Here is a 57,671-nt window from a genome sequence, read left to right as displayed (position 1 = left end):
CCATGCCGAAGTGGTCTTTGTCGAGCACCTTTTGGGCATTCTTCAAATTGAAATTGTCTTTGGTATACACACCCCACGGTAGCTCGAGAATGGTCTGAAGGTATCCGAACTGTACCGAATAGTCAGGTGACTGTGGGTTCAATCGTTCCAGCTTCTGAACCTCCTTCTCGAATGTTTTCGCTACCTCATCACTCCATTTTTTCTCTTTTGCTTTTTTCCTGAATTCGTCAATCTCTATCTGTTGGGTATTTCCTCCCAGTTCTTCCTGGATGGTTTTAATCTGCTGCTGAAGAAAATACTCTTTCTGTTGTTGATTCAAATCTTCCCGGGTTTTCATCTGGATATTCATTTTTAGTTCCAGTACCTGGGACTCGCGGTTCAGGATCATCAGCAGGCGATAGGCTTGCTCTTTCTCGTCGTTGATGCTAAGCAGTTCCTGCTTTTCATGTCCTTCGATGGGCAGGTTGGTGCCACTATAGCTTATTAGCATATCGGAGAAAGATTCACTGCTGATGGTCTGTATCAACTCACGGGGAGGTTCACCCAGCATGTGAAGCATATGGAGCAGAGAATCACGGATAGAATCCAGGATTGCCTTGAATTCTTTGTCATCTTTTGATGCTTTCACATATTCCCTTAGTTTGAATGTTGCCCTCATATAGGGTTCGGTCTGTGTGATCTGTTGCCACTCGAACCGTTTCCTTGCCTGTACAATGATACTGAGATTATTATCTCCCAATTCAATGACACGGATCACTTCGGCAATTACACCGACAGGATAAAGATCTCCATCTTGTGGATCGTCAATAGCAGCATCTTTCTGACATACCAATCCGATGTACTTTTGTTTCTTGCCAAGCGATCTGATCAGATCCAGCGATTTTTTCCGTCCTACTGATATGGGTAGTGTACTTCCCGGAAAAACGATTGTATTCCGTAAGGGAAGGAGGGGAAGGGTTTCTTCCAACTGGGATTCGTCGATCTCCTGGTTCCCGTCAACGAAATCACTGGTAATAAAAGATATTACATTTGTCTCGGGATACTCTTCAGGGGCCATATATTTTTTGAATGGATTCATCATTGTATTTGTTTCTGTTATCAGAACAGAAAAATATTTACTTTTGTTTTTGGTTTTGTATTGAATAATTGAATAGTAATGTTCAAAATCCGTGCCAAAGTTATTGCAATTGCAAATTAGTAATTACCAATTGCCAATTATCAATTAATATGAGTAATTCCTATTTTCGGTTCAAGCAATTCACTGTTTTTCACGATAAATGTGCAATGAAAGTCGGAACAGATGGGGTGCTGCTTGGTGCTTGGACGAATGTGGATAACGCGGCAGAAGTACTGGATGTAGGCACAGGTACCGGCCTCATTGCATTGATGGTGGCACAACGCAACCCGCAGGCAAAAGTGGTTGCTATTGATGTAGATGAACATGCAGTGGAGCAGGCGAAAGAGAATATAGGGAATTCCCCTTTTTCTGACAGAATTGGTATAGAATTGGTGGCTTTCCGGCAGTTTGTCCGAGACAGTTCGAAACGTTTTGATCTGATTGTTTCCAATCCACCTTATTTTTCCGGTTCTCTTTTGCCGCCGGATAAAGGACGGGCAAGAGCAAGACATTCCGTTTCGCTGACATTGGATGATTTGTTGCTTTCCGCCCGGGGCTGCCTTAAAAACCACGGAACGCTCTCCCTTATCCTCCCTTACGATAAGAGGGGTGAGTTAGACTACTTGTGTGAAAAACATATGTTTTGCATGAAACGGAAAACCATTGTATATCCTTTGCCGGATATCGAACCGAAACGGCTATTGGTTGAGTTGACGATGCAACCAACTGATCATACAGAAACAAGTTCGCTCATCATTGAAAATAGCCGGCATCAATACACTGAAGATTTTTCCAACCTGGTAAACAGTTTTTATATTCACCTCTGACATCTTTGTCAGGTCTTTCTCGAAAATATTTTTAAACAATTGCATTGGCCCCCTTTTGCTGAATTATATTTATCTTTGTTCAATTTAGAGACAAGAGCCAAGAATCAAGACACAAGACACTTTAATTATCTTCTTGTGTGGATATAGTTCTCATGCTCGTTTCATAATCAATAGAAAAATGAAACCCATTGTTTTTTACGACGGAGAATGCGATGTCTGTCATCGTTGGGTGAAATGGATCATAGATAGAGATGCCGGCCGGGTTTTCAGGTTTGCGTCGTTGCAATCAGATTTCGCCAACGATTTATTCTTGCATTTTAATAAGAAGATGACTTATAACTCCATCGTCATCTTTAAAAATGAGACGGAATTTTTAACCAAATCGGAAGCAGTTTCCTATATCTTCTCTCAATTGAATCCTGGTTCCGTTTTCTACAAAATGTTGAAAGTATTTCCCCGCTTCCTTTCAGATATAGGATATAATTGTATTGCAGCAATTCGAAAAAAAATTAAAATGCGTACCTGCCGTGTGTTTAACAGTGAAGAGAAAATGCTTTTTCTGAACGATGTTGATTTCCCGGAGTGGTTATCTGAGAATTATCCATTATAAATACTGAAAAAGTTATTTTCATTTTTGTAAAATCATAAAAAGTAGTAATTTTGACGCTTTAAAAAATCCGGAATAGTGAAAGAAGTCATAACCATCAAGGATAAACAGTTTGAATTGTTTATTGAACAAGAGATCATTGAACAGGGAATAAAACGGATTGCCGAACGTATAAACTCCGACCTGAGAGGAAAGGATCCGATCTTTCTGGCTGTGCTCAACGGTGCTTTTATGTTTGCCGGAGAGTTAATGAAGGAGGTTTCCATCCCCAGTGAAATTACATTTGTACGTCTTGCCTCCTATCATGGAACATCTACCACAAACAAGGTACAGGAAGTGCTGGGCCTGAATGAAAGCATCGAAGGCCGTAATGTGGTGATTGTGGAAGATATTGTAGATAGCGGGAATACTATGGTAGCGCTCAAAAAGGAGTTGGAGAGATACAATCCATTGGAGGTAAAGGTTGCTACTTTGCTGTTTAAACCTGCTGCATTGCGGCAGAAACTCCATATCGATTATGTGGCATTGGAAATCCCCAATGACTTTATTGTCGGTTACGGGCTGGATTATGATGGATATGGCAGAAACCTTAAAGATATTTATAAAGTAAAATAAACGCTTTTCGTTAAACCTTGGCTAGATTATATTGTCCTATTTTTAAAGATGATGCCGGCATTTGGGAGATGTGATGATTAGGAGGTTTATCGATTTCATATGGGTTGTTGAGTAAACACATATGAAAACTGTGATAATCGCATAAAAGAAATTAAAAAGTTCTTTTTTTCGGAATTTTCTTTATAAATTGCGGTACGGAATAAAAAAATAGCTATTTTTGCATTTAAACAGAGTGATAAAAACAAGCAGTAGATAAAAAAAGATTCACAATGAACAAAGATGAAGTAAAAAAAACGCCGAAAGCGAATCTGGAAAGACATCGAGGCACATATATCCTGATGGGAATGGTGCTTGGTGTTTCTATCCTTTTCTTCGCTTTTGAATGGTCGACCGAAACACGGAAACTGGATGAGACTGTTCTTGTTCAGGATGTTTTGGCCGAAGAGGAAATCGAGATCACTCGTCGTGACCCGACACCTCCGCCACCTCCTCCTCCGCCTGAACCCGAAGCACCCGAGATTATCGAGGTGGTAGAAGAGAAAGTGGACACCAAGATGGAGATAAAGAGTGAAGACGATCAGAGTCAGAGACAAACGGAAGTCTATATTCCACCTCCACCACCTAAACCGAAACAGGAAGAGGTGACCGAAGAGATCTTCGTTGTGGTGGAAGAACAGCCGGAATTCCCCGGTGGGAATGCAGCCATGATGAAGTTCCTGAGTGATAATATCAGGTATCCGGTCATCGCACAGGAAAACGGTATCTCCGGGCGTGTAATCTGTAACTTTGTTGTTGAGAGAGATGGTAGCATCACCGACGTGCAGGTGGTACGCGGGGTAGACCCGTCACTCGATAGAGAGGCTATCCGTGTGATCCAGCAGATGCCTCGTTGGAAACCCGGAAAACAACGCGGATCTGCGGTACGTGTTCGATTTACACTGCCGGTGGTATTCCGCTTGCAGAACTAAAATGATTATAAAAATATAAAAAAAGCTGCTTTTGACTCCCAAAAGCAGCTTTTTTACTTAAGTCAATCGTGATGATGCATAAAATATCTGTTTTCGAGAAACTCATCGATGAGGCCGCCAGGAAGGTATTAAAAGACTGTCAACCCCGTACACTTTTCGCTCCCGCCGAATATATATTATCGCTGGGGGGAAAGCGGCTCAGGCCGCTATTGACATTGATGGCGGCAGACCTTTTCGGAAAAAATGCCGAAGAGGTTATAGATGCCGCATTGGCAGTAGAAATATTCCATAATTTCTCCCTTGTGCATGACGATTTGATGGACAATGCCGATTTGAGGCGCGGATATCCGACTGTACACAAAAAATGGAGCGAAAACAGTGCAATCCTGTCAGGTGATGCTTTAGTAATAGAAGCTTATAAATATATCGCTAAAGTTCCTGTCAGTGTGCTGCCCGATATTTTGGAGTTGTTCACAACTACAGCCATGGAGATATGTAAGGGACAACAATACGATATGGATTTTGAACAGCGTCTCGACGTGACAGAAGAGGAATATATCGAGATGATACACCTGAAAACGGCGGTACTCATCGGTTGTGCCTTGAAGATCGGTGCCATCATAGCCGGAGCTCCGGCTGAGGATGCCGATTTGCTTTATGAATTCGGGATCAATATAGGGCTGGCATTTCAGTTAAAGGACGACCTGCTGGATGTATATGGCAATCCCGAGACATTTGGAAAGAAAATAGGGGGAGATATCCTATGCAATAAGAAAACCTTTCTGCTGATCAGATGCTTGAAGAATGCAAACGATATGCAGAGAGAGGAATTGAACAGATGGTTGACAGCAACCGAATATGATCCCGACGAAAAAATCAGGTTTGTTAAAAATGTTTATGATGAATTAAATTTGAAATTTGCCGTTGAAAATCTTATCGAAAAGTATTACCTTGCGTCGCTTGATTATCTGTCATCAATCAATATTACCGATGATCATAAAAGGGATCTGATCTCTTTAGCGGAAAATCTGATGTACAGAGAGAAGTAATAATAAAAAAAGAAAAAAGAAGAGGCTTATTGATGAAGCATAGCCGTTAGTTACATGCCCTATCGCAGATTACCAAATACAGACAGCGCCCGTATCAGGGCCTTGAGATCGGCAGTTGAAAAAGCGGCCGATACGGATTTTCAGGAACTCTTATTCTCCACGGGAACTCTTGATGAGGCTAAGAGTGTATTGACTCATTTCGAACATTTGTCTGCCCGTTATCAGCAGTTGTACGATACACAGGTAAAAGCCGGGAAATCCTTTGCCGGAAAAACGAAAAATGCCCGTATGTATATTTCCCATTTTATACAGGTACTATATATGTGTGTGATGCGCTCCGAGATTAAAGAAGAACAGCTAGCTCTGTATGGGTTGGAAGAAGCCAATATGGTTGTTCCTGATTTAACCTCTAACGAGCAACTGTTGGAATGGGGCCAAAAAATCATTGATGGGGAGCATCAACGTAGCATACAGGGTGGAGTCCCCATTTATAATCCCTCCATTGCCAAGGTGAAGGTCATGTTCACCCTTTTTAAAGAAGGATACCAGACCCAGAAATTACATCAGAAGGCTACGGCCCGTGTCTTAGAGGACGTTGCTGCCTACCGGGAAAAAGTGGATAAGATTATTTTTGAGATATGGGAAGAGGTGGAAAAGCACAACAGTGGTTTATCTCCCGAAAAACGACTTGCCCGTAATAGGGAATATGGTATCGTTTATTATTATAGAAAAGGAGAAATCGCGGAATGAATCTCATTGATACGCACGCTCATCTGTTTGTGGAAGAATTTAAGGATGATCTGTCTGATGTAGTGATTCGCGCAAAAGAGGTGGGGGTAGAGAAAGTATTGCTGCCTAATATCGATGAAACCTCTATTGTACACCTGAAGCAATGCGTATTGGATTACCCCGGTTTTTTTTATCCGATGATGGGACTTCATCCCACTAGTGTGACCGGAAACTGGGGAAAGCAGTTAGATATTATTTACCGGGAGTTAAACTCCGGAGATTATATAGCCGTGGGAGAGATAGGGATTGATCTCTATTGGGATACTTCGCTGCGGGAAGTTCAGATGCATGCTTTTGAAGAACAATTGAAATGGAGCATTGAGAAAGATTTGCCTGTGTCCATCCATTTCAGGAATGCAACCGAAGAGGTGATACAAAGTATTCGAAGGGTGGGGGCGTCATCATTGAAAGGTGTATTTCACAGTTTTGGGGGTACAAAAGCAGAATTAGAAGCGATATTGGAGTTGGACAATTTCCTGATAGGGATCAACGGAGTGGTGACTTTCAGGAACTCCGGTTTGTCTGAAACGCTGAAACATTGTCCCTTCAACCGGGTAGTACTTGAAACCGACTCTCCTTATCTGGCACCAGTGCCTTACAGGGGAAAGAGAAACGAGTCGGCCTATCTGTTGCATGTTATTACGCAACTGGCCGGGATATGGAATGAGAGTCAGGAATCAGTCGCACGGATCACCAGTCGAAATGCCCGTGAATTATTCAAATTGGGTGATTAAGCGGGCCCTCGTTTATCAACCTAAGGTATGAAAATGGGTTTTTATTAAAATTATTGTGATAGAAGTAGTATATATTTGATAAATTCTGTAATTTTGTTTCCTGAATGGAGCGGGAATGAAATATTTTTTGTAATTTGCACCCGTTTTCAGAAAAATCTCTTTCAGAAGAGATCTCCGTTCTCTTTAGGGAGAGATGCTCGAGTGGTTGAAGAGGCACGCCTGGAAAGCGTGTATACGCCAAAAGTGTATCGCGGGTTCGAATCCCGCTCTCTCCGCTCCCAGATAAAAGAAAAAAGTCACTATTATTATAAGGTATAGACAGAAAAACTGAAATTTAAATATTAAAAACAAACAAGTAAAGATCATTAATCAAAAAATTGAACACACAATGAAAAAGTTATTTGCAATTTTAGCGATCTTCGGAATGATGTCCGTAGGATTGTCGTCGGTTCTTTTGGCGCAAGATACTGCTGGAGAAACAGAACAAGTTGCCACTACTTCGGTTGAGACAACACAGGCTGCCGTTCAGGAAACATCAGGTGGTTTCCACCAGGCGCTGAAAGTGAAATTTATTGAGGGTGGAGCTGGCTTTATGAGCACGATTGCTATCTGTTTAATTCTGGGTTTGGCTTTCTGTCTCGAAAGAATTATCTATCTGAGTTTGGCAGATGTAAATCCTGATCCTTTCCTGAATAAAGTAGGCGATGCACTCGACAGAGGTGACGTAGAAGCTGCAAAAGATATTGCACGCAATACCAGAGGTCCTGTAGCATCTATTGTATATCAGGGATTGCTTCGTCTTGACCAGGGTCCCGATGCAGTAGAACGCTCCATCGTTTCTTACGGTGGTGTACAGTCGGGTCTTCTCGAAAGAAACCTTTCATGGATCACTCTGTTTATCGCTATTGCCCCTTCACTCGGATTCTTGGGAACAGTAGTAGGTATGGTTATGGCTTTCGATGATATCCAGAGAGCAGGAGACATGAGTCCGACGATTGTTGCCGGAGGTATGAAGGTGGCTTTGATCACGACCGTAGGTGGTTTGATCGTAGCTATTATTCTTCAGATCATTTACAACTACATCCTCTCTAAGATGGAAGGTATCCTCAACAAGATGGAAGATGCTTCTATTTCTTTTCTGGATCAGGTGATCAAATATAACGTTAAATACAAAAACTTGTAATTATTATGGCTGTAACAAAAATAAGCAGGACTGCCAGATTTACCCTTTATATAGGAGTTTTGATTACTCTTATAGTGTTGGGGTTATTCTATCTGGGAGGGCAGGTGCCGGCGCATGAACAGCTTGTCGCCGATATGGATCAGCCTAGATTTACGGATCTTCTGTTGTACTGGGCTTATGCACTCCTGGCGATTACAGTTGTTGTTTGGGTACTATTTATAATAGCATCTTCCCTGAAACAGTTGAAAGAGAGTCCTAAAAAAACGTTGGGCGGATTTCTGGCCCTTCTGGGACTGGCTGCACTGCTGGTGATTACTTATGTAATAGGTGATGGGACGCTTTTAAATATTCCTGGATACGAAGGGACTGACAATCGCCCGCCAATGTTAAAAATGACAGATATGTGGCTATACAGTATGTATGTCATGTTTGTTGTGACAATATTGGCAATGATTATCTTACCATTGGTTGGAGGAAGAAAAAAATAATCGACCCGATCAAAGGTCAATTTAAAGAAAGGTTTTTTTATGGCAAAGTCAAATAGAAAAGTTCCGGGACTTAATGCAAGTTCAATGGCTGACGTTTCATTCCTTTTGCTGACCTTTTTCTTGCTTGTTTCGAATATGGACGTCGACTCGGGTTTGGCACGCCGACTACCGCCGCCGCCACAATCAGAGGAACAGACCTCTGTGGATGTACAGCGTAGGAACCTGTTGGTTGTTCTGGTGAATGCCCAGAATGAGACCATGGTGACAAACCAGCAGGGTACCGAGTGGTACGCTAATGAGGCCGAGTTAAGGGGTGAAGTAGGAGGAAAGCCTGCATTGAAAGATAAGGTGAAAGAGTTTGTTTTGAATACATCTAACAGTTCTGAATTGCCCGAACTGGAGGAACAGGATTTCGGTGCCCCGATAGGTGTTGTTCCTGTCACTGCATCCCACGTGGTTTCTATACAGAACGATGCTACCACTAGTTATAAGGCGTATATCGCTGTGCAGAACGAAGTGGTGAGGGCATACAATGAGTTGAGGGAAGAGGGAGCAAGGAAATATTTCAATACTTCATATGGGGAGTTGACGGAAGAACAGAAAACTCAGATCAACGATCTCTATCCTCAGCGTATTTCTGAAGCAGAACCTAAAAATTATGGAGGAGGACAATAAAAATGGGAAAATTTAATAAAAGCGGTAAAAGAGAGATGCCTGAAATGAATACGGCATCTATGCCTGACATCGTTTTCGCCATCTTGTTTTTCTTTATGGTTACTACCACTATGCGTTCGGAAACATTGATGGTGAGGGTGAAAATACCTACCGCTTCGGAAGTTCAGAAATTAGAGAAAAAGTCGCTGGTGACCTATATCAATATTGGTCCCCCTACGGATACAAGACTGGGTACCGGTACACAGATGCAGTTGAACGACAGGTTCGCTCAGGTATCGGAGATTCAGGATTATATCGCACAGGAAAAGGCCAGTATGAATGAAGCTGATCAACCACTGATGACCGTTTCTATCAAAGCAGACGAAGATACGCGGATGCAGTATATTACAGAGGTGAAACAGGCATTAAGACAGGCTTATGCATTAAAAATCAGTTACTCGGCCCGCAAGGGAGAGAATTAATAACTGAAAAGAATATTTTAAAAAACCGGATCACTTCAAGTGATCCGGTTTTTTTACATTCCATCTTTTCACCTTCCCACTTTTCCACCTTTATTACGTGCCCATTCCATCACGTTGGCAGGCGGACGTTTTGCCAGCAGTTCACGTTTCATAAAGTCCATATAGGGAGCCACATGGGAGAAAAACTTGTAATATCCTTTACAAAGGTAATTTAATCCTTCATTACCGTATTTATCCTTAATGAACCTGTTCTTGGGACACTCGCCATAGCAGGCAAAAAGCATATCACATTCACGGCATTGTCGCGGAAGTTTGTCGAATTTGTCATTTCCGAATTTCAGTTGTTCTTCTGAATACATCATCGAAGTGAGTGTTCTACTGTAAATATTTCCTAACTTATATTCCGGAAAAACGAAATGATCGCATGAATAGACATCCCCGTTAAATTCCATAACACCCGCATGTCCGCAGGTCCTGGCCATGGTACATACTCCCGGTTGTTCTCCTACCCAGTTGGCAAGTGTGGAATCGAATATCTGAATAAACATTTTGCCCACATCCTGCTTTACCCATTCATCGAAAATGGCACAGAGGAAATCACCCCATTTTTCAGCATCCACAGTGAAAGGGGCTAACTCCACTTCCTCCTCTTTCTCTTGTGCAGTAGCCAGTTTCAGTTCCCGGTTGTTTTTGCGTAAGCGCTCCACAATTGGGGTGAATTGTACAAATTGGCAACCGATCTCTTTGAAGAACCGGTAGAATTCCAAAGGATAATCTACATTATAATCGTTGACCACCGCCATGCAGTTGAACTCCACTCCATGTTTCTGCAGGAGTTGTATTCCCTTCATTACACGGTGGAATGAGGGTCGACCCATCTTGTCGCGGCGGTATTCATCATGGAAATCCTGTGGCCCATCGATCGATATTCCTACCAGGAAATTATTCTCTTTGAAGAAAGCACACCATTCGTCGTTGAGTAGTGTGCCGTTAGTTTGAATGGAATTATCGATCTGCCGTCCGCCCGCATATTTTTTTTGTAACTCTACTGCTTTTTTATAGAACGCAAGGGGGCGCATCAGCGTTTCACCTCCATGCCAGGTGAACATTACCTGAGGCATAGTCTGGGATTCGATATATTGTTGGATAAACCGTTCGAGAAGTTCTTCGCTCATTACCTGGTTTTTCCTGCCATACAGGATTGCCTTTTCCAGATAGTAACAGTAATCACAATCGAGATTACACTTCGAACCTACTGGTTTGAGCATTACGTACATCGGTTTGGCAAAGGGAGCAAAAGTCGACATATTGATATTATTTATAAAGCAAAGATAAACAATTTATAAGATTAGGAGGTTTAAAGAGAAAAATTTTGAACATTGAGCCGGATATAAGAATATAAGAAGGTGGAAAGGTGAATTTTTGATTTGATGATTTTGAATTTGAAATCTTGAATTGAATTGAAAATCGACATAGTCAAATCTTGAATTTCTATAGTCCTGGCTCTTGGTTCTGGATTCTAATAAAAAAATCATATGAAGAAAGAAAATTTATTACAGTGGGGTTGGTTAATATTAAGAGTAGGTATAGGTATATCGATTTTTCTCCATGGTTTTCCTAAAATTACCGGTGGAACGGAAATGTGGACAGCCATAGGAGGCAGTATGGGGGTATTCGGTATCAATTTTGCTCCGACTTTTTGGGGGTTTCTGGCTGCTGTGGCTGAATCGGTGGGTGGACTTCTTTTTGCCCTCGGACTATTCTTCCGGCCTGCAGCTATTATGCTTACCGGGACGATGATGGTTGCTCTGGGGACGCATCTTGCTGCGGGAGACGACTTTATGCGATTCGGGCATGCGCTTGATCTGTTGATTGTTTTTGCCGCTTCTATCCTGATCGGTGCAGGTAAGTATTCATTCGACGCAAAATTCCTGCCGAAGATTGCATAAGACAGCAAACTGAATAAGAAATTTGCCAATCGTATAAAGATCCCCTTCCTCTCAATACGAGAAGAAGGGGTTTCAAATTTTACTTCATCTTTCAGTTGTGCGCATTTGTATTCGATAAGCAAAAACCGTTGCCAGAAAGTATACCGCTGTTTGAATCCATAAAGCGATATATTCGAATTGCACTTGAGGTAGTCCGGCTCCCATCGAATTGATCTTGAGATATCCCTGGATACCGAATGTGCTTGGAAAGATCATCCCGAATGTTTTCCAAAGCCAGGGTATATTGGATTGCGGCCATGAAAACCCACTCAAAAACAGTAATATGACTGAGAAAAACGGAAAAATAACCAATGCTGTTTCCCGGTTGCGTATAAATACCGATACCAACATTGAAAAGAAAATGACGGCTAAAAGGAACGGGATAAAAAAACGGATAATATCCAAGGGATTGCCTATATGGGGAAATTGGAAGAATCGGGGGACTACCAGTAATATATAGGAGCAAACCACTATATACAAGGTAAAATAGCACAATGTTTTGCCGAAGATGGTGGGAAAGAACTTGCCTCGCTGCCGCAATTGCGGATCAATAGTTACCAGTTTCTCCTCACGCAATGATCCGGTCAGCATGGTGATCCCGAAAAAGAGTGTTTGATGAATAATCAGTACAAGCACTACCGGCATAAGAAAACTGGCAAAACCCATCGGTTCGTTGAACAGAATATTCTTTTCATAGCGGAAAGGACTTGCCGATATTTCAGCCGATCTACCCGTTATTCCGGCTGCATTCATCCGTTCTACTTTGATATCGTTACCTGCTTCGAGTATGCCGAAATTGGCTCCCAACATCATGGTGCGGTAGTACATAAAACTACTCATATCGCAATAAATCGATACTGTAGCCTGTTCATTACGATTGATCTTTTGATTGAAATCTTTCGGAATATATATGACTCCATGTATTTTATGCTTGTAAAACGGTTCTTTGGCTTCTTCGAGATTATTAAACTGGTAAGCTACTTTTAGATCCGGAGTTGCATCTAATCGTCTCACCAGTTCTCGTGACCGGACACTTTGTGACTCATCGATCACGGCAATTGGCATATCACGTATCGTCTCGTTACGATATATAGATGAATAGAGGATTGGATAAACAAGTGTCGCCCCAAGAAAAACGACTGTCAGTCCCGAATCTTTTAAAATCACCCGGTATTCATCCAGCATAATGTAGATAACCCGTCTTAACTCATGTAAAAGCCGGAAAAAGAAATTGGGTTTATTGGAGTTGTTCATTGAATCTACTGTTTTTTGTTTCTTCTCTGTCATGATGGACGATGGCTTTTCTTAACCGGATATAAACCAGGAAAGGTAATATCAAAAATGTAACCATCCCTGTAAAGTAAATAAGCGAATAGCGTATATCCACACCATTCAGTGCTTCATTCACATATATTCTGAAATAATGACGGATAGGGAAAAACCATGCAAAAATTTGTGCTCCCCGGGGCATGGCTTCTATGGGAAAGGTGAAGCCTGCATATGTAAAACTCAATAACCCATAGAATACCCCTAAACTGATGGCGTCACGCAATCGCGGGAACAGGCCGATAATAAATATACCGATGGCCTGGTGTGCCATTACGAATAGAAACATGGCCAGAGACATCCATGCGATACTGCCGTTCATAGGAAACTCCATCCCTTCATATAACAGAAATACTCCCATCAAACCTAATAACGTAAACAGAAAGGTGTGTGGCAATACCTTGCCGGTGAGGGCTGCAAGTACCGATTCATTACCCGTAGAAAGCCATTCACGTGTGGTGTTTTGCTTCATTTCTATACCTATACTGTAGATCGTAAACATGATGATCAGCAATTGCAATACACCGGGCAGCAATACATTCGACAGATAAACATTGTAGTTTGCCTGTGGATTGGCTATCTGGTGTGTATCGATGGCGACAGGTTGTAAGATAGGCATCAGGTTCTCTTCACCTGTAATTCCCTTTGCCTGCAGCGATTGTTGCAGAATGAAACCCGACATTAACTCACTGATATAGGTCAGGTCTTTATAGGATAGCGATCCGGCCACAAGATAGACATCGTTTACATAATAGGCGATGGCCGGTTGTCGGTTGGCAAGCAAGTCAGCCTGAAACCCCGGTGCAATGTCGATGATAGCATAAATGCGTCCCTTTTGCATATCTTTGCGAGCTTCGGTAAATGAAGCATATTTACCGACGATTTTTACCTGCGGAGAAGCATTTATATTCCGTTCTAAAGTGCGCGACAATGATGAGTTGTCGTTATCAATAATCCCGATGGGAAGCTGTTCGGGTAACCCTTCCGACATAAGCGTCAGGAAGAAGAGATAGCAGAAAAGCATCGCGATGACCGAAGAGAGGAGATAGATGGGGCGCGATAGCATCCGCTTCCATTCCCTGCGTGCCACATTTCTTATCTGTTGTATAATTGAATTTGACATCTGATTAAAAGTGAAAAATTAAAAGTGAATTAGAACCAAGAGTCAAGAACCAAGACTATAGAAATTTAAGATTTAAGATTCAATATTTAAGATTCAATATTCAAGATTTTCAAACTTCTTGACTTCTCCACTTCTAATTGGTAATTAGTGATTGGTAATTAATCTCTTACAACCAACGCCGTCATTCCCGGGCGAAGGTCTTTAATCGGCTCTACCGGCTTTGCCCGGATCTCAAATGTTTTCAGATCGAAATCACCGGTGGTTTTTGTGGTCTTCCAGGTAGCAAACGAAGCCATCGCCTTTATGTAAGTAATTTCCAATTTGGCTTCACGGTTATTTAAAGCCGGAATCTTTACAGTGATTACTGCACCCTTTTTCATGTCGTTAAGTAAATCTTCACGTACATTGAAAGTGAACCAGATATCATCCAAATCTACAATATTCATAATAGGCGCTCCTGTGCCGACCAACTCTCCCTGTTTAGGAAATATATCCGTCACCTCACCCGAAATAGGAGCAATAAGGGTTATTTCTTTCATATAGGCTTCCACTTCTTGTACAGCTCCCTGTGCACGATCTACCAGCGCCAGTGCGGCAGCCTTGTCTTCCGCTTCGGCACCGTTTTTAGCCATATCGTATTGCGATCTGGCTGCTGCGGCTTGTGCAACCGCTGCCTGATACTGTGCTTCGGCTTCATCCCGCTTTTGAGCTGTGACTACTCCTTTTTCGAAAAGTCGTTGTACACGGTCGTATGATTTCTTGGCAATATCGGCACCCACTTCAGCTTTTTGCCACATCTCATAAGCTCCCTGAATCACTTCACTACGAGCCCCTTTTTGTGCTTTGCGATCTTGTGCCATTGCCGCATTTTGTGCAGCCGTAGCCTGTGCAAGCTTCGCGTAAATTTCAGGACTGTCGATGAATACCAGTGTGTCTCCTCGTTCAACATGTTGTCCTTCTTCTGCCAGGAACTGTTGAATGCGTCCGGCGACTTTTCCCGAGACACGTACCTCGTTGGCTTCGGCAGACCCTTGAATAACGACCGGCTCCGGTTTATAAATGATCCATCCGATGATAAAAAGAATAGTTATCACAACGATAAGTCCGACCAATGCAATTTGCAGATTGCGTATGTTTTCTGTTTTTTCTCTTTCCATTTCAGTATATATTATTTCAATTACTAATTACTCAGTTCTAACTTAACCTCCTCCATCTTCTTAGTTCTAATTTCTTAATTCTCCTCTTCTTGAACTTCTTCAATAAAGATTTCCAGTCGATTTCTTCAAGTACAAATTATTTAACTTTACATCGACGGTTGCGTCGAGATATTCCGATTCAGCCGATAACCAGGCTGTCTGCGCCATCAACAAATCGGTAGAAGTGATTACTCCCGCATCAAAACCCTCCTGGGCATAAAAAAGGTTTTCTTTGGCATTTTCCACATTCTTACGGGTCATTTCCTGCTTTTTCAGGCTTTCATTGATCCTGTAGCTATTCTGGTGTATTTGAAGTTCTATCTTTTCCTTTGCTTCTTCCAGTTCAAGTTTTGCTATTACGGCCTGAGTGCGTGCAGCATTGAGTGTGTGAACCTTTTCGCCGAAATGAAACAAGGGGACAACGGCGGTTACTCCTACAGTAAACATACCGTTGAATTTTTTTTCGTATCCATTAAAAACGTTAGGATTGGTAGTGACATATCCTCCGGTGAGGGCGATAGTAGGCATAAAGCGTGAAGCCATGATCTTACTGTTTGCTTCAGCTATGCTGCCCACCTGCGTCAGCATTTTGATCTCCGTACGGTTTGCCCAGGCCTGTTCGATCGAAACAGATGGCTGTAATTCAAGTGTTTCCTTCAGATTGGCATCTTTCAATTCCATGCGTTCTTCCAACGGTAAACCGCATAATTGATTCAGTGCCATCCGGGAAAGATTTAATCCGTTCCCGGCTTTAGTCAGCGAAACATCTGCTTCGTTCAATTTAACCTTTATCTTCAGTGCATCCGCTTTAGTTGCCAATCCCTCCTCCTGAAGAGCTTCCATGTTTTTATCGAGCTCGGCAACGAGATTGCGATACTCTTTTGCCAACTGCACTTTATTTTCTAATGATACCACGCGCCAGTAGGCTTCATCGACATTCACGATAAGTTCTTCGGTTTTCTCCTGCACACGTGCTTCGGCGATTGCCTGATTAGATTTTGCAATGTTATTGAGCTGGACAATCTTACCACCCATAAAAACCGGCTGTACGAAACTGATACCTCCTACGAAAATATTATGCATATCGAATTCCATCGCGTCTTTCGGAAGGATAGCATGATTTTTCCATTGTAAATTCTCAGGATTTTCTTCAGGATCAAATGGGTTGCCTTGCGCATCCAGTGGAACAGGTTTTCCGTCGATCAACATAAATTTATTATTGATGGCCGATTCTTCAAAAGTAAAAGTTCCGTCTGCATTGGGAGTAGGACGGGAATTCGGCCCGATACCGGTGCCGAAGTTGCCATTTGCATCCAGAACGCCTACCGGTAAATGTGCATCTTCACTCAGGAGAGAAATATTCTTCTGATTATACCGATACGTTCCGTAAGCCGAGATATTCGGGAAGAATTCCGCAAATGCAGCCTTTGATAAAGACTTGGCTGCACGCACATTTTCTTCGGCTACTTTTAAACTCTTGTTGTTCTCCAACGCTAATTGCCGGCATTCTTGCAAATCTACCAGTTTTTGTGCTTGCACGTAAGGAATGCAACATATGCAACAGGTAATGAATAGTATTTTCTTCATAATTTGAATAGTTAGTTAAACAACTATTTGTTTCAATGTAACTCTTATTATATAATCAATAACCTAAAAACAATTTAATATTCTCTTAAATTGTGCATGATACGTAGCAGAACATCTTTAGCCCCACTCAGTTCCTCATCTGATATTCCTTCCAGTGCATGATTGACAATATCATGCACTACTTCGGTTGTTTTTTTCTTTAGTGCAGCTCCCCGGAGAGTGAGATGGATATGATTATTGCGCCGGTCTGCCGGATCGGGTATTCGTTTGACGAGATCCTTTTTTTCCAGATTGTCTATCAATCGTGTTACACTGGGTTTATCTTTCTGAGTAAGATCACAAATTACTTGTTGTATAATTTTGTCTTTTTCCCATAAACAAGATAATACTGTCCATTGCTCGGTCGTGATATCGATTCCTTTCTGGGCGAATGCCTTCAGTACAGTGCGATTGATAACCCCCGAAATTTTTCCGGAAAGAATATCGAATATTTCCCTTTCTGTTACTTTTATCATAGATGTTTTTTAGTTGCATAGACAACTAATTGGCCGCAAAGATATATTTTTCATTGAATAGTTGTTCCTGAATTGAAATTCTTTATCCTGTTTTAACTTTTTTATGGAAGACCAGACAGATAAAAAATAGGCAAGAGAACCGGTAATACTCATATTATATAGCAAATTCCTACCGGATGAGATTATGTTAAAGTCTGTTATGCTTTCTGGTATTCGATCGCAATAGGTAATAAAAAAGGGTAAGCTTACTATATCGCGCCGCTACAACCAAATACCCTTGCTTCGATCAAGACCTGGGGGATTCAATGGGAGCTGGCCGTATAGGACTTACCCGACTGCAAAGATAAGGCTTTTTTTCGAGTTACAAAATGGTGAAATAGATTTTTACTATTCAGTCCCTTTTTTTATATTTAAAGAAGATAGGATACATCTCGGCAATCTTTAGAGAGTAAACTCTCACGGTTGCTCTCGATTTTCACTATCTTTGTAGAATATAAGATGCGCCTTAGGCAAGCGCAAGCAAGCTTGGCTCACCCTTCGGCTTTCATTATATTTGTAGAATATAAGATGCACCTCGGAAAAGCCTAAGCAAGCTTGGCTTTTCTCTCGGCTTTCATTATCTTTGTAGGGTGAGTACGATTTTAACTATACAAAGAATATTACCAAATATAAATAATCATGGATATTGTAGATAGGTTTATAAAGTATGCTCGCATCGATACACAATCGGATGAGAACAATACACAAACTCCGAGTACACAAAAACAATTCAATCTTGCCAAAGAGGTGGAGCAGGAAGCGCTGGAAATGGGGTTGACAGACGTAAGTCTCGATAACAATTGCTATCTGATGGCCACTCTACCAGCCAATACACAGAAGAAACTGCCGGTGATCGGTTTTATCGCTCATTTCGATACCAGTCCTGACATGAGTGGCAAGAATGTGAATCCGAGAATTATAAAGAATTATGATGGAAAGGAAATCATATTGAATGAGTCGAAAGAGGTAGTGTTGTCACCTGCCGATTTCCCCGAACTACTCCATCATGTGGGCGAGGACATCATTGTGACCGATGGAACTACCTTGTTGGGAGCTGACGATAAGGCCGGTATTGCGGCGATCATGAACGCTATGCAGTATCTGATTGATCATCCTGAAATTGAACATGGTAAGATCCGCATCGGTTTCACCCCGGATGAGGAGATTGGCCGGGGGGCTGATAAGTTCGATGTTGCCAAATTCGGTGCCGATTGGGCATATACGATAGATGGAAGTGAAGTGGGAGAGTTGGAATATGAGAACTTTAATGCCGCTTCAGCCAAAATAGAGATACAAGGAAGAAATGTCCATCCCGGATATGCAAAAGGAAAGATGGTCAATGCATTACATCTGGCCAACGAACTGATTGCCCTGCTGCCGGAGAATGAGCGGCCCGAACATACTGTAGGTTATGAAGGATTTTTCCATCTCATCTCTTTGAATGGTACTGTGGAGGAAGCTAACCTGTCATTCATTATCCGCGATCACGATCGGGAGAAATTTGAAGAGCGCAAACGGTTAATGGTGAGAGCTGTGGACGCGTTAAACAGAAAATATGGGGACCGGCTAACACTGCAGATGAAAGACCAGTATTATAACATGCGGGAAAAGGTGGAACCGGTGAAATACATAGTGGATTATGCCTATCAGGCTATGGAGGAAATAGGGGTAAAACCCAATGTAAAACCTATTCGTGGAGGAACCGACGGTGCACGTTTGTCGTTTATGGGACTCCCTTGTCCCAATATCTTTGCCGGAGGGATGAATTTCCACGGCAAATATGAGTTTTTACCTGTTCCTTCCATGAAAAAAGCATCGGAAGTGATTGTGAAGATAGCCGAAATAGTAGCCAGAGAGGAAAAAATATAATATGAAGACAACTCCATTTACAGATTTACATATCGGGCTGGGAGCCAGGATGCATGAGTTTGCCGGATATAATATGCCCATTGAATATTCCGGAATTATAGATGAACACCTGACGGTAGTGAATTCCGTGGGTGTGTTCGACGTATCACATATGGGTGAATTTTGGGTGAAAGGCCCAGATGCGGTGGAATTTCTGCAGCGCGTAACCAGTAACGATGTTTCCGTGCTAAAACAGGGAAAAGCGCAATACACCTGTTTCGTAAATGAAAAGGGTGGGATAGTGGATGATTTTATCGTCTACCATTACGAACCGGAGAAATACCTTTTAGTGGTAAATGCCGCCAATATCGAAAAGGACTGGGCTTGGTGCCAACAATGGAACACTATGGGCGCCGAATTGGAGAATGCCTCGGATCATATGGCCCAATTGGCAATCCAGGGTCCCAAAGCAACAGCGACTTTACAAAAACTGACGGACCAGGATCTGTCGGACATCCCCTTTTATGCTTTTACAACAGGCAGATTGGCAGGAGTGGACAATGTGATCATTTCCAACACGGGATACACCGGAGCCGGAGGTTTTGAACTTTATTTCTATCCCGAATATGGCAAGAAAATCTGGGATGCCATTTTTGAAGCAGGTGCAGAGTACGGCATCAAACCTGTCGGGCTGGGTGCACGTGATACGTTGCGGTTAGAGATGGGATACTGTCTTTATGGAAACGATCTGGATGACAGCACCACACCGTTGCAGGCCGGTCTGGGATGGATCACCAGGTTTGCTGAGAATAAGCCGTTCGTAGGCCGTGAAGTGTTGGAAAAAGAGAAAGCAGAAGGTGTGTCGCGTAAACTCTGTTGCTTTGAGCTGGTAGATAAAGGAATTCCCCGCCACGGGTACGAGATTGTAAATGCAGAGGATGAGGTGATCGGAAATGTCACTTCCGGAACTATGTCACCCGTATTGAAAATAGGTGTCGGCATGGGATATGTGAAACCGGAGTTTGCGAAACCTGGCACCGAAATCTATATAAAGGTACGCAACAGAAATCTGAAAGCAAATGTAGTAAAGCCGCCTTTCAGAAAGTAACTCTCTCACTTACCTTATGGTGAAAAAAACGAAGATCGTCCGGAATCTGTTTTTTCTTCTCGGTGGATTGGCGCTGGGGATAATGATCTACAAAACAGGGTTTAATCACATCTTAAGTAACATAAAACAGACTGGTTGGTGGTTTGTCCCGATTATCGGGATGTGGATTATTGTCTATCTTATGAATACTTATTCCTTTTATGTCATTGTGAATGACGGAAGTGAAGAAGCGAAGAGAATAGGTTTCCTGCGACTCTTTAAGTTAGTCATAAGCGGTTTTGCGGTCAATTACATCACCCCTTTCGGATTGATGGGAGGAGAGCCGTATAAGATCATTGAACTGAAGGGGCCATTGGGGATAGAGAAGGCGACTTCTACCGTACTGCTCTCTACGATGATGCACCTTGTGGCGCATTTTATCTTCTGGATGGTTTCGATCCCACTATTGCTTTTTCTGGTGCCGGTGCTTTCCGGAATGGTGGAGTGGTCTATGATACTGGCCACTATCGGCTCGGTCTTGTTCCTTTTCTGGGCTTTCAGGGTATATACCCGGGGCGGGGTGGACAGGGCTGTACGGCTGGCTATCGGCCTCCCTTTCATAGGGGGGCGAATAAGGGCTTTTTACTGGCAGAATCAAGAGAGACTCAGTCAAATGGACGGCCTGATTGCCGATCTCTACAGGAACCGTAAAAAAGACTTTATTATATCACTTTCCCTGGAACTTTTAGCCCGGGTGTTTATTTGTGTGGAGATAATACTGATCATGCAGGCGGTCGGGCGACCTGTTGATTTTGGACAAAGCGTATTGATCGAATCTATTCAGTCGTTGGTCTCCAACCTGTTTTTCTTTATGCCGATGCAGATGGGGGCACGTGAAGGAGGATTTGTACTCGTCTACCGTATTCTATCGATACCGGTTGCTTTCGGTGTGTTCACCAGCTTGTGCAAGCGTATCCGTGAACTGTTTTGGACTTTAGCCGGCCTGCTGTTGATCCAGATAAAACAAGGAGGGTAGTAACGCCCCGGTTAGGAGGCTAAGCTGGCGGCCGCTAGCCTGGTCCTGGCTGGATATTACTTATCTCATCTGTAAATCTCCTTTTTCCCTGCCAGAAGGGTATTCTTTAGCAAAGAGACGATGGTCATTGGTCCTACGCCGCCGGGAACGGGAGTGATATAGGAGCACTTGGGAGCGACCTCGTCGAATAGTACGTCTCCTGTGAGTTTGAAGCCTGATTTGGTCTTATCACTGGGAACACGGGTGGTACCCACATCGATTACCACAGCACCTTCTTTTACCATATCACCTTTCAGGAATTCGGGTACACCCAGTGCTGCGATAATAATATCTGCCTGCAGTGTGATCTCTTTGATATTCGGAGTGCGGCTGTGGCAGACGGTGACGGTGCAGTCACCGGGATAGGCTTTCTGCAACATCAGCATGGATACCGGCTTACCGACAATATTGCTGCGACCCAGCACTACACAATGTTTTCCCCTGGTTTCTATTTCATACCTTCTGAGCAACTCCACGATGCCGGAAGGTGTGGCCGAAAGGAAACAGGGCATACCGAGCGACATGCGTCCCACATTTACGGGATGAAAACCGTCGACATCCTTACGAAAATCGATGGCTTCAGTTACTTTTGTTTCAGAAATATGTTTCGGGAGAGGCAATTGTACAATAAACCCGTCGAGATCGACATCGTTATTCAGTCGGTCTACACAAGCGAGTAGCTCTTCCTCGGTGACATCATCTTCGTAACGGATCAGTGAGGAGCGGAATCCAACCTCTTCACAAGCTTTTACTTTGTTGGCTACATAGGTCTCACTTCCTCCGTCATGACCGACCAATACTGCCGCCAGATGAGGTGTTTTACCGCCGTTAGCTTTTATCTTCGCCACCTCTTCGGCTATCTCTTTTTTTATCTGTGCGGCTACCGCTTTCCCGTCAATTAATTGCATAAAGTTGATTTGCTGATTTTCTAATTCATTGATTTGATGATTATTAATTGTTAAATCATCACACCGATTTATCTGCGTCTCATATTGCGCATTGCCTGACGTCCTCCACCGGTGGTCATCATGCGCATCATTTTGCGGGTCTCGTCGAACTGCTTGAGGAGTTTATTCACTTCCTGTACGTTGGTACCGCTGCCTTTGGCAATACGGGCGCGGCGACTTCCATTCAGTATCTCGGGATTGGTACGTTCCTGGGGAGTCATGGAGCGGATAATGGCTTCAATACCTTTGAAAGCATCGTCGTCGATATCCAGATCTTTGATTTGTTTACCTACTCCGGGGATCATTGACGCAAGATCTTTCAGATTACCCATCTTCTTGATCTGTTGGATCTGGGCAATGAAATCGTTGAAATCAAACTGGTTTTTGGCAATCTTCTTTTGCAGTCGGCGTGCCTCTTCTTCATCATATTGCTCCTGCGCCTTTTCCACAAGTGAGACAATATCACCCATACCGAGGATACGGTCAGCCATACGATCAGGGTGGAACACATCGATAGCATCCAGTTTCTCACCGGTACCGACGAATTTGATCGGTTTATTTACCACTGAGCGGATAGATAAAGCCGCCCCGCCCCGGGTATCTCCATCCAGTTTGGTCAGTACCACACCGTCGAAATCGAGGCGCTGATTGAATTCTTTGGCAGTATTCACCGCATCTTGTCCGGTCATGGAGTCGACCACAAAGAGGATTTCCTGTGGATTGACTGCCTTCTTGATCGATTCAATCTCATTCATCATCTCTTCGTCGATAGCAAGACGCCCGGCAGTGTCGATAATGATCAGATCTTTCCCGTGCTGACGGGCATACTGTATGGCGTTCTGCGCGATCTTGACCGGAATCTTGTTATCTTCTTCCGCATAGACCGAAACTCCGATCTGTTCCCCCAGTACTTTTAACTGTTCGATAGCTGCAGGGCGATAAACGTCGCCGGCGACCAGCAACGGATTTTTACCTCGCTTACTTTTGAGTAGATTGGCCAGTTTACCTGAGAAGGTGGTTTTTCCCGATCCTTGCAGACCTGACATAAGGATAATGGCGGGATTCCCTTTGATATTGAATTCGGCAGCACTACCTCCCATCAGAAGAGCCAGTTCATCGTGCACGATCTTCACCATCATCTGCTCCGGCTTCACAGCGTTGAGCACATCCTGTCCCATCGCCTTTTCTTTTACCGTTTCGGTGAATTCTTTGGCGGTTTTATAGTTTACGTCGGCATCCAATAGCGCGCGACGTACATCTTTTAATGTTTCGGCTACATTGATCTCGGTGATCTTGCCCTGACCTTTTAGTATTTTGAACGACCTCTCAAGTCTTTCACTTAAATTTTCAAACATAATTCTTTACTCTGTTTTTTATTCCGCATTTCCGGTAAACGGTACGCAAACGCCAAGTTCCGGTATATAGGCACGGTATGGAAACAGTTCATTATCTGGACCATCCTTTGGCGCATACGCAGTTCTGCTTAGAAGATACAAAAGTACATGAAAATCGATGTATTTCCAAGTAAGTGAAATGAAAAACTATATATGGAATCTGTCTGCTATTAAATCTTTACAGATGGAAATAGGGGAGTCTTCCCACTGAAGTGTCGTGTTATTTGATTACACCGGCTTCTTTGAGTTTGTTTAATTCCGTAGCAGGATTACCGTGTTTTAATCGTTTCCAAACTTCCTGTGCCGTCATTCCCAGTTCATTTTTATATGATGAGAGCAAATAGTCGTTTGCAATGAAGGTATAATCCAGGGTTACATCCCTGTCTGCATAATTCGGATTGGAATGATAATCCACGTGCTCAATATATTGGTTAGATGATAATACCTCATAAGTACCTGAAATAGTAATAAGCGACAGGACCGGAGTGATAAACATAGCTGTGAGTTCATCTTTGTTCCCGAAAACTTTATAAAAGTAAACAGGTTGAAGTTTAGTCGTGTCCAGTTCTATTTCACCGGTTTGCCGATTCGTGGTTAAATAGTTCCCTGTTGGGTTACACATTTGCCAGACACCCTGTAGTGCATGTTTATTACTTACATCATTGGTTGTTTGTGCATTCAATATAAAAGAACAAAGGGACAACAATAGTGCTGTTAAAGTTGATTTCATTTGATAATAATTTATGGTTTATATCTACACTCCAAATGTATTGAATAATTTCCTGAACCCCAAATATATTATAAAAAATCAGATTTAATGTATTTAAATTTAAATGAAATCAAATCAATAAGGAGGTCGGACCATCTGATCAAAGTAAACTTTGTTTCTGCTCTCATTTATCGAAATAGTTCATTTTAATTGACTATTTTTGTTGTCTCTAAGCATGGCTGCAATGAAAAAAAATCCACTCCGTAAATTTATATATCTCTCTATTGCCGCTGCAATAGTAACCATTTTACTGAAATTTTACGCTTACCTTATTACCGGTTCCATGGGCTTCCTTTCGGATGCATTAGAGTCGTTTGTGAATCTGTTCGCAGCGATCTTTGCCCTGATCATGTTCAATATATCGCTGAAACCGGCCGATAAAGAACATGAATTCGGACATAGTAAAGCGGAGTATTTCTCCAGTGCGACAGAGGGTGCCCTTATCCTGGTGGCTGCTTTCACCATTATCTGGTCGGCTGTTCCCCGGCTTATCGATCCCCGGCCCATTGAAAATATCCATACAGGTTTACTGTTTTCGTTGTTGGCATCGCTGGTCAATCTGGGAGTAGGCCTTACGCTGATTCGTCGCGGAAAAAAAAGGAAATCTCTGTTATTAGAGGCGGATGGTAAACATCTGATGGCCGACGTATGGACTTCGGCGGGGGTAATCATAGCCATCGTGATCGTGAAGTTTACCGGATGGTTTATCGTCGACCCTATTATTGCCATTCTTGTGGCACTCAATATTATCTATACAGGATACAGGCTGATCAGCCGCTCCGCCAGCGGCCTGATGGATGCTACCATTCCCGAAGAGGACCTGGAAAAGATTACCGCCTATCTCGATTCACTGAAAGACCAGCAGATAGAGTACCATTCCCTGCTGACCCGTGTGGCGGGCCGGCGTAAATTTATCACCCTGCACGTGCTGGTTCCGGGTAAATGGACGGTCAAGCAAGCCCATGACCATGCGGATGATATAGAAGAGACCATTGTGGATATGTTCGATGAGCCGGTGACAGTGCATACACACCTTGAACCGGTGGAGGATCCTGCTTCGATGAAAGATATCGGTCTCGACCGGCAGGAGATCGATTATCATTTATAGATTGCTTTCCTGTTTTACGGTATTGACCCTTTTATAACCAAAAAAAGCTGCCGCAGTATGCGACAGCCTCATAGAATTTACTTTTCTTATTCGTTCTCCCCAGTTTATCATGCAACGGCAGAACCGATCAGGAACACACCGGCTAACGCCACAATGGCATACAATTCCGGGAATACGGCAAGGATAAGGGTATTTCCGAATACATCATTTCCCTGTCCGATAGAAGCAATACCGTTAGCACAAACCTGACCCTGACGGATGGCAGAAAGCAATCCCACCAGACCCATTGAGAGGCCTGCTGCAAAAACAGCGGCAGATTGAATGGCTGTGATATCAGGTGTCAGGATATTGAAGATACTCTGAAACATAAAGTATCCGGCAAAACCGTATAATCCCTGTGTTCCGGGCAGCGCTGTCAGTACGAGAAAGTTCCCGAATTTGCTGCTATCTTTCTTCAACGCCCCGATAGCCGCATTTCCGGCAATGGTAACCCCGTAGGAACTACCGATACCCGAAAGTGCGATCATAAGTCCGATGCCTGTATAGGCGATTAATAAATTGGTGTCCATAATGTTTTATTATTTGTGATTGATTTGAATTTTTTCGTTTATTTTTTCACTTTTTATTCTTCACTCTTCACTATTTCCTGAAAGGGGTATATTTTTTTCCTCCTCCTTCAAATTCTGCATTTTTATAGAATTCCACAAAAGTAAGACGCAGTGGGTGGACAAAAGCGCCAAGCACGTTCATGAACATATTGATAGCATGTCCGAAGAGGAAGATAAGCAGGAAGACAACCGCTCCCCCAACCATATTATCGGGACGCAGTCCCAAAGCCAGGCTATTGAATACACTTGCCAGGATACCTCCGGACAGGCCTAACGCGAAGAGGCGTACATACGACAACACATCGCCCAACAGGCCGGTCGCCATGTTATAGGTATCCCATAAGCCAAGCCCCACGTTCATGAACGGATTCTTTCCGGGAGAGTTCAGGAAGAAGATCAATATGGCTGAGAGCCCCATCACGATAAGGTGTGTCGTACCTCCCATCGGCATAAAATCCGGGAACAGATAGGCCACAATCACGCTCAGAAGCAACACGAACCAGCCGATAGTTGAGAGTGTCTGCATCCATCCGAACTGCTTGATGCGGTTCACGATTTTCAGGAACATGGCGAACATGATCTGCACGACCCCCAATATAAGGGAAAGCATGAACATCTGTTCATTATCAAAATAGACCTGATCCTTCATATTCCGGAAAAAGGGGATATTGGTCTCGTAGATGCTGAAACCGAAAAATCCGCCGGTAAGCAGGCCGCATACCATAGTCGAGATCCCCAGTATCTGTACCAGTGCGAGTATGCCCCGCATCGAGCCGGCTATCTTTTCTTTTCCGAAAATTCTTGCCAATGTAGCCCCTATCAATAAAAAGGCTCCGTAACCAATATCCCCGAGTGATAATCCGAAGAAGATCATATAGAAAGGAGCGAAGAAAGGGGTGAGGTCTATCTCGTTGTATTTGGGCAGCATATAGAGTTCAGCGATCGGTTCAAAGAGCCGCATAAAACGGTTATTCCTGAATTTGATCGGCACGTCGTCTTCAGGTGTGGGGTCGGATACCCGGAAATAGACATCCTGCGATTCCAGATAGTTCGTGATCTCGGCCACATTCTCTTCCGGTGCCCATCCCTGAAGGAGCAGTAGTTTATCTTCCGCTGCGGGTGTAGCACTGCGGGCTACCCTGGTGAAGAAAATATCTGATTCCAGTGCTTTCAGGGCAGCCTCTGCGGAGGGGATTTCGGCTGAGAGCGCTTTTAATATTTCCTCTTTTTCGTGTATCTTTTCACGTAGCGAGTCGATGAGATTGTCGAGGGCGTCTAATGATACCTCAGGAACTTTCATCTCCTCGAGTTGTAATTCATCAGCGGGTTGTGAGCCTTTTGTTACTGTAATAAAATAGGTTTTGGATCCTTCCTTTCGAATGACGATAGCATTATACAGCATTTCCCATTCGGGATCATATTCCTTGTCGGGAACGATAAAGAACCGGATATGATATCCTGCTTCTTTCAGTCGGTGGATATTCTCCGGATCAAAATTTCCCCAGGGGCGCAAGGTCTCGCGTTCCTTGCTGCTCACCTGTAACTGCTGGTTGAGGGCTGACTTTTTGTTTTCGATCTTCTCTATCTCCGCCGGGATATCCATTCCCCTTTCCACATCGGCTACGTGAAAGGGAACGACTGTCTTCTTATCCCGCAGTTGCTTGAGCTTTTTGATTGATTCACTCAGTCGTTTTGATGCCGAGAGATAGTCCTGTAATTTCTCTTCATCTACCATCCTATTATCCTGCTCTGCCACGTGTATCATGCCCAGGTCGCGCAGTGCATGAAGGAACCGGTCATAGTCCTTATGGAAAGAGATAAAAACAAATTTCTTCATTGTAGCTACCATACGCTTCCCTCCTGTTGTCTACGTTGTTCCTGATGAGCACGCATGATCTTCTGCGACGATTTGGAAAGATTTTCCTCATCTTCCAGATAGCGTTTTATTTTCAGGATGGCTTCCTGATAGCCCGGTATCTGTACTTTTTCGAAGAGGTTGACCTTCTGCGTAGTTTTTTTCCTTGCATACTCAAGCCGGGAGAGCCTTATCTCCTGAAAATCGCGGTGGATCCCTATTTCAGCCAGTCCTTCGAGGGTTTTTACCCCATCGAGAAACCATTTGGGGCGGTTGAAAAGACTGAACGGCCGGATCTCAAAATCTACCTTGTCGAGCATCGGCAGAAGTACACCCGCAATTTTTCTCTTTGATAGATGCACATCCTTTACACGGAGAAGGGTAGGGTCGAACTCTGTCCACATGCTCACCATCTTATCGTACGATTTGATCTTTGCTTCGAGTTCCTTGTCGAGTTCCTCTATCTCCGCTTTGGTCTTTTTCACTTCCATCCGCAGCGCCGATTCTTTGTTCTGCAGCGTGGGAAGCGCCCTTTCACGTACAGCCAGTTGTTTTTCCAACTGCTGGCGTGACGTTTTATTATATTGAAATCGAATAGCCATTATTGTTGCCAGTAGGTATCTATCAATTCCTGTTTCATATTTACCTCGGCCGGTTTGAAATGCCTTGACAGCAGCTTCCATGTGTTGTCCAGCATCTCGGTGGTATCGAGGTTCACATCGATAGCGAGTATCTTTTCCGAATAGTCCAGGGCAAACGAGAGCGCCCGGGTGTCATAATCGGTCAGGTCGAATCCGTTCTCCATTTTTGTTTTCGCATTGGCAGCATCGGCATAGAGGCGTACGGCAGCGTTCATCACCTGTGGATGATCTTCGCGGGTCTTCTTGCCCTGCACCAGTTGTTTCAGACGGGAGAGCGAGCGGAACGGATCCACCACCACTTTCCCTACATCGCTGTCGCGGCGCAGGAAGAGCTGTCCTTCCGTAATATATCCCGTATTATCAGGTACAGCATGGGTGATATCGCCTCCTGAAAGGGTCGTCACCGCTACAATAGTGATGGAGCCACCCGAGGGGAATTGAGCCGCTTTCTCGTAGATTTTTGCCAGGTCGGAATAAAGAGAACCGGGCATCGAGTCTTTCGACGGGATCTGATCCATACGGTTAGATACGATAGAGAGTGCATCGGCATAAGATGTCATATCGGTAAGCAATACCAACACCTTTTCGTTTTTATCCACTGCAAAATATTCAGCGGCCGTCAGTGCCATATCGGGTATCAGCAGACGTTCCACGGCCGGATCTTCAGTGGTGTTCATAAAGCTGATGATCCTGTCCAGAGCCCCTGCGTTGCTGAATACATTCTTAAAGTAGAGGTAGTCGTCGTTGGTCATCCCCATACCGCCCAGGATGATCTTGTCGGTCTGCGCACGAAGCGCCACAGTAGCCATCACCTGGTTAAACGGCTGGTCCGGGTCGGCAAAGAAAGGGATCTTTTGTCCCGATACCAGCGTATTATTCAGGTCGATGCCCGAGATACCGGTGGCAATCAGTTCCGAGGGTTGCTTCCGGCGTACCGGATTGACGGAAGGTCCGCCGATGGGGCGTTCCTCCCCTTCGGGTACAGGGCCGCCGTCAATGGGATCACCATAGGCGTTGAAAAAGCGACCCGCCAGTTGTTCACTCACCTTCAATGAAGGAGATTTCCCCATAAAGATCACTTCGGCGTTGGTAGGAATACCCTCAGTCCCTTCGAAAATCTGGAGAGTTACCTCATCGCCGATGATTTTTACCACCTGTGCCAGACGACCTTCCACCGTAGCCAGTTCATCGTACCCTACATTGGTCGCCTTTACCGAACAGGTGGCTTTAGTGATCTGGGTAATTTTTGTATATATTTTCTGAAATGCTTTTGCCATAAAATTGATTTGTTGATTTGTTGATTTACTGATGTGATGATTCAATCATCACTACATGTCCCGACTTGTCGGGATTATCACATCGGCACATTAGTCAGATACTTTTTTCCGGGATATCAATTCATCTAATTGTGTTCTGTATTTATGAAACCTTTCTGACTGGAATTCCGAGTAGTTCATCTGTCTTCCTATATTGATTAACTCCTTGAAAAAGTCGGCAACTTTGTTAAAGTTATCGAACTCGAAATCGGTGCGGCAGATATCCGTCACCATATCCAGGATATATTTCTGCCGCTCGATGGGAGTTACTGCGTCAATATCGTCGAAAGCGTCCTGTTGTAATACGATAAAATCGATCAACTCAGATTTCCAGAAAGTAATATGATATTCGGTCGGTACCCCGTCGTCCCCCAAAATATTGATCTGTTCTGCGATTTCCTTCCCGCGTAATAGGCGGGTTTTGGCTTCATTCACCTTCTCTGTCCAGTCGTCCGATATATGTTCCGAGATATACTCTTCAAACTCAGGGTATTCGATGTATTTAGAATAGGAATCGATCGGATTGATGGCCGGATAGCGTTTTTTATCGGCACGATCCTGTTCCAGCGCGTAGAAGCAACGAGCCACCTTCTTGGTATTTTCGGTTACCGGCTCCTTGAGATTTCCCCCTGCAGGGGATACTGTCCCAATAAAGGTGATAGAGCCCTCTTTTCCATTGTTCAGGGTCACATGTCCCGCACGGCCGTAGAAATTGGAAATGATGGCCGACAGGTCCATTGGGAACGCATCGGGACCAGGGAGTTCTTCGAGACGATTACTCATTTCACGGAGTGCCTGTGCCCAGCGTGAGGTGGAGTCAGCCATCAGCAACACTTTCAACCCCATAGAGCGGTAATATTCTCCGATCGTCATGGCAGTATATACCGATGCCTCGCGGGCGGCTACCGGCATATTGGAAGTATTGGCAACGATGATGGTACGCTCCATCAGTTTGCGGCCGGTATGAGGATCGATCAGTTCCGGAAATTCGGTAAAGATTTCCACAACTTCGTTGGCACGTTCACCACAGGCGGCAATAATCACAATATCTGCTTCCGCCTGTTTGGAGATGGCATGCTGTAATACCGTTTTACCCGTGCCGAATGCTCCCGGGATAAATCCTGTTCCTCCTTCCACGATGGGATTCAGGGTATCGATAGAGCGTACTCCCGTTTCCAATAATTTGAAAGGACGGGGTTTCTCTTTGTAAGCCGTAAGCGGCATCTTTACCGGCCAACGCTGGATCATGTTTAGTTCGGTTTCCTGACCGTTATTGTCTTCCACTACGGCGATGGTTTTGTAAATATTGTAATCACCCTCTTCCGTAATGCTTTTTACAGTATATTCCCCCTTCATGATGAACGGCACCATGATCTTGTGAGGTTGGAAATTCTCATCCACTTCTCCCAGCCACGATCCGGCGGTCACTTTATCACCCGGCTGGACCATCGGTTGAAAATGCCATAATTTCTCTTCATCGAGAGGGAAGGTGTAATCACCCCGTTTCAGGAAGATTCCATCCATCTTGTCGAGGTCGTTTTCTAATCCGTCGAGGTTGCGTTGCAGTAGTCCCGGTCCCAGTACCACCTCGAGCATATGTCCCTGAAATTCCACCTCCGTACCGACGGTCAACCCGCGGGTACTTTCGAATACCTGCACGTAAACGTTGTTTCCGACCACCTTGATAACTTCCGACATTAAACGGGTGCCATTGAGATCGATATAGGCGATCTCATTCTGGGCCACCGCACCGTCCACTTCCACAATAACGAGATTAGAGATAATCCCTTTAACTGTTCCTTTTGTTAGCATATATGATTGTTTATTTTTTCTTCTTCAATGTCAGATATCTTCCGGTTTCTGTATCTCATTCTTTAATTGTGTGATCAGTTCCCGGAAAACACGCTCCCCCTCTTCGGCGTTAAGGCTTACCCACCGCTCCAATATCCTGAGTTTACAAAGATAGGCGAAGATATATTCGATATTGAAATAGTCGAACAGGGTGTTGTCCTCTAACCAGTCCCAGCGGAATTTATCGATCTTGCGTTCCCTCTCGTAAATATCGGGTTCTTCCGCTATCCGCAGGATGTCATCGTAATAATCGAGTTCGCGGCTGATGCCGAAATCGCGTGTATTGGCATTTTCTCTGATGAGGTTGGCAATTTCGTTGTTTCCGACAACCACCTGGCTTACATCCATTCCGTATTTCCTTGCGAAGATAGCAGCAAGGATATTGCCGATGTTGAGATTCATTTCAAACCATTCGGAGATCAGGCTATTCTTTACCTCCATCCCGTAGTCTGCATATAAAGAACTGATAAGATCCTCCAGCGTTTTCAGGTATCCGGGTATCTCTTCATCGAGCCATGCCCTGACGGTCTTTTCGAAATACGGCGGTACCTGTTTGTTCTCTATGGTATCTCCCTCTTTCACCTGCCGGATCACCTCTTCCAGTTCGGCACGTGAGAGTATTCCCTGCTTTTCCAATTCACTTTCCTTCTTTTCCAGCAACCTGAAAAGATTGTCGTTGTCGTAAGAGAGAAAATAACTGTATAAAAGCTTTTTATCTTCCGGTTCAAGGGCTTCGTCGAGCATCTCCCTGAATTCCTCTACGGAGAAGGGTAGTTTCATGCTATCGAAAGAAAAATCGGGTAGCCCGGATATGAAATAGTAATATTGATTCTTGAAAATCATAGGCAAAGCCAATCTCCTGAAAGAGATCGATGAAAATTTTCAGTTTCTAAAAAAGAAGTTGTTGGATCTGGGGCCGTAAAAATTCCCTGAAATAGTTGACAAACTCTTCTTCACCGAATTTTACTTTGTAGGAACCATCTTCAGGTGCGAGGGTGAACCCGGTTTTGATGCCGTTCACCGATTCGATCTTTAATCCTTTGTCCAGTAGGTTTTTCGCGTGTGAGGCAATATAGGATTTCAGATCTTCCGGGTTTTCCACACCAACAGTCAATGTGTCGTTTTTCGACCAGTTTTGTACCAGTTCCACAATTAATTTTTGCATGAAAGTTTTGTCTTCCACGGCTGTTTTTACCTGGGTTGTGGATAACTTGTCGGTCATCAGATTGATGATTTCTGTTTTTAGTGCTTCGGAAGATTGGGTAGCATAGAGTTTCAGTTCCGCTTCTGTGTTTTTTTTCAGTTCTGCGCTCTCCTTTTCGGCCGAAGAAAGCAGTTCTTCAGCTTTAGCACGTGCAGCATCTAGTATTTGTTGCTCCTGAGCCCGTGCTGCGGCAATAATTCTTTCGGCTTCTTCTTTGCCTTTTTCCACGCCTTCCGCATAAAGTTTTGAAGTAAGTTCCTGAATCTTATCCATATATTAGTTTGTAATGAGTTTTTCCTGCAAATTGACCTCTTCCCCCTATGGGATATTGATAGCCAAGCTGTTTTGAAAAATGTAAAGTGAATTTACAAATTTACAAAAAAGAATGTATAATTGTCATTTTCTTATTTCAAAAAAACAGAATCTTTTATTAAAAATAGATTTTAGCTTGTTTTTTGCATAAGCGAGAATTACACAACCATATCTTTATCTTTCGGAGTTGTTATTCCGATCATACAAAGTTATGGTATATATTGTACCCTGTTTATACCAACTTGCCGAAATGAAAGTTTTGGGTACTGAACTTTGCAATATCAGTACCCAAAAGTTGTTCACAGTAATGATATGGTACTATAACTTTCCAGCCGCCTTCAAATAATAGGTTTCGTTCAGTCGTAAACGGATCAATGCCTCGACATGTTCCATCCACGCACGCTGCCAGACGGTTTGTGCCTCCATGTAGTCGGTCAGCGTTTCCATTCCGGCTTTGTAACGGTCTTGACTAACCCGCATATTTTCCTGTGCCTGTTCCAGTGACCGGGTTGTCAGTCGTACGTCAAGAGCGGATTCATCCCATTTATCGAAGGCCTGTGCCAGTTCGAGTTCCATCTGTTGGGCAATATCATCACGTTGCAATTGGACAATAGCCCGTTCGGTTTCAGCTGCACGAATCTTATTACGTCCTTCTCCCCATTGGAAAAGAGGAATGTTGACGGACATCATGGCAGAGAATGATGCACCGTCTAAGAGTTTATAACCGTTTAATTCCAGTCCGTTTATATAGCCGTAATTAGCTGCAACACCTACTTTGGGAAGAAAATCACTACGAGTGAGTTTAATCTCCTGTTCTTTCAGTTGTATCTGCTGTTCGAGCATGGCATATTCGGGACGGGAGGTGTAATCACCCATAAATCTTCTTTCTAAACCGACGGAGTGGTCAAATGATTCGGGTAGTGTAATTTCACTATCGAGTGGAAGTCCCGTTACATAACAAAGATTTTTGCGTGCCAGCCTGTGACCGTTTTCTGCCTGTCGCAATTGTAATTCGGCTTCATTGACCTTTACCTGCACTTTTAACACATCGTTATGATGTTTCATGCCGACTTCACACGCATTTTGTACATCCCGCAAAAGTTCAGAGACCACCCGTTGATAAGATAATGCCAGGATGATCAGTTCTCTTGTCTTTACATAAGTCCAGTATGCTTCATCTGCTTTTACAATAATCTCTGTACGGGAAAGTTGTTGGTTCAGGCCGGCGATTTTATCTCCGATCTGCGCCATCCGGTAAGCAGAGATTATTTTCCCACCGGTATAAATGGGTTGTTCAGCATGTAGCCCCGCCATCCAGGTATTTCTTACATTCATTGAAATATCCATATCGGGAAAGTAGGCATATTGGTTGAAGATAGGATTGCCATCCGTGCCTATGACAGGATTCCCGTCCGGTCCCCTAAGAATATTCGGTGTCAATTGTCCGGTAGAAGGATCGGGAACAAATGTAGGAAGATAACCTCCCGGCAGGCTACTATTCAGCTTCGTATCAGAATAGAGATAGTTGCCCGATGCGGAAATCTTAGGGAAGAAATTGGCCCTGTATGCCTTTACGGTATATTCGGCCTTCTCTTTGTTACGTGATGCGACAGATATTGCCTTATTGTTCTCCAATGCCAATTCCCGACATTGTTCGAGGGTCATTGCCTGTCCGGGCACAGAAGTCATTTCTTGTCCAATTAACACAGAGGGGACAGAGAAAGAAAAGAAAATCAGTATGATTATAATTTTTAGTTTCATATTTGTTTGTTTTTTAGACATAAGACCCAAGAACCAAGATTTGGGAATTGGGATTTGGGAATTGACTACCTCGATTGTTAATTCAATTCAGTATTTCGCTGTGCTGATTTTGACTGCGTCGTTTTACAATTCAATTCAAGATTCTATGATTTCACAAAATTCCTAATCACTTTTCCACCTTTCCACTTCTTAGTTCTAATTTCTGTCACATTATTCTCATTGACACATTATTCACATTTAAAAAATCATCACATCGTTAAATCGCTAAATCATCACATCATTTTATCTTAATCTTAAAGAACAGTGCATATAGCACCGGGATGAAGAGCAATGTGATCAGTGTACCGACCAGCAGTCCCCCCATAATAACCACAGCAGCGGGGCCGAACAGCGAATCGCCCAGTAGGGGTATCATCCCTAAAATGGTTGTCAATGAGGCGAGCATCACGGGACGGAAACGATTTTCGGAACTGTCCATCAATGCTTTGACCGGTTCCACTCCGTCTGATATCTGCAAAGTGATCTCATCCATCAGTACAATCCCGTTTTTGATAAGCATGCCTACCAGCCCCAATGCCGCCACCATAGCGACGAATCCGAATGTTTTACCGGATAAGAGAATGGCGGCGATGATCCCGATAAACAGTAGAGGCATACATAGAATGATGATCATTGGCTTTTTATAGTCCTTAAAAAGCATGATCAGAATGGCGATCATCAGTATAACCGTCAGGGGATAATACATGAAGAGGTATTTCATCGATTCGTCGCTCGCACTTCGTTCCCCTTCCCATTTCATGCTGTATCCTGTGGGTAGGTCGATATTTTCTATTTGCTGTGCGATAGTTTGCCGGGCGTTTTCCACGGCCTGTCCGGGCACCGGATAGCATTGCACACGCATTGCACGTTCGCCGTTGCTGCGGATAACCACCGGTTCTTCCCAGTCGATATAGACTCTGTTGGAGGCCTGGCTTAAAGGAACGGTCTGTAACACCGAAGCCAGCACCTCTTCTTCCGAGACAGCCCCGGTGATTAATCCCTGTAGTGTTTGCCTGTCTAAACCTGTCAATGAAGGTATCATGCTGAATACAGGTGTATGTTCGATCGACTCTATCGGATTACCGTCTTTATCGACACTTTTAACGGTAATGGTCTTGCTTTCGATTCCATCATAGAAGGCACCCGTAGGGATTCCGTCCGTCGCACTCATGATCGATAATCCTACATCCTGTCGGCTTAACCCGATATTCCGGGCGACCGGCTGGTTATAATCGATCATCAATACCGGTACTTTGGGTTCCCAGTCGGTCGTGGGCATATATAGCACGGGGCTGCCGTTGATGATCCCGGTTGCCTGTGCCGACAACTCCCTGAGTACTTCGGGATCGGGTCCCCGGAACTCAATTTCGATAGGGAATTTCTTGTACATCAGGTTGTAGCGTTTTACCCGGATATAGGCATCGGGGTAATGCTCATTGAGATAACCCTGTATCTCGTCAATAGAAGAAACCAGGGCTTTGGGCGAAGTGTAGTCCACAATTAGCTCCCCGTATGAAAGCGAAGGGTCGGCGATACTTCTGACGAGATTATATCGGCTGGGTGTACCACCAATAGATGTGGTTACATGGGTAACATCTTCGCGTGCAATCAGATAGTCTTCTATCTCGCTCAGGTCGGCTTTTGTCCGTGTACTGTTGAGCCCTTCCTGCAATTTATACTCGATGTAGAGCTGGTCGTAGTCCATGTCGGGGAAGAATCCCTGCGGCAGGAACCGGTAACAGTATGCGCTGATAAGCACCAGCACGAGCCCTGTGCCCAATGTGATGATGCGGTGCGACAATGTCCAGTTCAGCACTCTGCGTAAAGCCCGGTAATATTTGTTGTCGTAAGGATCTTTTTGGTCCTGACCTTCTTTTATCTTTATCGACCTGTCTGCCAGGATAGGGATCATTGTCAACGCGAGTACCCAACTCAACAGAAGCGAAACCGCCAGTACGATAAACAGGTCGCGTACATAAATGCCCGCCGTGTCGGGCGACAGGAAGATAGGAAGGAATGCCAATACCGCGATCAATGTAGCCCCGAGCAGCGGCATTGCCGTCTTCTTGCCAATGCCGGTCAACGCCTTTTTTCGTTCCACTCCCCGTTGCAGGTCAATCTGGATACCGTCGAGTATCACAATGGCGTTGTCGACCAGCATCCCCATGGCTAATACGAATGAAGCCAATGAGACACGTTGCAGCGTACCGTCGAATATCTCCAGTATCATCAGCGAACCGAATACCGTAACGACCAGACTTAAACCGAGAATAAGCCCGCTCTTGAACCCCATCGAAAAGATCAGTAGGAGTACTACGATAAGTACCGATTCGATCAGGTTAATGATAAATGCATTCAGGGCTTCATTGACTCTTTCCGGCTGGTAGAATACCTTATTTACCTCCATCCCGGCAGGCAGGCGTTCCTCTTCCAATGTTTCCATCAGCCTGTCTACCTGTTTACCGATTTTGGTGATGTCCGTTTCGCTTAAAGCTGAGATAGAGATACCCAGTGCTTGTTTTTTATCATATCTCAACTCGTTACGGACAGGACTTGTATAATTTTCGGTGATGCGGGCAATATCGCGCAGCCGTAACTGGTCGTTCTCATGCCCCTGTAACAGAAGATCTCCGATATCATCCACCGTCCGGTACCTGTCGTTGACCGATACCCGTATCCGTGCATCACCACTTTCGTAATAACCGGAATAGATGGTGCGGTTCTGCCCGTTCAGCGTAGAAAGTACTTCTGTCGGATGGACACCCAGGTTGGCCAGCTTATCCTCATAGAGTTCTATATCGATAGATGCTTCCCGTTTTCCGTAGATGGTTACGTTAGATATACCGTCTATCTTCAGTATCTCCTTTTTTATCAGTTCCGCATATTTCCCCGCCTCCAGGTTATCATACCCGTCAAAGGTGAGGGCATATACCATTCCGTACACATCGCCGAAATCATCCATTACAATAGACGGGGAAGCGCCTTCCGGCAAATTTCCCTGTACGTCGTTTACCTTGCGGCGAAGCAGATCCCAGTACTGCTCTACTTCATCGTTCTGCACCAATGTCGACAGTTCGACTGTAATCATTGACATATCGCTCATCGAGCGGCTGTAAACATCCCCGATCCCTTTCATCGAACGGATGCTTTTCTCCAATATATCGGTCACTTCCAGCTCTACCTGATGGGACGAAGCGCCCGGGTAAAGCGTGATGACTGTTGCTTGTTTGACTTTTAACTCCGGATCTTCCAGCTTACTCATATTATAGTAAGCGAATATCCCGCCGATTATCAGTACGACTATCAGAAAATAAACCAGTTTCCGGTTACCCAACGCCCAGTTTCCTATATCATTCATAACAACCCTCCCACATTGGTTTTGGTAGCCTGGGGCAACAGTTTCACTTTTTCACCGTCCGATAATTTGTGGACTCCCGCCGAAACTACCTGCTCACCCACATTTAATCCTTCGGACACAATCATCGTGCCGTCGGTCAATATCTCGGATATGCGGATAGTACGGGCATTGATTATTTGTAGCCGTTCATCATACACCCATACAGTAGGTGTGTTATCGACCTCAAACATGGCTGTAAGGGGGATGGAAACCATGGTTGTGTTTTCCGGCTTGTACCGGATCGTCACCATCGTCGACATTCCGGGCGAAGGCATTGAAGAATGAGGATTCTCTTTGAACCGGAGTCGGACGGTGTAAAGCTGGTTGAGATTTGCTTTCCGGTTAATGGATATCAGCTCCAACGGGAAAGTCCGGTCAGGATAGAGTTCAAAATAACAACTATAGGAATCGAATTGATCGCGTTGAATGAATTCACCGGCAGGAATATTGATCTCCACTTCCGGTGTTTCAGCGCTGATCATTGAAAAGAGAGGCATCCCGGCACTTACCGTTTCGTTTCTATCAAAATAACGCTTTTGAATATAACCGTCGAAAGGCGCTCTCAGTTTGGTATCGGACAAGGCATTCTGATGGGCATTATATTTTGCCATAATCTGTTGCAGACCCGACACGGCTTTGTCATAATCGTTTTCCGATATGCTCTGCTTCTCATACAATTGGATAATGCGCTCCGCCTCTGCTTTTACCTGTTTGTATTCCGCTTCCGTAGCCGAAAGCTGTACGGCATAATCGCGTGAGTCCATTTCGGCCAGCACCTGGTCTTTGCGGACAAATTGTCCTTCCGTCACATTGACCTTTGTGATCGGTCCACTTATACGAAAAGCCAGATTCACCTCCGATGCCGCCTTTACCTTACCCGGAAAGGAAACAGTTTTCTTTTCACCATAAGTGGCAGCCATATCGACTTTTACTGTTTTGATAACCTCTTTCTGTTCTTTTTGCTGCTTGCATCCGGTAGTGATCAGAAGCAATCCGCACAAGGACATAATTACAATCTTTTTCATATTATTTTAAATTCAAAATTCAAGATTCAAGATTTCAGGATTTGACTACGTCGATTTTCAATTCAGGATTCCAGGATTTCAAAACTATCAAACTCCAGTCTCCTAATCTCCCAATCTCTGTCTCCCAATCTCTGTCTCCCAATCTCTGTCTCCCAATCTCCCCAGTCTCCCAATCCTAAATCTCACATCCTGCATCTTCTTTTTCTTTCGCCGACAAAGGTATGGGTTCGGTTTTGAATAAATATGTCCGTTCTTTCATTGAAAATGTTTAAATTCGGAACTATTCGTTTAGCTTGAGTGTTTTTTGTCTAAATAATGTTTATTTTTGGAATATGTATGACTGACTTTTGCAAGTGTACTATATGATTTAGTTACATATACTCCGTCGGATATGCTTGAGAAAGTTGAAAAAGTAATAATAACATGCAACAAGGTTTCTCAAAACAGAATACTTTTGAACGCCTCTCCTTTGCAGAGGGGGATAATATCCTTTATGAAAGTTTTGTATTGAACGGGAGTGAATACGATATGCTGGGTGCAGAACAGTTCCCGCGTATTGTTGATGCCGCAGGTTTGTGCATTTGTTTGGAAGGGGAGGTAGAGATAGTTATCGGAGCGCAGGGTTATCATATGAAGAAGGGGGATATGGGCGTAATCCTTCCCAATGACATTCTATATATAAGAAGAAAAAGTCCGGACTTTAGGGGATATACCCTAGCGTGTACACCCGATTTCTTGATCAATTCCGAGATTCCTATTCCCTCCAGGACACCTCTCTACCTCTTTATCAAAGATAATCCATGTATCTCATTGAAAGAGAAAGAGCTGGAAGAACTGATAAAGATGTGTGAATTTCTGAAGGAGCATGACTCCAGAAAAGATCATCCATGTAGAGAAGAGATCACAAGAAACTTAGGGTATGCCATTATTTATGAGGTGATTGGGATCTACAAGAAAAAAGAACCATTACATCAACAGCCTTATTCCCGGAAACAAACTTTATACTTTGAATTTATACAATTGATAACAAAACACTACCGGGAGCAAAAGGATATTGAATTTTACGCCGAACAACTATGCATCACCTCCCGGTATTTATCGGTGGTATGTAAAGAAATCAGCGGGTTTACAGCCAAAGAATGTATTGACCTTCATACCATGATCAATGCGCGTATTTTGCTTACCACAACCGATATGACCATTCTCCAGATATCGGATGAACTGAATTTTGCCAACCCATCCTTTTTTACGCAATTTTTCAAAAAACGAACCGGGGTAACTCCCAAAAGATACAGGAATATAAATAGGACGGCATAATGAATAATCAGGTGGGTAGCGGTTTAATAACTATCAGATCGTTGATACGGTCAAAAAGATAATAACCGGTAAAATTCGGGAATATCGCCTTTTTGACGTATTTTTGCGCCAATGGACAAAAGAATCTTCAGGCTTGCCCTTCCCAATATCATTACCAATATCACTGTTCCCTTGCTGGGGATGATTGATATTGCCATTGCCGGCCGGCTTGGGTCGGCTGTATATATCGGAGCCATTGCACTCGGTGCCAATATCTTTAATATGATCTACTGGAACTTTGGCTTTCTTCGGATGAGTTCCAGTGGGTTTGCCTCCCAGGCATTGGGAGCCCGGAATTTTCCGGAGGTGATGAATGCGTTTATTCGTTCGCTGGCGATCGGCCTGGGGGCAGGGCTGCTGATCATATTGTTGCAATATCCTATCGGAATGTTGGCTTCCGGTTTGATACAGTCCGGCCCCGAATCAACGGAACATGTGATGACCTATTTTCGTATCGTGGTGTGGGGAGCACCGGCAGTGCTGGGGATGTATGCCTTCAAGGGGTGGTTTATCGGTATGCAGAACGCAAGGATCCCGATGCTCATCGCCATATTGAATAACCTGCTTAATATTGTCCTGAGCATACTTTTTGTGTTCGGCTTCGGGATGAAGATCGAAGGGATCGCATTAGGAACAACACTTTCACAAGTTATCTCGCTGATGGTGGCAGCCGGTTTCTGGTGGAAGTACTATCGCCGGTTACGAAAATACATCCGCAAAGAGACTATTTGGGACAGACAAGCCATACGGGAGTATTTCAGGGTGAACAGTGATATTTTTGTCCGTACTTTTTTGTTGACCTTGGTGACTACCTTTTTCACCTTCGCCTCTTCAGGAATGGGAGAGACTATATTGGCTGTGAATGCTTTGCTAATGCAGTTCTTTATGCTGTTCTCCTATTTTATGGATGGTTTTGCCTATGCGGGTGAAGCGTTGACCGGACGGTTTTATGGAGCAAAGAACCAGGAGTACCTGCAATGGATGATCCGCAGGGTCTTTTTCTGGGGATTGATAGTGAGTCTTGCTGCTGTAGTGATCTATATGCTCTTTCCCGATCCGATATTGCGTATCATGACCAACGACCTTGATATTATCGAGCACACCAAAGATTTTATGTTCTGGACAGTCCTGATTCCTGTTGTCGGCTTTGCCGCTTTCTTGTGGGACGGCATCTTTATCGGTGCGACCGCTTCCGCCGAGATGCGCAACGCGATGATCCTTTCGTCTATTGTCTTTTTCGCCTGCTATTTTCTCATGACTCCATTATGGGGAAATAACGGCCTCTGGCTGGCGTTTATCCTCTACCTTTTTGTGCGAGGCGCTACGCAAACATTCTGGGCGAAGAAAGCGCTACAGTTGTAAGTGGTTAGGTGGGAAGGTTTATATGATTTGCTGATGTGATAATTTGTTGATGTGGTGTGGGTGGTTGTGAATAATGTTTGACCATACATCAACGAACATGCTTAAATGTTTTCTTGCCTGCGAAAACAGAGCTTCCTTTCAGTTGATACTCGATGCGCAGAAATTGATTGAATTTTTCGATACGTTCGCCGCGACATCCGCTACCTGTTTTGAGGTGACCTGCATTTAATCCGACTGTCAGGTCGGCAATAAATGTATCGACCGTTTCCCCGCTACGGTGTGAAACGAAACAGTTATACCCGTTATTCCGGGCTATTTCCATTGTTTCTAAGGTTTCCGTTACCGTTCCTATTTGGTTTAGTTTGATCAGTATGGAATTTGCCACACCTTTATTAATGCCTTCCTGTAATATTTTTTTGTTGGTACAAAACAGGTCATCTCCTACAAGCTCTATTTTACTACCCAATTCCTTGGTAAGGGCTTGCCATCCTATCCAGTCATTTTCAGCCAGTCCGTCTTCAAGCAAAACAATCGGATATTGCTTTATCCAATTTTCCCATAATTTTATCATTTCATCGCTCGACAGAATTTTCCCCGTGCTTTTAGACAACTTATATTTACCATTATCCCATAACTCACTGGTAGCCGGATCAAGACAGATACTTATATCTGTATCAGGGTTATATCCCGCTTTGGTAATAGCTTCAAGAATAACTTCCACTGCTTCCTCATTGGATTTCAAATTAGGGGCAAAGCCGCCTTCATCGCCTACTCCCGTACTGTACCCTTTTATATTAAGGACAGATTTCAGAGAGTGAAATACTTCTTCGCCTATACGTATCGCTTCTTTAAAAGTTGGCGCATTATGTGGAGCAATCATAAATTCCTGAAAATCTATATTATTATCGGCATGCCTTCCTCCGTTGATCACATTCATACAGGGTACGGGCAATATATGGGCATTGCTCCCGCCAAGGTATTGGTACAACGGCAGTCCCATACTTATTGCTTTTGCACGGGCATAAGCCATCGACACGGCAAGTATTGCGTTTGCGCCAAGTTTGGACTTGTTTGGCGTGCCGTCCAGATCAATCATCAGGGAATCAAGTTCCCGTTGGTTGATAAAGCATCTGCCGGTAATTTCTTTGGCAATAAGTCCGTTTACATTTTCTACCGCTTTGAGAACTCCGTTACCTCCATAACGGCTTTTGTCTTCATCGCGAAGTTCGGTTGCTTCCCGTTCCCCTGTCGATGCACCGCTGGGAACCATGGCACAGGCATGTGCCCTGTCTTCTAATGTTAAATCTACTTCTATTGTTGGATTTCCTCTTGAATCGAGCACTTCGATTGCTTCTACTTTTGTAATCTTCATAAGTCAATTATTTTAAAATAAATATATACAAACAGGTATAGCCCATGTAGTTACTACATGAGCAGATATTATTCCTTTATTTCTGGGAGTCTTACCGCCAACCGGGAAGTCTACAAATACAAAATTCCTACTCATAATCTTTATTTTTATTGATTAATCAAGTAGGAACTATCAGCTATTTATATTAGCGGTTTATAACAGGGAAGTTCCATTCCCTTATATACTTTGCAAAGGTAAAAGTTTTTTGTTCATAGTATACAATTCAGAAGTTAAGTTTTATCTTTGCTATGAAGTATGTGAAACAATGGATAGTATGGTAGGCTAAAAAAGCTCACTCGTGTTCAAAATATTACCTAATTATCGTTTTACACTTATGATTTATGGATTTTCTGTTTTTACAGGGTGTGGAAGAGAACTAACATGGAAGATCTGCAATTGAACTTATCATCTTGATAATGGAAAATTTTGAGGATTACGAGAAAGAACTGAAAACGATCAACATCCATACTGCAAGTCGTATTTCGTTGGCGATTACCATTGCCGCGGCAATATTGTTCGGCATTCCTTTTTACTTTATATGGAGGCCGGAGTTCTCATTATCGCTGCAACAAAGTCTGTTATTTGTATTATTATTCTTAGTCGGTATTGTTCTGCATGAACTGATCCACGGTTTTTTCTTCGGTTTATTTGCCAAGAAGGGGTTTAAAAGCATTCGGTTTGGAGTGATGTGGAAGATGCTTACACCTTATTGCCATTGCAAGGAACCACTAAAGATAAAGCATTATTTCCTGGGTGCATTGATGCCGGCGCTACTACTGGGAATCGTGCCGGCCGTTATATCGCTTTTCAACGGCAGTGGACTGATGCTGTTGTTTGGAATTATTTATACCGGTGCAGCAGCAGGTGATTTTATGATAGTATGGGTACTGAGGAAAGAGCATCCTGAAACTTATGTACAGGATCATTCGTCGGAAGTGGGGTGTTTTGTTTACCGGAAGAGTTAGTATGATATCAAAACATAGAGATAAAGTATCTAAGCAGCAGTTTCTGCTTTTACTGATCAGTGTTGGTGCATTGTTTGTAATGATTTTTCTGTTTAGCCTTAGCACAACGCTTTCGGAATGGTATATGCGTGTGATTTATCCCGTTGTAGCCATAGTGCTCTCTTTTATCTCGAATATTTTCTCCTTTTCGTTATACGATATATTTCTGATCGTGGCGGTGCTGCTGTTGATAAAACTGATCCTGTTCGTCATCATGCGAAAGATCTCCTTTTCGAAGTTTCTTTTTTCGCTGATCCGGTTTATGATGGTTATCGTCTTCTGGTTCTATTTTAGTTGGGGGATTGCTTATTTCCGGGAAGACTTCTATGGTCGGAGCGATGTGGAGGAAATGGCATTTGATCCGGAAATCTTCAGAGATTTTGCTGTCCGGTTTATTGACCGGGCGAACCTTTACTATACCGATTGTACAGATATGGACAGGCAAGAAGTACGGCGAGAAATTGAGTTATCGTATCGTATAATGTATGAGACGTTAAGAATATCTTATCCCAACGGGAAAAGGAACCCAAAGCCGATGATGTTCGAATCGGTCTATTCGAAAATGGGTGTTTCCGGCTATTTCGGCCCATTCTTTAATGAAATCCATGTAAATAACTATAGCCTTAATTTTACCTATCCGTTTACTTTAGCTCATGAAATGGCGCATCAGTTCGGTATTGCCACCGAATCGGAGGCGAATCTGTATGCATTTGTTGTCTGTACCCGTAGCGGTAACGAAAAGATCCGATACAGTGCATATCTGTCTACGCTTCGGTATGTATTGAACGATACACACAAGTTTCTTCCTGAGGAATATGAGTCGCTGGTTTCATCCATCCGGCCGGAGATTATTGCAGATCTGCGACGAAACCGGGAGCATTGGCTTGCGGCGAGAGACGAATCCTTGTCAGATGTTCAGGATAGAGTATATGATGCTTATCTGAAAACAAATAAAGTCAGTTCAGGGCAGGATAATTATTCTGAAGTAGTCGGCTTACTTATTTCTAGTTATGATATTTTTACGGAGTCACCTCTATAATCTTCCTCACCCCAGTCTCCCAGTCTTCCCAATCTCCCCAGTCATCCCTTCTCCCGGTCACTATTGGTTGTTCAGTCTCCCTTACTCCTTCTTTTCCCAGTCCCTTATTCACTGCCAACTGTCCATTGTCAACTGTCCATTGTCCATTATCCCTTATCTCTTCATTCCAGATATTCTCCGACTTTTCCGCTAATTTGGAGCAGTGATATCTCATAAAGTTTAGTGTTGTATTGTGCGGTGAGAAGTCGTTGTTCCGCTTCGAGCAGGCTGTTTTGCGCTTCACGTAATTCTAACCCGGAGAGGTCGCCAATTTTGTACCGTTCCATGGCGATTTCGTAATTCAACTCTGCATTTCCTAAACTTTCGAGTTCCAGATTGGTCAATTCTATATTATTCTGATAGGCCATCCACATATTTGCGAAATCGCTTTCCAGCGCTAATTTGTTCCGTTCTACCTGCAATTCACGGTTTTGGACGGTGATCTCGGCATTTTTCTGTTCCCTTCGGCGATTGAATCCGTCGAAGATAGTATAACCAAGTGTGAGTCCAACATTAGGACCCCAGGTACGTTGCCTGTCGAATGTGCCGGTGTTGTAATTGTAGTGGGTGAAGCCATAAGCGGTATTCAGTCGAAGATAAGGATAATTACGGCTTCTCAGACTTTTCAGATCCAGTTCACTCAGTGTTTTGTTCTTTCCGGTCAGCAAGAGAACCGTATTATGTTGCATCGCCTGATTGAACAGTTCTTCTTTCGACAAAGAAGCATCGAAGAGAATAGTGGTGTCTTTTGCCAGGAAGTGTTGCTCCACATCACCTCCCATCATCTCATTCAACCGTATCCTTGAACTGTTAAGTATCTCGTACTGCTGGATAAGCAGTGAGCTGTCCGCATTGAAATCGACCTTCGCCTGTTGCAAGTCGAGTTGCGAAAGAGAACCCACCTGATAGCGGGCTTCCACTATACGTAATCTTTCTTTGGAAAGGGATACCGCATATTGGAGATTTCCCAGGCGTATCTGCTGTTGCACATAGTTATAATATTCCGCCGTAAGGTTGGCTATGAACTCTTCCACCGCCAACCGGGTATTTAATTCCCCCACAGTTTGTAACTCTTTCAGTCGTTGATAGTTGGTTTGCACCCGGAAACCTTCGAAGAGTGTCCAATTGAGATTCAGTCCGGCATCCAACGTTTGTGTATTGGAATTACGAGTTTCTATAGCCTCTCCTCCTTCTGCAGGATACTGATCGGAATTGCTGTTGCGCAGATTATAACCGGAGTTAAGACTGACTTCCGGCAGGAATCCGGCATTTCCCAATGTGACATTATTGTCTGAGATCAACTCTTCATTGCGTACTATACGCAGATCATAATTGTTCTCCAGCCCAATCCTCAGACATTCCTGCAAGTCCATCACAGGCTGTGCGGATACAGCGGAAGCAAGCAGGAGAAAGAGCAGTAACGGCACATTCTTTATCATCATATAGTCTGTTTTCAATTACAAATTATCAATTACCATTATTTGAGAACCAGGAGCCAAGAATCAGGAACTAAGACTATAGAAATTCAAGATTTAAGATTCAATATTTTAAACTTCTTGACTTCTTTATTAATTAGTCTTCTTGACACATTTAACTACGTTTCACTCCGTTGAACGTTGTTTGTTACATTATTCTTGCTCCATATCTCTTTGTTTTCTCTTCAATCTTTTCATCTCCTTTACTTCTCTATCGGTAGAGAGATAGATATACATGGCCGGGATGAGGAAGAGAGTGAGCAAGGTAGAGATAAGCAATCCACCCACTACGGCCGTACCCATTGCGATCCGCCCGTTGGCTCCTTCACCGGTAGCGAACATAAGAGGCAGTAACCCAAGGATAGTAGAAATACTGGTCATCAGAATAGGACGTAACCGCTGTAATGACGCATCAATGATCGCTCTGAGTTTATTGATGCCGGCATTCTGGCGCTGGTTGGCAAACTCCACGATAAGGATACCATTCTTGGTAACCAATCCGATAAGCATAATGATCCCGATCTGACTGTAAATATTCATTGTGATGCCGAATAGCCACATGAACAGAAGTGCACCGAACAGGGCGAGGGGGACCGTGAACATAATGACAAACGGATCTTTGAAACTCTCGAATTGTGCAGCCATCACAAGGAAAATCAATACAATGGCCAGAATAAAAGCGAAGAGAAGGCTGGATGAACTCTCCCGGAAGTTTCTGGATTCGCCCTCGAGGGCAGTTCTGAATGTTTCGTCCAGCACTTCGGAGGCGATCCTGTCCATCTCTTCCAGTCCTTGCCCCAATGAATAACCGGGTGCGAGCCCCGCGGAGATAGTAGCCGAATTGAAACGGTTATACCGATAGAGTTGAGGAGGGGCAACCGATTCTTCCAGTTTCACCAGGTTGTCCATCTGGATCATTTGTCCGACGTTATTCTTGATGTAAATGGTTTTTAGGTCGACCGGCGTATTGCGTTGCTGGCGGTTGATCTCACCCAGGATCTGGTATTGTTTTCCGTTCATATAGAAATACCCCATCCGCTGGCCGCTAAGCGCATATTGCAGGGTTTGTCCGATATCGCGGGTGCTTACTCCCAACATAGCCGCTTTATCACGGTCAATAAGTATCCTCGTCTCCGGTTTGGTAAACTTCAGGTCTACGTCGCTCATCTGGAAGTGAGGACTTGCATTCATCCTGTCCATGAAAGGAGGAATAAATTCCTGTAATTTTTCAATATTGGGTGCCTGTAATACATAACGTATCGGCATACCGGCACGCCGGCCACCAAAAGTGGATTGCTGCTGTACGAATGCGCGGGCAGCGGTCTCATTCCTTACGGCAATGGTAAGGGCATCGGCTATTTCCATCTGGCTGCGTTCGCGTTCGCGCATGTCAGGCAATACTAAACGGACCATACCGAATCCACCGCGGGTTATATTAATGTTCGATTCTCTTTCAGGAGCGACAGAGTCGGCTATCTGTGAGATGCGATCAGTATAGTCCCTGATGAATTCGTAGGTGGCCCCTTCCGGAGCAGAACTTCTGACCATCACTACAGAGCGGTCTTCCAAAGGAGCCATCTCCGCTGGGATCGTATTCCACAAAAAGACAATAAACACGGCAGAAACTGCAATAACAGGTATTACCAGCCATTTATGGCGCAGGAACGAACGCAGTGATTTGTCGTAAAACCGATTCATGCTATCGAAGATTACCTCGGTCTTCTCGTAAAGCTTATTCTTTTTCCGTCTTCTGGCGAGCATTTTGGATGAGAGCATTGGCACAAAAGAGAGGGCGACGAAAGATGAGATAATAACTGCACCTGAGATCACGATACTGAATTCGCGAAATAGCCGTCCCGTCATTCCTTCCAGGAAAACAATCGGAAAGAATATGGCCACCAGCGTGATGGTGGTTGAAACCACGGCAAAAAATATTTCCTTGGATCCTATGATAGACGCTTCCTCTGGATCCATTCCATTCTCTACCTTCTGGAAAATATTCTCAGTCACTACGATGGCATCGTCTACTACCAGCCCTACAGCCAATACGACTGCCAACATCGACAACACATTGATAGAGAACCCGGCCAGATACATCACGAAAAAGATTCCGATAAGCGAGATGGGGATCACCAGTGCAGGGATCAGTGTCACACGCCAGTTCCGTAAGAATATAAAGATAATGGATACGACCAGAATGAAAGCGATAATTACCGTGGTTTCTACCTCATTGATAGAAGCCCTGATAAACCGGGTGTTATCGAATGCTACATCTATGATCACATCTTCAGGAAGATCCTTCCTCATTTGTTCCATACGTGTCCTTACCTCATCGGCAATATTGATATGGTTGGCGCCCGGTTGCGGGATGATCACACAACTTACCATAGGCACCCCGTTTCTTTTAAGGATATTCTGGCGGTTGGCCGCATCCAGTTCTGCATATCCCACGTCGCGGAAACGCACAATACGGAAGTCATTCTCTACCAGAATCAGGTTGTTGAAATCTTCCGGAGTCTGCATCAATCCCATAGTACGTATGGATTGTGCTATATGGTCGCCTTCAATGCTCCCGGCAGGAAGTTCTATATTTTCCCTGTCCAACGCGTTTTTAATATCTATGGGTGTAATATTGTACGCAGCCATCCTGAGGGGATCGAGCCACAAACGCATTGCGTACCGGTATTCACCCCATATCTCCACGGCACTTACGTTGGAAATAGTTTGCAGCCGTTCTTTGACAGTGAGATCGGCAATTTCGGAGAGTTCCAGCATTGATCGGACAGGACTCTGTATGGTGATCTGCATGATAGGATCGGAATCGGCATCGGCTTTCGATACCGTAGGTGGATCGACATCGCGGGGGAGGTATCTCTGAGCGATAGAGACCTTATCCCGCACGTCGTTTGCAGCGGTCTCCATATCCACGCTCAGCTCAAACTCTACGGTGATCCGTGAACTGCCCTGGCTACTTTGGCTCATCAGCGAGCGGATTCCCGGAATACCGTTGATATTCTGTTCCAACGGTTCTGTGATCTGGTTCTCAATTACTTCTGCATTGGCGCCAGGATAGGATACCTGTACGGTAATAATAGGATTGTCTACATTGGGATATTCACGAACAGGGAGACTGGTATAGCCGATCATGCCGAAAATGATAATAATCAGCACCAATACCGTAGCCAAAACCGGTCGCTTTATACTTAATTCAGATAAGTTCATCTTATATTAATCTGCTCTGTTTTCAACCATTTGACCGATTTGTACCGGCATTCCGTTTCGTAATTGCATCACACCGGTGGTCAGAAGCGTGTCGCCTATACTCAAGCCGCTGATCACTTCCACGGAAGAGGATGTACGCATGCCTGTAACGATTTCCACTTCTCTCGCTATTCCGTTGTCGTACAAATAGGCTATATCGCGCCCCATTTCCTTGATACTGGAAATGCTTGGTATGACGATGGCATTGTCGATCTGATCCAGATTGATCCGGACGCTGGCTGACTGACCTGGTTTCATCTTCCCGTCAGTATTAGGGTAGCGGGCACGCGCAAACAGACTGAGGGTTTGTACGTCTAACCGTGATTCTACGGCATAAACAGTGGCATTATATACTTCCAGATCGTTTTCTACCGAGAAATAAATTTCTGTTCCCGGTTTGATTGTATTCACGAAATTCTGGGTAAGAGAAAATTCAATCTTAAGGGGTGAGATTTTTGTGAGAGTAGTGACTACGACTGAAGATGAAGCATAGGCTCCTTCACTTACCTGTCGCAAGCCGATCATTCCGTCGAAGGGAGCCCGCAATTCGGTCTGCTGAATACGTGCTTTGACCAGCTCAATATCGGCTTTCAACGTTTCTAGCTGGGTAGCGACCGACTGGTATGTTTCCTGACTGATAGCATCTTTTTCAAGGAGTGTCTGTTGACGATACAATCTGTCTTCTGCCAGCGGCAACTGGGATTCCAGTTTTTTGAGTTCAGCCTGTAACGGAGCATCATTTACCTTTGCCAGCAATGCCCCCTTTTGCACATAAGAACCTTCCTGGAAATAGATGTTGGTGATCTTTCCTGATGACTCGAACGTAAGGTCTACCTCCTCGTCCGGCAGTAAAATTCCTGTGATCCGGAACATATTGTTCAACGTTTGGGGTTTCAGTACTGTCGCATTCACCATCAGTGCCGATCTGCCACCGCCACCGGCCGTACTGAGTTGAACAGGTACATCATCCTGACTGCCGGTAAACAATTGCTTGATCTTTGGGAAGAATGCCATCCCCAGGATCAACACTGCAATGGAGGCAAAAACAATTATTTTCGTTTTTTTGTTCATACAATTGCGTTACTATCTTCTTACCGGTCAACATGCGTAATGCGCATTACCACATCATCATGACTTGTCCCGACTTGTCGGGATTAACCCGTTAGCAGATTAATATATCATCACCTCAAATAAAATCTCTTTCCTTGTTCTTTACTCTCCTTGTTCTTTACTCTATATATCCCGCGCAAAAATCTTTCACCAAAGTTAGTCGTTTTCAATTTTATTGCACTATTTCAAATCCTTTAGACTATCTAAGTCGCCTTCGCTCCTCAACTTTCAGTTTTGCGTTCGGCAAAGCAAATTTATTTGCTATGCTCTCACTTAACGAAATAGTTCTACGCTCAACATAGTCAAAACAAGTTTTGACTATGTGCCCATTTATCGAAAACATTCAAACGAGCCTGACTTTGCTCATTTAGCTTAACAAAAACGTTCAAAAGTACCGATTAATGTAGAGAAAAAGTAATGTTGAAAGTGTTTTTAGTTTTTTTTAGGTCTTAAAATCGATATATCATTCAAATAAGTCGATGAACCCTGTGTCGAATCAGCAATTAAATAACTATTTTTGACATTCGAAAACGGGATTCAATACAATTAAAAATATAAATAGGATGAATGTAAAAAAATTGTTTCTTGCATTGGTATTTGTGATGAATGGTATATTGTGTGCAGAAGCTCAGGACTGGGCGAACCTGGATCGGTTCAGGGAAGATAATGCGAAGCTGGGACCCGCGAAAACATGTGATGATCGGGTGGTCTTTATGGGTAATTCCATTACACAGGGTTGGAAAGAAAAGGTACCTGAATTTTTTGAGGGTCGTCCCTATATCAACCGGGGGATTAGTGGACAGACTACACCGCAGATGTTGCTCCGTTTCCGTCAGGATGTACTTAAGTTATGGCCTAAAGTGGTGGTGATCCTGGCCGGAACAAATGATATTGCCGGTAATACAGGCCCGTCGACACTGGAAATGATCGAAGACAATATCCATTCTATGACGGAATTGGCACAGGCGCATGGCATACAGGTGGTGTTGTGTTCGGTTCTCCCTGCATACGACTATCCCTGGCGCCCCGGTTTGGAGCCGGCTCCTAAAATTGTGGAATTAAACAAACGTATTAAGCAGTATGCCGGCACACGGGGGGCTGTCTATTGCGATTTCTTCTCTGCCATGACCGATGAGCGGGATGGTCTGCCTAAAGAACTGTCGGAAGACGGTGTCCATCCAAACAAGGAGGGATATGCCATTATGGGGCCTTTGGTAGAGAATGCCATTGCCCGGGCACTTCTCATGTGGAAGGAGTTTAAATAGCTTTGCAGGCTGTCCCATCTCCGTCAAAGTCATTTTCTCTCTTTCAATGCTTTCCTTGCACGGCTATGGCGTCGTCCGTACAGAAAATAGATCATGATCCCGATTACCATCCATCCGATTAACCGCAACCATGCGTCTAACGGTAATGAGGCCATCAGAGCAAGACAGCATACGGTCCCTAAGATCGGAATAAAAGGAACCCAGGGCGTTTTGAAGGCGCGGGGGAGGTCCGGTTCCTTTTTTCGCAGGATGATAATACCTATGCATACGATGATAAATGCCAGTAAAGTTCCGATAGAAACCATGTGCCCGAGCATTTCAATGGGAAATAATCCTGCAATTAATCCGGCGGTTATTCCGATAACAATAGTGGTAATATGAGGCGTTCTGAATCTGGGATGTGTTTTTGAAAAGCTTTTCCAGAGCAGCCCATCTTTGGCCATCGTGTAGAATACGCGCGATTGTCCGAGTAGCAATACCAGTATCACGGAACTTAATCCTGCAATCGCACCGATTTTAATAATGGGACGCAACCAGAATAACTCTTCTCCCGCATGATCAATCGCCAGAGCGATAGGAGCAGCTACGTTCAGTTCCTTATAGTTGACAATACCGGTGAGTACCAATCCTACTCCCATATATAAAATGGTGCATATCACCAATGTTCCGAGAATCCCCACAGGCATGTCCCGTTTTGGATTGATTGCTTCCTGCGATGTAGTGGATACGGCGTCGAATCCGACGTAAGCAAAGAAAACCACGGCAGCTCCTGCCAGAATGCCGGACCATCCATACTCTCCCCATGTACCGGTATTTTCAGGGATAAAGGGTTGCCAGTTCTCCACATGAATATGCGATAGTCCGAATCCAATAAATAGCAAAATAACAATCACTTTCACCATTACAATGATATTGTTGAATTTTGCGGATTCTTTTATTCCCATCACCAATAAAGTTGTTATGACCGTAATAATGAAAACGGCTGGGAAATTAATGATGGCGCCGGTTGCATATAAGCCCGAAGAGCCGTAAGCGAATGGGCTTTCACAAATTACCGATGGTAAATGAATGTCAAAGTCGGCAAAAAAACTGACGATGTATCCCGACCAACCGACAGCTACTGCTGAAGCGCCGAAGAGGTATTCCAGAATCAAATCCCAACCGATGATCCACGCCACAAATTCGCCCATCGTTGCATAACCATACGTATACGCGCTACCCGAAACAGGGATCATCGAGGCGAATTCAGCATAGCAGAGTCCGGCCAACAGGCATCCGAATGCCGAGACAATGAATGCTACGGATATGGCCGGTCCTGCATGTAAAGCAGCGGCTGTTCCCGTTAATACGAAAATGCCGGCGCCTATTACTCCGCCTACTCCCAGCATAACCAGGTTTGTGGCCGTTAAGTGTCTTCTTAACGGATTGTTAGACCCTTCTACTTCTTTCTGAAGCTGTGTAATATCTTTTCTGACGAATAAGTTTTCAGCCATAGGTGCTATATTAATAAAAGAACAATACAGATTGTTCTCTTGCAAAAGTTTATATAAATTGCAAAAATAATCTTTTTTGGTTTTATAACGGTATAAGTATGATAAAATGAAAGTTTTGTATGCGAAAATGGTGCTAATTGATATTTGTCAGAATTGTGGAATCATCCGGTAGGAGCGAATGCCATTGCACGGGTATTTCTCATGTGGAAGGAGTTTAAAGTCTTTGTTATTTTTTGTCTTATAATTGCTTTTCAATAAAAGATTTTAATGTTTATTTTTAGGAGTTCCCCCGGCTGTCCAATTCTTGCGCCATCTTCGCAAGAATTGGACTGGGGTTTATCCATTATTCGGGATCAATGAACTGATATTCTTTAGGATTCCTTAAGCCGGGCGCGCTAAAATAATTCTCCAGATTTCCTCTTATCTTCACTTTTCTATTTACGTTTCCGGGGTTATCAGGAATATTCAGGGCGTTTCTCACGGCGGATGCTGCTTCTGATAAATTGACTGGAATCATTTTATCAATATTGGTCTCATCCTGGGTATCTGCGATAGCGATATTGGTAGTCGATGTACCTGTATTTCCCGGGAAAAAATTATTAATCGTACCTGCAAATGACCCCACAATAAAACCTTCTACCCATACATCTGTTTTGCCTTGATTAACTTGTGCTTCCGCCACGGTATAAGGGCTTTTCTTCGATCCTTTGATAAGGGGAGGATCCTCCTCTGTCCGCTCAGCCTTTACATTTTCCGACGGACCATCCGTCCAGCCGGTAATATTACCATCGGTGATCGCCACGGTTTCATCCGTGAACAGCGTGACATTGTAGGTGTATTTGGTAGATTTTTCGAAAGCGTCGATCTCAAGGGCATCAGCCAAAGGGAATTTATACACTTCTGTATCCTCCCCGATAATAAACCACAGATCCATCCCCGATATGTCTCCTGCAGGCAGCAGTATCGCCTCGGCAGTCGATCCATCGGTATCCACTCTCAACGCTATATCCCCGTAAGCCGTTGCTGCGGAAAGAGTACCTGTAGCCAGGTCGAACGAAGCATAAGTGCCGGTGTTAGAGATGATCACCGACAGGTCGCTTAAATCGAACAACTTGCCATGGACGATATTCAGCACAATCTTGGATAACTGGTGTGAGAACTGCATTCGTACATTCGGATTTTTCGAGTTAGACCCTTTGGCGTTGTCAGAATACATCAGGTCTATACCTGCCTGTTCCGACTGATCAGTCAGATCAACAGGATACGGTAAATCGTTAATATTTTCATTATAAGGGTAATAGCTTATAAAATCGACACTTGAACCATTGAAAGGGAAAATGATCTCATCCGCGTCATCGGCCGGCCCGAAGGATGAGGAACCGGAAGTCACATACTTTGCATTCTTTTTGATGGCTGATGAATTGAGAGTTGTGCCTGCCTTTACCATATAGATCCCGATGGCATCATCCGGTTCCCACGAGGCATTGGCGGCACGGGTTTTTAATCCGTCTATTTCCGCATGTAGTTGAAGGGATCTTCCGGCCTTATCGGGCTCTATCGTTTCTCCTTCACACGAATAAAGAATGATGCAGAGTAATGATAATACGAGCCTGAAAAAAGCCCGGTCATTGTTTTTTACTTTCATGATGAGTAAATTTGGTGGATTTTTAAATTCATCTTACCAGGGTAAAGATGGTGGTTTAAATAGAATTAAATAATCAGCAATGAAGTCAATAATTTACGATAAGGGAAACAAATTACGCGAAGCAAATAATCCGAATAATACTCAAACACCGTATCTAAATACTTTACGGCGAAAAAAGACAACCTGCCCGGGCGGGCATACATATATAAATCTATCTGTTAATCAGATAAAAGAGAATAACAGTGCAAATTTAGGGAATACAGAGAAAGGGGCAACTGTTTTAACCAAAAAAATCAAAACAGTTTACCCCTTCCGGTAATTTATATCAATTCTAAATGGAGACGACGGGAAAACTAAAAACCAAGAGTGAGAAACTAAAAATGAACAAATGAAAATTTAGTCATTTCATCCCATCAATTATGAATTGATTTAGCTAACACAGTCAAATCATTAAATCAATTTATATACTTGAGAGCCGGTAACTTCCGGAACCTAATTCTATCTCAATTCCACTTTCGGTTTCCATAACATTCCTTATACCCTTCCCTGTTGGTGTCGACACATTCAGGTCCTTTGGCAACCTGATGATGGCCGAACTGTTTCCGGGAATGGTGATATCCCAATGGAATATTCCGTTTTCTTTCTCCCATTCGCTTTTAATTTCTCCGTAAACCGATTTATAGGAGGCTTTTACATGCGATAATCCTTCGGGGAATTTCGGCTCCATCAGCAGTTTTTTATAAGCCGTACTTTCCGGGTGGTTTTTGATCCCTGCCAGATCCTCATAAAACCAGATAAGCAGATCGCCCAGTAACATCACGTGATTCGCGGAATTCATTGCCGGATCGGCCGTATCTCCGTTCCACAGTTCCCAGATGGTGGTCGCCCCTTTTTCAATCATGTATCCCCAACTGGGATAGGTATGGTTGGTGGCGATCCTGTAGGCCAGATCTACATTTCCCTGTTCCGTCAGACCGCGCATCAGGTGCTGGATTCCCAATACTCCTGTGCTAACATGACCGTTGAAATCCACCTCTGTCTTGCGTACGATATTGTCGAATACCTTTTGCTCATATCCTTCAGGAACCAATCCCAAACGAAGCGAAAGTATATTGGCTGTGACGGTATTATTGTCATACAAAGCTGAATCGGTATTGAAAAAACGGGCATTATATGCTTCTTTGATTTTTGATGCCAGCTCCCGGTATCCGGCTATATCTTTCTCATTTCCGGTGAGCAGGGCAAATTCGCTCATCAGATCCAACAGACTGTAATACATGGTGGTACTGAGTACTGCTCCGGCGGTTTTCCTGGTGGGGTCTTGCGAGTGGATGAGTTCCTGCGATTCGGGCGGCATGCACCAGTCGCCGTATGTATCTTTGGTGAGGATATAATCCTGCATCGATACCTGTTGAATGCGTTCCAGATAGCGTTTCATGGACGGATAGTGTCTTTTTACCGGCTCCGTATCTCCATACTGTTGCCAGAGCATCTTAGTTCCGTAGAAATAGGCGGCCGGCCAGGTCACGTCGTCGTTGTAGATTGTCCAGTACCGCGGGGAGACCACCGAAATGCTTCCCTCCGGGCTTTGGGAGTCTTCGATGTCCTGCAACCATTTGCTGTAGAGCAGGGCATTGTCAAACACGAACGCCTCTCCGAAGCAGCCGGTCGCACGGTCGCCCAGCCA

49 protein-coding genes, 1 tRNA gene and 1 riboswitch (2 of these 51 running past the window's edge) are annotated in these 57,671 nt (G+C 43.9%); of the genes, 22 read left to right on the top strand and 28 right to left on the bottom strand.

Features of this window, described 5'->3' with window-relative positions; translation table 11 throughout:
- On the bottom strand, positions 1–1,057 hold the 5' portion of the coding sequence (lon, locus tag F597_RS0100580; RefSeq protein WP_425413883.1) for an endopeptidase La. Its footprint begins 1,397 nt before the window's first position; the window shows 1,057 of its 2,454 coding nt (coding positions 1–1,057); its start codon is at positions 1,055–1,057; the stop codon falls past the left edge of the window.
- A 170-nt stretch (positions 1,058–1,227) separates the two neighbouring features.
- Between lon and F597_RS0100575 the strand changes: the two genes are divergently transcribed.
- The 12 genes from F597_RS0100575 to F597_RS0100520 all read left to right on the top strand — a co-directional run bounded on the left by F597_RS0100575 (position 1,228) and on the right by F597_RS0100520 (position 9,513).
- Positions 1,228–1,944, top strand: coding sequence for a tRNA1(Val) (adenine(37)-N6)-methyltransferase (locus F597_RS0100575; protein WP_019537758.1), 717 nt, complete (start codon positions 1,228–1,230; stop codon positions 1,942–1,944).
- Between the two features lie 178 nt (positions 1,945–2,122).
- Entirely contained in the window at positions 2,123–2,554 is a 432-nt protein-coding gene (locus F597_RS0100570) for a thiol-disulfide oxidoreductase DCC family protein (protein WP_019537757.1), read from the top strand.
- A gap of 75 nt (positions 2,555–2,629) precedes the next feature.
- Positions 2,630–3,166 carry a hypoxanthine phosphoribosyltransferase gene (gene hpt / locus F597_RS0100565; RefSeq protein WP_019537756.1) on the top strand — a complete coding sequence of 179 codons (537 nt, stop codon included), beginning with the start codon at positions 2,630–2,632 and terminating at the stop codon, positions 3,164–3,166.
- A gap of 269 nt (positions 3,167–3,435) precedes the next feature.
- Entirely contained in the window at positions 3,436–4,134 is a 699-nt protein-coding gene (locus F597_RS0100560) for an energy transducer TonB (RefSeq protein WP_019537755.1), read from the top strand.
- Between the two features lie 74 nt (positions 4,135–4,208).
- The gene (locus F597_RS0100555) at positions 4,209–5,183 is read left to right on the top strand and encodes a polyprenyl synthetase family protein (protein ID WP_026326964.1); all 975 of its coding nucleotides are present in this window, start codon (positions 4,209–4,211) and stop codon (positions 5,181–5,183) included.
- Between the two features lie 54 nt (positions 5,184–5,237).
- Complete coding sequence (locus F597_RS0100550; protein WP_019537753.1) at positions 5,238–5,933, top strand: hypothetical protein; 696 nt, start codon at positions 5,238–5,240, stop codon at positions 5,931–5,933.
- The gene (locus F597_RS0100545) at positions 5,930–6,706 is read left to right on the top strand and encodes a TatD family hydrolase (protein ID WP_019537752.1); all 777 of its coding nucleotides are present in this window, start codon (positions 5,930–5,932) and stop codon (positions 6,704–6,706) included. Before F597_RS0100550 ends, F597_RS0100545 begins: the two co-directional genes overlap by 4 nt.
- 187 nt (positions 6,707–6,893) lie before the next feature.
- Positions 6,894–6,981: transfer RNA gene (locus F597_RS0100540), tRNA-Ser, on the top strand.
- Positions 6,982–7,094: 113 nt separating this feature from the next.
- Positions 7,095–7,889: a MotA/TolQ/ExbB proton channel family protein gene (locus F597_RS0100535; protein WP_019537751.1), complete on the top strand. Its 795-nt coding sequence runs from the start codon at positions 7,095–7,097 to the stop codon at positions 7,887–7,889.
- Between the two features lie 5 nt (positions 7,890–7,894).
- Positions 7,895–8,377, top strand: coding sequence for a hypothetical protein (locus F597_RS0100530; protein WP_019537750.1), 483 nt, complete (start codon positions 7,895–7,897; stop codon positions 8,375–8,377).
- Positions 8,378–8,416: 39 nt separating this feature from the next.
- Positions 8,417–9,052 (top strand): biopolymer transporter ExbD, encoded by a 636-nt coding sequence (locus F597_RS0100525; protein WP_026326962.1) that lies wholly within the window; start codon positions 8,417–8,419, stop codon positions 9,050–9,052.
- 2 nt (positions 9,053–9,054) lie between these two features.
- A complete protein-coding gene (locus tag F597_RS0100520; RefSeq protein WP_019537748.1) occupies positions 9,055–9,513 on the top strand; it encodes an ExbD/TolR family protein in 459 nt (152 codons plus the stop codon).
- 68 nt (positions 9,514–9,581) lie between these two features.
- On the opposite strand, the gene F597_RS0100515 is transcribed toward F597_RS0100520, so the two are convergent.
- Positions 9,582–10,820 (bottom strand): anaerobic sulfatase-maturation protein, encoded by a 1,239-nt coding sequence (locus F597_RS0100515; protein ID WP_019537747.1) that lies wholly within the window; start codon positions 10,818–10,820, stop codon positions 9,582–9,584.
- Positions 10,821–11,048: 228 nt separating this feature from the next.
- On the opposite strand from F597_RS0100515, the gene F597_RS0100510 reads away from it, so the two are divergent.
- Positions 11,049–11,462, top strand: coding sequence for a DoxX family protein (locus F597_RS0100510; protein WP_019537746.1), 414 nt, complete (start codon positions 11,049–11,051; stop codon positions 11,460–11,462).
- An 84-nt stretch (positions 11,463–11,546) separates the two neighbouring features.
- Here F597_RS0100510 and F597_RS0100505 read toward each other — a convergent pair whose 3' ends face one another.
- The 5 genes from F597_RS0100505 to F597_RS0100485 all read right to left on the bottom strand — a co-directional run bounded on the left by F597_RS0100505 (position 11,547) and on the right by F597_RS0100485 (position 17,248).
- Entirely contained in the window at positions 11,547–12,788 is a 1,242-nt protein-coding gene (locus tag F597_RS0100505) for an ABC transporter permease (protein ID WP_245541966.1), read from the bottom strand.
- A complete protein-coding gene (locus F597_RS0100500; RefSeq protein ID WP_019537744.1) occupies positions 12,739–13,950 on the bottom strand; it encodes an ABC transporter permease in 1,212 nt (403 codons plus the stop codon). Before F597_RS0100500 ends, F597_RS0100505 begins: the two co-directional genes overlap by 50 nt.
- A 158-nt stretch (positions 13,951–14,108) precedes the next feature.
- A complete protein-coding gene (locus F597_RS0100495; protein ID WP_019537743.1) occupies positions 14,109–15,107 on the bottom strand; it encodes an HlyD family secretion protein in 999 nt (332 codons plus the stop codon).
- Positions 15,108–15,206: 99 nt separating this feature from the next.
- Entirely contained in the window at positions 15,207–16,733 is a 1,527-nt protein-coding gene (locus tag F597_RS0100490; RefSeq protein WP_026326960.1) for a TolC family protein, read from the bottom strand.
- 74 nt (positions 16,734–16,807) lie between these two features.
- A complete protein-coding gene (locus tag F597_RS0100485) occupies positions 16,808–17,248 on the bottom strand; it encodes a MarR family winged helix-turn-helix transcriptional regulator (protein ID WP_019537741.1) in 441 nt (146 codons plus the stop codon).
- A gap of 678 nt (positions 17,249–17,926) precedes the next feature.
- Between F597_RS0100485 and pepT the strand changes: the two genes are divergently transcribed.
- Genes pepT through F597_RS0100470 form a run of 3 tightly spaced genes read left to right on the top strand, consistent with a single transcriptional unit; the run spans position 17,927 to position 21,258 of the window.
- The gene (gene pepT, locus F597_RS0100480) at positions 17,927–19,156 is read left to right on the top strand and encodes a peptidase T (RefSeq protein ID WP_019537740.1); all 1,230 of its coding nucleotides are present in this window, start codon (positions 17,927–17,929) and stop codon (positions 19,154–19,156) included.
- Position 19,157: 1 nt separating this feature from the next.
- Positions 19,158–20,243, top strand: a complete 1,086-nt coding sequence (gene gcvT, locus F597_RS0100475) for a glycine cleavage system aminomethyltransferase GcvT (RefSeq protein WP_019537739.1) — start codon at positions 19,158–19,160, stop codon at positions 20,241–20,243.
- Between the two features lie 16 nt (positions 20,244–20,259).
- Complete coding sequence (locus F597_RS0100470; protein WP_019537738.1) at positions 20,260–21,258, top strand: lysylphosphatidylglycerol synthase domain-containing protein; 999 nt, start codon at positions 20,260–20,262, stop codon at positions 21,256–21,258.
- 65 nt (positions 21,259–21,323) lie between these two features.
- Here the strand turns inward: F597_RS0100470 and folD are convergent, their stop codons facing one another.
- From folD to F597_RS0100455, 3 genes are all read right to left on the bottom strand, one after another.
- A complete protein-coding gene (folD, locus tag F597_RS0100465) occupies positions 21,324–22,205 on the bottom strand; it encodes a bifunctional methylenetetrahydrofolate dehydrogenase/methenyltetrahydrofolate cyclohydrolase FolD (protein WP_019537737.1) in 882 nt (293 codons plus the stop codon).
- 68 nt (positions 22,206–22,273) lie between these two features.
- Positions 22,274–23,599, bottom strand: coding sequence for a signal recognition particle protein (gene ffh / locus F597_RS0100460; RefSeq protein WP_019537736.1), 1,326 nt, complete (start codon positions 23,597–23,599; stop codon positions 22,274–22,276).
- A 259-nt stretch (positions 23,600–23,858) separates the two neighbouring features.
- Entirely contained in the window at positions 23,859–24,368 is a 510-nt protein-coding gene (locus F597_RS0100455) for a DUF4488 domain-containing protein (protein WP_081624299.1), read from the bottom strand.
- A 223-nt stretch (positions 24,369–24,591) separates the two neighbouring features.
- Here F597_RS0100455 and F597_RS0100450 point away from each other — a divergent pair, with 223 nt between their 5' ends.
- On the top strand, positions 24,592–25,515 hold the full coding sequence (locus F597_RS0100450) for a cation diffusion facilitator family transporter (RefSeq protein WP_221406079.1): 924 nt from the start codon (positions 24,592–24,594) through the stop codon (positions 25,513–25,515).
- A 107-nt stretch (positions 25,516–25,622) separates the two neighbouring features.
- Here F597_RS0100450 and F597_RS0100445 read toward each other — a convergent pair whose 3' ends face one another.
- The 10 genes from F597_RS0100445 to F597_RS0100400 all read right to left on the bottom strand — a co-directional run bounded on the left by F597_RS0100445 (position 25,623) and on the right by F597_RS0100400 (position 39,524).
- On the bottom strand, positions 25,623–26,084 hold the full coding sequence (locus F597_RS0100445; protein WP_019537733.1) for a V-type ATP synthase subunit K: 462 nt from the start codon (positions 26,082–26,084) through the stop codon (positions 25,623–25,625).
- A gap of 70 nt (positions 26,085–26,154) precedes the next feature.
- Positions 26,155–27,972, bottom strand: coding sequence for a V-type ATP synthase subunit I (locus tag F597_RS0100440; RefSeq protein WP_019537732.1), 1,818 nt, complete (start codon positions 27,970–27,972; stop codon positions 26,155–26,157).
- Entirely contained in the window at positions 27,966–28,580 is a 615-nt protein-coding gene (locus F597_RS0100435) for a V-type ATP synthase subunit D (RefSeq protein WP_019537731.1), read from the bottom strand. Before F597_RS0100435 ends, F597_RS0100440 begins: the two co-directional genes overlap by 7 nt.
- Positions 28,580–29,896, bottom strand: coding sequence for a V-type ATP synthase subunit B (locus F597_RS0100430; protein ID WP_019537730.1), 1,317 nt, complete (start codon positions 29,894–29,896; stop codon positions 28,580–28,582). The genes F597_RS0100435 and F597_RS0100430 overlap by 1 nt, the downstream gene beginning before the upstream one ends.
- Positions 29,897–29,986: 90 nt before the next feature.
- On the bottom strand, positions 29,987–31,747 hold the full coding sequence (locus tag F597_RS0100425) for a V-type ATP synthase subunit A (protein ID WP_019537729.1): 1,761 nt from the start codon (positions 31,745–31,747) through the stop codon (positions 29,987–29,989).
- Positions 31,748–31,777: 30 nt separating this feature from the next.
- Positions 31,778–32,629: a DUF2764 family protein gene (locus F597_RS0100420; RefSeq protein WP_044059945.1), complete on the bottom strand. Its 852-nt coding sequence runs from the start codon at positions 32,627–32,629 to the stop codon at positions 31,778–31,780.
- Positions 32,630–32,675: 46 nt separating this feature from the next.
- A complete protein-coding gene (locus F597_RS0100415; protein ID WP_019537727.1) occupies positions 32,676–33,263 on the bottom strand; it encodes a hypothetical protein in 588 nt (195 codons plus the stop codon).
- A gap of 357 nt (positions 33,264–33,620) precedes the next feature.
- Positions 33,621–35,063 carry a TolC family protein gene (locus tag F597_RS0100410; RefSeq protein WP_019537726.1) on the bottom strand — a complete coding sequence of 481 codons (1,443 nt, stop codon included), beginning with the start codon at positions 35,061–35,063 and terminating at the stop codon, positions 33,621–33,623.
- A 277-nt stretch (positions 35,064–35,340) separates the two neighbouring features.
- Positions 35,341–38,460 (bottom strand): efflux RND transporter permease subunit, encoded by a 3,120-nt coding sequence (locus F597_RS0100405; protein ID WP_019537725.1) that lies wholly within the window; start codon positions 38,458–38,460, stop codon positions 35,341–35,343.
- The gene (locus tag F597_RS0100400) at positions 38,457–39,524 is read right to left on the bottom strand and encodes an efflux RND transporter periplasmic adaptor subunit (RefSeq protein WP_026326957.1); all 1,068 of its coding nucleotides are present in this window, start codon (positions 39,522–39,524) and stop codon (positions 38,457–38,459) included. Before F597_RS0100400 ends, F597_RS0100405 begins: the two co-directional genes overlap by 4 nt.
- A 423-nt stretch (positions 39,525–39,947) precedes the next feature.
- On the opposite strand from F597_RS0100400, the gene F597_RS0100385 reads away from it, so the two are divergent.
- Both F597_RS0100385 and F597_RS0100380 read left to right on the top strand, forming a co-directional pair.
- Complete coding sequence (locus tag F597_RS0100385) at positions 39,948–40,841, top strand: AraC family transcriptional regulator (protein ID WP_019537722.1); 894 nt, start codon at positions 39,948–39,950, stop codon at positions 40,839–40,841.
- Positions 40,842–40,952: 111 nt separating this feature from the next.
- Complete coding sequence (locus F597_RS0100380) at positions 40,953–42,242, top strand: MATE family efflux transporter (protein ID WP_019537721.1); 1,290 nt, start codon at positions 40,953–40,955, stop codon at positions 42,240–42,242.
- Between the two features lie 88 nt (positions 42,243–42,330).
- Here F597_RS0100380 and eno read toward each other — a convergent pair whose 3' ends face one another.
- On the bottom strand, positions 42,331–43,614 hold the full coding sequence (eno, locus tag F597_RS0100375; RefSeq protein ID WP_019537720.1) for a phosphopyruvate hydratase: 1,284 nt from the start codon (positions 43,612–43,614) through the stop codon (positions 42,331–42,333).
- Between the two features lie 155 nt (positions 43,615–43,769).
- A riboswitch (Fluoride riboswitch) is annotated at positions 43,770–43,839 on the bottom strand.
- 230 nt (positions 43,840–44,069) lie between these two features.
- Here eno and F597_RS0100370 point away from each other — a divergent pair.
- On the top strand, positions 44,070–44,618 hold the full coding sequence (locus F597_RS0100370; protein ID WP_019537719.1) for a DUF3267 domain-containing protein: 549 nt from the start codon (positions 44,070–44,072) through the stop codon (positions 44,616–44,618).
- Between the two features lies 1 nt (position 44,619).
- On the top strand, positions 44,620–45,696 hold the full coding sequence (locus F597_RS0100365; protein WP_019537718.1) for a DUF3810 domain-containing protein: 1,077 nt from the start codon (positions 44,620–44,622) through the stop codon (positions 45,694–45,696).
- Here the strand turns inward: F597_RS0100365 and F597_RS0100360 are convergent.
- The 4 genes from F597_RS0100360 to F597_RS0100345 all read right to left on the bottom strand — a co-directional run bounded on the left by F597_RS0100360 (position 45,677) and on the right by F597_RS0100345 (position 51,542).
- The gene (locus F597_RS0100360; RefSeq protein WP_019537717.1) at positions 45,677–45,910 is read right to left on the bottom strand and encodes a hypothetical protein; all 234 of its coding nucleotides are present in this window, start codon (positions 45,908–45,910) and stop codon (positions 45,677–45,679) included. The two genes, F597_RS0100365 and F597_RS0100360, sit on opposite strands and share 20 nt — an antisense overlap.
- Positions 45,858–47,174 (bottom strand): TolC family protein, encoded by a 1,317-nt coding sequence (locus F597_RS0100355; RefSeq protein WP_019537716.1) that lies wholly within the window; start codon positions 47,172–47,174, stop codon positions 45,858–45,860. Before F597_RS0100355 ends, F597_RS0100360 begins: the two co-directional genes overlap by 53 nt.
- Positions 47,175–47,363: 189 nt before the next feature.
- Positions 47,364–50,432: an efflux RND transporter permease subunit gene (locus F597_RS0100350; protein ID WP_019537715.1), complete on the bottom strand. Its 3,069-nt coding sequence runs from the start codon at positions 50,430–50,432 to the stop codon at positions 47,364–47,366.
- A gap of 6 nt (positions 50,433–50,438) precedes the next feature.
- Positions 50,439–51,542: an efflux RND transporter periplasmic adaptor subunit gene (locus F597_RS0100345; RefSeq protein WP_019537714.1), complete on the bottom strand. Its 1,104-nt coding sequence runs from the start codon at positions 51,540–51,542 to the stop codon at positions 50,439–50,441.
- Between the two features lie 602 nt (positions 51,543–52,144).
- Here F597_RS0100345 and F597_RS0100340 point away from each other — a divergent pair.
- Positions 52,145–52,846, top strand: a complete 702-nt coding sequence (locus F597_RS0100340; protein WP_019537713.1) for an SGNH/GDSL hydrolase family protein — start codon at positions 52,145–52,147, stop codon at positions 52,844–52,846.
- A gap of 29 nt (positions 52,847–52,875) precedes the next feature.
- Here F597_RS0100340 and F597_RS0100335 read toward each other — a convergent pair whose 3' ends face one another.
- The 3 genes from F597_RS0100335 to F597_RS0100320 all read right to left on the bottom strand — a co-directional run.
- Positions 52,876–54,339, bottom strand: a complete 1,464-nt coding sequence (locus tag F597_RS0100335) for an amino acid permease (protein ID WP_019537712.1) — start codon at positions 54,337–54,339, stop codon at positions 52,876–52,878.
- A gap of 343 nt (positions 54,340–54,682) precedes the next feature.
- The gene (locus F597_RS0100330) at positions 54,683–55,984 is read right to left on the bottom strand and encodes a fimbrillin family protein (RefSeq protein ID WP_019537711.1); all 1,302 of its coding nucleotides are present in this window, start codon (positions 55,982–55,984) and stop codon (positions 54,683–54,685) included.
- Positions 55,985–56,444: 460 nt separating this feature from the next.
- Positions 56,445–57,671, bottom strand: the final stretch of a protein-coding gene (locus tag F597_RS0100320) for an alpha-L-rhamnosidase (RefSeq protein WP_019537709.1). The gene runs 1,497 nt beyond the window's last position; 1,227 of the gene's 2,724 nt are visible here — the last part of the coding sequence; the start codon falls outside the window, past its right edge; it ends in the stop codon at positions 56,445–56,447.

Source organism: Proteiniphilum acetatigenes DSM 18083, from assembly GCF_000380985.1.
Lineage (GTDB): Bacteria > Bacteroidota > Bacteroidia > Bacteroidales > Dysgonomonadaceae > Proteiniphilum > Proteiniphilum acetatigenes.
Note: the sequence above shows the minus strand (reverse complement) of the source record. Positions and strands in the feature narration are given on the sequence as shown.

Excerpts from the sequence above, each read along its gene's own strand:
- F597_RS0100575 (WP_019537758.1), top strand. The coding sequence starts at position 1,228 with ATGAGTAATTCCTATTTTCGGTTCAAGCAATTCACTGTTTTTCACGAT.
- F597_RS0100570 (WP_019537757.1), top strand. The coding sequence starts at position 2,123 with ATGAAACCCATTGTTTTTTACGACGGAGAATGCGATGTCTGTCATCGT.
- F597_RS0100560 (WP_019537755.1), top strand. The coding sequence starts at position 3,436 with ATGAACAAAGATGAAGTAAAAAAAACGCCGAAAGCGAATCTGGAAAGA.
- F597_RS0100555 (WP_026326964.1), top strand. The coding sequence starts at position 4,209 with ATGCATAAAATATCTGTTTTCGAGAAACTCATCGATGAGGCCGCCAGG.
- F597_RS0100550 (WP_019537753.1), top strand. The coding sequence starts at position 5,238 with ATGCCCTATCGCAGATTACCAAATACAGACAGCGCCCGTATCAGGGCC.
- F597_RS0100545 (WP_019537752.1), top strand. The coding sequence starts at position 5,930 with ATGAATCTCATTGATACGCACGCTCATCTGTTTGTGGAAGAATTTAAG.
- F597_RS0100535 (WP_019537751.1), top strand. The coding sequence starts at position 7,095 with ATGAAAAAGTTATTTGCAATTTTAGCGATCTTCGGAATGATGTCCGTA.
- F597_RS0100530 (WP_019537750.1), top strand. The coding sequence starts at position 7,895 with ATGGCTGTAACAAAAATAAGCAGGACTGCCAGATTTACCCTTTATATA.
- F597_RS0100525 (WP_026326962.1), top strand. The coding sequence starts at position 8,417 with ATGGCAAAGTCAAATAGAAAAGTTCCGGGACTTAATGCAAGTTCAATG.
- F597_RS0100520 (WP_019537748.1), top strand. The coding sequence starts at position 9,055 with ATGGGAAAATTTAATAAAAGCGGTAAAAGAGAGATGCCTGAAATGAAT.
- F597_RS0100515 (WP_019537747.1), bottom strand. The coding sequence starts at position 10,820 with ATGTCGACTTTTGCTCCCTTTGCCAAACCGATGTACGTAATGCTCAAA.
- F597_RS0100510 (WP_019537746.1), top strand. The coding sequence starts at position 11,049 with ATGAAGAAAGAAAATTTATTACAGTGGGGTTGGTTAATATTAAGAGTA.
- F597_RS0100505 (WP_245541966.1), bottom strand. The coding sequence starts at position 12,788 with ATGACAGAGAAGAAACAAAAAACAGTAGATTCAATGAACAACTCCAAT.
- F597_RS0100500 (WP_019537744.1), bottom strand. The coding sequence starts at position 13,950 with ATGTCAAATTCAATTATACAACAGATAAGAAATGTGGCACGCAGGGAA.
- F597_RS0100495 (WP_019537743.1), bottom strand. The coding sequence starts at position 15,107 with ATGGAAAGAGAAAAAACAGAAAACATACGCAATCTGCAAATTGCATTG.
- F597_RS0100490 (WP_026326960.1), bottom strand. The coding sequence starts at position 16,733 with ATGAAGAAAATACTATTCATTACCTGTTGCATATGTTGCATTCCTTAC.
- F597_RS0100485 (WP_019537741.1), bottom strand. The coding sequence starts at position 17,248 with ATGATAAAAGTAACAGAAAGGGAAATATTCGATATTCTTTCCGGAAAA.
- pepT (WP_019537740.1), top strand. The coding sequence starts at position 17,927 with ATGGATATTGTAGATAGGTTTATAAAGTATGCTCGCATCGATACACAA.
- gcvT (WP_019537739.1), top strand. The coding sequence starts at position 19,158 with ATGAAGACAACTCCATTTACAGATTTACATATCGGGCTGGGAGCCAGG.
- F597_RS0100470 (WP_019537738.1), top strand. The coding sequence starts at position 20,260 with ATGGTGAAAAAAACGAAGATCGTCCGGAATCTGTTTTTTCTTCTCGGT.
- folD (WP_019537737.1), bottom strand. The coding sequence starts at position 22,205 with ATGCAATTAATTGACGGGAAAGCGGTAGCCGCACAGATAAAAAAAGAG.
- ffh (WP_019537736.1), bottom strand. The coding sequence starts at position 23,599 with ATGTTTGAAAATTTAAGTGAAAGACTTGAGAGGTCGTTCAAAATACTA.
- F597_RS0100455 (WP_081624299.1), bottom strand. The coding sequence starts at position 24,368 with ATGAAATCAACTTTAACAGCACTATTGTTGTCCCTTTGTTCTTTTATA.
- F597_RS0100450 (WP_221406079.1), top strand. The coding sequence starts at position 24,592 with ATGAAAAAAAATCCACTCCGTAAATTTATATATCTCTCTATTGCCGCT.
- F597_RS0100445 (WP_019537733.1), bottom strand. The coding sequence starts at position 26,084 with ATGGACACCAATTTATTAATCGCCTATACAGGCATCGGACTTATGATC.
- F597_RS0100440 (WP_019537732.1), bottom strand. The coding sequence starts at position 27,972 with ATGGTAGCTACAATGAAGAAATTTGTTTTTATCTCTTTCCATAAGGAC.
- F597_RS0100435 (WP_019537731.1), bottom strand. The coding sequence starts at position 28,580 with ATGGCTATTCGATTTCAATATAATAAAACGTCACGCCAGCAGTTGGAA.
- F597_RS0100430 (WP_019537730.1), bottom strand. The coding sequence starts at position 29,896 with ATGGCAAAAGCATTTCAGAAAATATATACAAAAATTACCCAGATCACT.
- F597_RS0100425 (WP_019537729.1), bottom strand. The coding sequence starts at position 31,747 with ATGCTAACAAAAGGAACAGTTAAAGGGATTATCTCTAATCTCGTTATT.
- F597_RS0100420 (WP_044059945.1), bottom strand. The coding sequence starts at position 32,629 with ATGATTTTCAAGAATCAATATTACTATTTCATATCCGGGCTACCCGAT.
- F597_RS0100415 (WP_019537727.1), bottom strand. The coding sequence starts at position 33,263 with ATGGATAAGATTCAGGAACTTACTTCAAAACTTTATGCGGAAGGCGTG.
- F597_RS0100410 (WP_019537726.1), bottom strand. The coding sequence starts at position 35,063 with ATGAAACTAAAAATTATAATCATACTGATTTTCTTTTCTTTCTCTGTC.
- F597_RS0100405 (WP_019537725.1), bottom strand. The coding sequence starts at position 38,460 with ATGAATGATATAGGAAACTGGGCGTTGGGTAACCGGAAACTGGTTTAT.
- F597_RS0100400 (WP_026326957.1), bottom strand. The coding sequence starts at position 39,524 with ATGAAAAAGATTGTAATTATGTCCTTGTGCGGATTGCTTCTGATCACT.
- F597_RS0100385 (WP_019537722.1), top strand. The coding sequence starts at position 39,948 with ATGCAACAAGGTTTCTCAAAACAGAATACTTTTGAACGCCTCTCCTTT.
- F597_RS0100380 (WP_019537721.1), top strand. The coding sequence starts at position 40,953 with ATGGACAAAAGAATCTTCAGGCTTGCCCTTCCCAATATCATTACCAAT.
- eno (WP_019537720.1), bottom strand. The coding sequence starts at position 43,614 with ATGAAGATTACAAAAGTAGAAGCAATCGAAGTGCTCGATTCAAGAGGA.
- F597_RS0100370 (WP_019537719.1), top strand. The coding sequence starts at position 44,070 with ATGGAAAATTTTGAGGATTACGAGAAAGAACTGAAAACGATCAACATC.
- F597_RS0100365 (WP_019537718.1), top strand. The coding sequence starts at position 44,620 with ATGATATCAAAACATAGAGATAAAGTATCTAAGCAGCAGTTTCTGCTT.
- F597_RS0100360 (WP_019537717.1), bottom strand. The coding sequence starts at position 45,910 with ATGAGATATCACTGCTCCAAATTAGCGGAAAAGTCGGAGAATATCTGG.
- F597_RS0100355 (WP_019537716.1), bottom strand. The coding sequence starts at position 47,174 with ATGATAAAGAATGTGCCGTTACTGCTCTTTCTCCTGCTTGCTTCCGCT.
- F597_RS0100350 (WP_019537715.1), bottom strand. The coding sequence starts at position 50,432 with ATGAACTTATCTGAATTAAGTATAAAGCGACCGGTTTTGGCTACGGTA.
- F597_RS0100345 (WP_019537714.1), bottom strand. The coding sequence starts at position 51,542 with ATGAACAAAAAAACGAAAATAATTGTTTTTGCCTCCATTGCAGTGTTG.
- F597_RS0100340 (WP_019537713.1), top strand. The coding sequence starts at position 52,145 with ATGAATGTAAAAAAATTGTTTCTTGCATTGGTATTTGTGATGAATGGT.
- F597_RS0100335 (WP_019537712.1), bottom strand. The coding sequence starts at position 54,339 with ATGGCTGAAAACTTATTCGTCAGAAAAGATATTACACAGCTTCAGAAA.
- F597_RS0100330 (WP_019537711.1), bottom strand. The coding sequence starts at position 55,984 with ATGAAAGTAAAAAACAATGACCGGGCTTTTTTCAGGCTCGTATTATCA.